Annotated in this window: 39 protein-coding genes and 1 pseudogene; 23 read left to right on the plus strand and 17 right to left on the minus strand. The window is 41.4% G+C overall.

Features of this window, described 5'->3' with window-relative positions; all coding sequences use genetic code 11:
* Nucleotides 1-8544 (plus strand): calcium-binding protein, encoded by an 8544-nt coding sequence (locus FD725_RS32910; RefSeq protein ID WP_306296915.1) that lies wholly within the window; start codon nt 1-3, stop codon nt 8542-8544.
* A 38-nt stretch (nt 8545-8582) separates the two neighbouring features.
* Here the strand turns inward: FD725_RS32910 and FD725_RS31345 are convergent, their stop codons facing one another.
* Together FD725_RS31345 and FD725_RS31350 are read right to left on the minus strand one after the other, a co-directional pair.
* Entirely contained in the window at nt 8583-9650 is a 1068-nt protein-coding gene (locus FD725_RS31345) for a YhcG family protein (protein ID WP_256872050.1), read from the minus strand.
* 279 nt (nt 9651-9929) lie between these two features.
* Nucleotides 9930-10388 (minus strand): zinc ribbon domain-containing protein, encoded by a 459-nt coding sequence (locus tag FD725_RS31350; RefSeq protein WP_179049402.1) that lies wholly within the window; start codon nt 10386-10388, stop codon nt 9930-9932.
* 77 nt (nt 10389-10465) lie between these two features.
* Here FD725_RS31350 and FD725_RS31355 point away from each other — a divergent pair.
* Both FD725_RS31355 and FD725_RS31360 read left to right on the plus strand, forming a co-directional pair.
* Nucleotides 10466-11375: pseudogene (locus tag FD725_RS31355) on the plus strand (tyrosine-type recombinase/integrase).
* 177 nt (nt 11376-11552) lie between these two features.
* Nucleotides 11553-13967, plus strand: coding sequence for a Tn3 family transposase (locus tag FD725_RS31360; RefSeq protein WP_179052078.1), 2415 nt, complete (start codon nt 11553-11555; stop codon nt 13965-13967).
* A gap of 80 nt (nt 13968-14047) precedes the next feature.
* Here FD725_RS31360 and FD725_RS31365 read toward each other — a convergent pair whose 3' ends face one another.
* From FD725_RS31365 to mobV, 4 genes are all read right to left on the minus strand, one after another.
* Complete coding sequence (locus FD725_RS31365; RefSeq protein ID WP_179052079.1) at nt 14048-14455, minus strand: hypothetical protein; 408 nt, start codon at nt 14453-14455, stop codon at nt 14048-14050.
* A gap of 223 nt (nt 14456-14678) precedes the next feature.
* Nucleotides 14679-15005: a hypothetical protein gene (locus FD725_RS31370; protein ID WP_179052080.1), complete on the minus strand. Its 327-nt coding sequence runs from the start codon at nt 15003-15005 to the stop codon at nt 14679-14681.
* A 104-nt stretch (nt 15006-15109) separates the two neighbouring features.
* Nucleotides 15110-15367, minus strand: a complete 258-nt coding sequence (locus FD725_RS31375; protein ID WP_179052081.1) for an HU family DNA-binding protein — start codon at nt 15365-15367, stop codon at nt 15110-15112.
* A gap of 595 nt (nt 15368-15962) precedes the next feature.
* Complete coding sequence (mobV, locus tag FD725_RS31380; RefSeq protein WP_179052082.1) at nt 15963-17699, minus strand: MobV family relaxase; 1737 nt, start codon at nt 17697-17699, stop codon at nt 15963-15965.
* 637 nt (nt 17700-18336) lie between these two features.
* On the opposite strand from mobV, the gene FD725_RS31385 reads away from it, so the two are divergent.
* Nucleotides 18337-18681, plus strand: a complete 345-nt coding sequence (locus tag FD725_RS31385; RefSeq protein ID WP_179052083.1) for a hypothetical protein — start codon at nt 18337-18339, stop codon at nt 18679-18681.
* Nucleotides 18682-19248: 567 nt separating this feature from the next.
* Here FD725_RS31385 and FD725_RS31390 read toward each other — a convergent pair.
* Together FD725_RS31390 and FD725_RS31395 are read right to left on the minus strand one after the other, a co-directional pair.
* Entirely contained in the window at nt 19249-21762 is a 2514-nt protein-coding gene (locus FD725_RS31390) for a VapE domain-containing protein (protein ID WP_256872051.1), read from the minus strand.
* A 608-nt stretch (nt 21763-22370) separates the two neighbouring features.
* Nucleotides 22371-22565 (minus strand): plasmid partition protein ParG, encoded by a 195-nt coding sequence (locus FD725_RS31395; protein WP_179052084.1) that lies wholly within the window; start codon nt 22563-22565, stop codon nt 22371-22373.
* A 296-nt stretch (nt 22566-22861) separates the two neighbouring features.
* Between FD725_RS31395 and FD725_RS31400 the strand changes: the two genes are divergently transcribed.
* From FD725_RS31400 to FD725_RS31455, 12 genes are all read left to right on the plus strand, one after another.
* Complete coding sequence (locus tag FD725_RS31400) at nt 22862-23068, plus strand: hypothetical protein (RefSeq protein ID WP_179052076.1); 207 nt, start codon at nt 22862-22864, stop codon at nt 23066-23068.
* A gap of 27 nt (nt 23069-23095) precedes the next feature.
* A complete protein-coding gene (locus FD725_RS31405; protein WP_179052077.1) occupies nt 23096-23317 on the plus strand; it encodes a hypothetical protein in 222 nt (73 codons plus the stop codon).
* Between the two features lie 170 nt (nt 23318-23487).
* The gene (locus FD725_RS31410) at nt 23488-23913 is read left to right on the plus strand and encodes a hypothetical protein (protein ID WP_179052085.1); all 426 of its coding nucleotides are present in this window, start codon (nt 23488-23490) and stop codon (nt 23911-23913) included.
* Between the two features lie 15 nt (nt 23914-23928).
* A complete protein-coding gene (locus tag FD725_RS31415) occupies nt 23929-24792 on the plus strand; it encodes a hypothetical protein (protein ID WP_179052086.1) in 864 nt (287 codons plus the stop codon).
* 174 nt (nt 24793-24966) lie between these two features.
* On the plus strand, nt 24967-25164 hold the full coding sequence (locus FD725_RS31420) for a peptide ABC transporter substrate-binding protein (RefSeq protein WP_179052087.1): 198 nt from the start codon (nt 24967-24969) through the stop codon (nt 25162-25164).
* Entirely contained in the window at nt 25137-25346 is a 210-nt protein-coding gene (locus FD725_RS31425; protein WP_179052088.1) for a hypothetical protein, read from the plus strand. The genes FD725_RS31420 and FD725_RS31425 overlap by 28 nt, the downstream gene beginning before the upstream one ends.
* Nucleotides 25347-25376: 30 nt before the next feature.
* Nucleotides 25377-26063 carry a hypothetical protein gene (locus FD725_RS31430; protein WP_179052089.1) on the plus strand — a complete coding sequence of 229 codons (687 nt, stop codon included), beginning with the start codon at nt 25377-25379 and terminating at the stop codon, nt 26061-26063.
* A gap of 164 nt (nt 26064-26227) precedes the next feature.
* The gene (locus tag FD725_RS31435) at nt 26228-26800 is read left to right on the plus strand and encodes a hypothetical protein (RefSeq protein WP_179052090.1); all 573 of its coding nucleotides are present in this window, start codon (nt 26228-26230) and stop codon (nt 26798-26800) included.
* Between the two features lie 228 nt (nt 26801-27028).
* Nucleotides 27029-28453: a hypothetical protein gene (locus FD725_RS31440; RefSeq protein WP_179052091.1), complete on the plus strand. Its 1425-nt coding sequence runs from the start codon at nt 27029-27031 to the stop codon at nt 28451-28453.
* Nucleotides 28454-28568: 115 nt separating this feature from the next.
* Nucleotides 28569-29429: a HaeIII family restriction endonuclease gene (locus FD725_RS31445; RefSeq protein ID WP_179052092.1), complete on the plus strand. Its 861-nt coding sequence runs from the start codon at nt 28569-28571 to the stop codon at nt 29427-29429.
* Nucleotides 29422-30264 carry a DNA adenine methylase gene (locus FD725_RS31450; RefSeq protein ID WP_179052093.1) on the plus strand — a complete coding sequence of 281 codons (843 nt, stop codon included), beginning with the start codon at nt 29422-29424 and terminating at the stop codon, nt 30262-30264. The genes FD725_RS31445 and FD725_RS31450 overlap by 8 nt, the downstream gene beginning before the upstream one ends.
* A gap of 158 nt (nt 30265-30422) precedes the next feature.
* Nucleotides 30423-31499: a ParA family protein gene (locus FD725_RS31455; RefSeq protein ID WP_179052094.1), complete on the plus strand. Its 1077-nt coding sequence runs from the start codon at nt 30423-30425 to the stop codon at nt 31497-31499.
* A gap of 135 nt (nt 31500-31634) precedes the next feature.
* Here the strand turns inward: FD725_RS31455 and FD725_RS31460 are convergent, their stop codons facing one another.
* Nucleotides 31635-31895 (minus strand): hypothetical protein, encoded by a 261-nt coding sequence (locus FD725_RS31460; protein WP_179052095.1) that lies wholly within the window; start codon nt 31893-31895, stop codon nt 31635-31637.
* A gap of 273 nt (nt 31896-32168) precedes the next feature.
* Here FD725_RS31460 and FD725_RS31465 point away from each other — a divergent pair, with 273 nt between their 5' ends.
* From FD725_RS31465 to FD725_RS31485, 5 genes are all read left to right on the plus strand, one after another.
* Nucleotides 32169-33437, plus strand: coding sequence for a MerR family DNA-binding transcriptional regulator (locus FD725_RS31465; protein WP_179052110.1), 1269 nt, complete (start codon nt 32169-32171; stop codon nt 33435-33437).
* Nucleotides 33434-36643, plus strand: coding sequence for a hypothetical protein (locus FD725_RS31470; RefSeq protein ID WP_179052096.1), 3210 nt, complete (start codon nt 33434-33436; stop codon nt 36641-36643). The genes FD725_RS31465 and FD725_RS31470 overlap by 4 nt, the downstream gene beginning before the upstream one ends.
* A gap of 42 nt (nt 36644-36685) precedes the next feature.
* On the plus strand, nt 36686-39688 hold the full coding sequence (locus FD725_RS31475; RefSeq protein WP_179052097.1) for a pPIWI_RE module domain-containing protein: 3003 nt from the start codon (nt 36686-36688) through the stop codon (nt 39686-39688).
* 501 nt (nt 39689-40189) lie between these two features.
* On the plus strand, nt 40190-40576 hold the full coding sequence (locus FD725_RS31480; RefSeq protein WP_179052098.1) for a four helix bundle protein: 387 nt from the start codon (nt 40190-40192) through the stop codon (nt 40574-40576).
* A 54-nt stretch (nt 40577-40630) separates the two neighbouring features.
* Complete coding sequence (locus tag FD725_RS31485; RefSeq protein WP_179052099.1) at nt 40631-41623, plus strand: tyrosine-type recombinase/integrase; 993 nt, start codon at nt 40631-40633, stop codon at nt 41621-41623.
* 15 nt (nt 41624-41638) lie between these two features.
* Here FD725_RS31485 and FD725_RS31490 read toward each other — a convergent pair whose 3' ends face one another.
* From FD725_RS31490 to FD725_RS31510, 5 genes are all read right to left on the minus strand, one after another.
* Nucleotides 41639-42181 (minus strand): hypothetical protein, encoded by a 543-nt coding sequence (locus FD725_RS31490; RefSeq protein WP_179052100.1) that lies wholly within the window; start codon nt 42179-42181, stop codon nt 41639-41641.
* Nucleotides 42178-42672: a DUF4365 domain-containing protein gene (locus tag FD725_RS31495; protein WP_103140933.1), complete on the minus strand. Its 495-nt coding sequence runs from the start codon at nt 42670-42672 to the stop codon at nt 42178-42180. Before FD725_RS31495 ends, FD725_RS31490 begins: the two co-directional genes overlap by 4 nt.
* A 61-nt stretch (nt 42673-42733) precedes the next feature.
* Entirely contained in the window at nt 42734-43780 is a 1047-nt protein-coding gene (locus tag FD725_RS31500; RefSeq protein WP_179052101.1) for a mevalonate kinase, read from the minus strand.
* 275 nt (nt 43781-44055) lie between these two features.
* Complete coding sequence (locus FD725_RS31505) at nt 44056-44169, minus strand: type I restriction enzyme endonuclease domain-containing protein (RefSeq protein ID WP_256872049.1); 114 nt, start codon at nt 44167-44169, stop codon at nt 44056-44058.
* A 96-nt stretch (nt 44170-44265) separates the two neighbouring features.
* Nucleotides 44266-44499: a Nif11-like leader peptide family natural product precursor gene (locus FD725_RS31510; RefSeq protein WP_179052102.1), complete on the minus strand. Its 234-nt coding sequence runs from the start codon at nt 44497-44499 to the stop codon at nt 44266-44268.
* Between the two features lie 455 nt (nt 44500-44954).
* Here FD725_RS31510 and FD725_RS31515 point away from each other — a divergent pair, with 455 nt between their 5' ends.
* Together FD725_RS31515 and FD725_RS31520 are read left to right on the plus strand one after the other, a co-directional pair.
* Nucleotides 44955-45440, plus strand: a complete 486-nt coding sequence (locus tag FD725_RS31515; protein ID WP_179052103.1) for a PIN domain-containing protein — start codon at nt 44955-44957, stop codon at nt 45438-45440.
* Nucleotides 45424-45648 carry a hypothetical protein gene (locus FD725_RS31520; protein WP_179052112.1) on the plus strand — a complete coding sequence of 75 codons (225 nt, stop codon included), beginning with the start codon at nt 45424-45426 and terminating at the stop codon, nt 45646-45648. The genes FD725_RS31515 and FD725_RS31520 overlap by 17 nt, the downstream gene beginning before the upstream one ends.
* 198 nt (nt 45649-45846) lie before the next feature.
* On the opposite strand, the gene FD725_RS31525 is transcribed toward FD725_RS31520, so the two are convergent.
* Genes FD725_RS31525 through FD725_RS31535 form a run of 3 tightly spaced genes read right to left on the minus strand, consistent with a single transcriptional unit; the run spans nt 45847 to nt 47452 of the window.
* The gene (locus FD725_RS31525; RefSeq protein WP_179052104.1) at nt 45847-46470 is read right to left on the minus strand and encodes a PAP/fibrillin family protein; all 624 of its coding nucleotides are present in this window, start codon (nt 46468-46470) and stop codon (nt 45847-45849) included.
* Nucleotides 46471-46526: 56 nt separating this feature from the next.
* Nucleotides 46527-46862, minus strand: coding sequence for a hypothetical protein (locus FD725_RS31530; RefSeq protein WP_179052105.1), 336 nt, complete (start codon nt 46860-46862; stop codon nt 46527-46529).
* Nucleotides 46859-47452, minus strand: a complete 594-nt coding sequence (locus tag FD725_RS31535; RefSeq protein WP_179052106.1) for a ParA family protein — start codon at nt 47450-47452, stop codon at nt 46859-46861. The genes FD725_RS31530 and FD725_RS31535 overlap by 4 nt, the downstream gene beginning before the upstream one ends.
* Nucleotides 47453-48712: the final 1260 nt, after the last annotated feature.

Below are 48712 nucleotides of genomic sequence, written 5' to 3' on the forward strand. Positions count from 1 at the left end.
ATGCCTGCACCCAATCTTACACAAACACAACTCAACGAACTGCAAGTACTGTATAACAATAATAATTATATTGAGTACTATATAAAACTAAATTCTTTTGGTGAATCATACGGCGCACTAGCTGGTGAGGTGGCTACGGTAGAAGGTGTCAGTGGTAGAGTAGCACGAGCCTTTGCTGAATCTGTAGGTAGGGAAAAAGGTATCACTTTGACTGGTCAACAGTGGAGTTTGCTTTCACTCGATCTGATGAAAGCAGATTTTGAAGCCAGACGAAGTGCCTTTAATAATAATCTTCCTTCCCTAGATTTATCTGTAAGAGCAATCCGTGACTATCACATCAAGGTATTTGAAAAATATGGTCTTCCGCCTGAAGCTTGGACTGCTTATATTCCTTTGCAACTTGTAGGTGCTGCTAAAGAAGAAGCTTTGTGGGCAGAGCTAAAACAGCCTGGTTGGTGGACTCAATTTGCGAATGGGTTGTCCACTCTTGGGAATGTAATATTTCAAACTCCTGGTGTTACTGTTCCTCTTTTGATGAATAGACTTGGCATTATCGGCTCAAGTAGTGCTTTGGCAATCGTGGCGTTTAATCTCGTCTACCCATCAACGCCTACCGAAAAATGGCTGAACCACATGTTTATGAGTGGCGCAGCATTAGATGGTTTTGGAGCAGGTGGAAAGGTTGAACCATTTGAGATCAAGCTCAACGGTACAAACCAGGGTTACATTATCGGCGGTAGGGGTAATACTGTGTTTGAAAATATTTTTGGCACAGCCCCTACTGAAAATGACACACTAGATGGCAACAGCGCCGATGACATAATCCTTGGTTATGATGGTGACGATATTTTGCGAGGCAATGCTGGTGATGATGTTCTTCAAGGCGGAAAAGGTCAGGATACTCTAATTGGAGGCGCAGGCAACGATCTTCTTATCGGTGGTGACCAAGGACCCGCTGGCTTTTGGCAACGTCTTTTTGGCAGTGCTGCTGATACAGCCGATTACAGTTCAGCCTCTTCTGGCATAACAGTTACTTTTGGGCAGAGACTTGATCCTAATGTTCCTGCTATTGATGTAACTAAGGATGGTGATGGTGGACGCGATGCATTACTTGGTATTGAAAGAATTATTGGAACCAAATTTAAGGATATTGTAATTATCAAAGGATTCGATCCTAGCCAAGTTAAGAACGACTGGTTTGGCTCCAATAATTTTGAGTATATCGATTTAGGCTCTCAGCCTAATGGCGAGCGCGATCTTCTCGATCTATCTTTGCTTTCTAATGGTGTTAAGACCCACCAGAATGGCAACGGCATTGAAATCCTCACCCCTGATACTTCATTCTTCTACCCCAACGGAAAGCCCTCTGGGCTTATCATCAAGGGAGTCGATCACATTATCGGTTCTGCTGCTGCCGATGTAATCGATGTACGGGGACTGACAAGTTCTAGCGGTCTTCTCATCGAAGGTGGCAGTGGTGACGATACACTTTTTGCTGGTAAAGGCACAAATTTACTATATGGAGGTTCGGGCAAAGATATATTCAACCTTGCAAATGGTGCCTTCGTCATGGACGCGAGTACGGAGGATTACCTCACTTGGGGTCCATTTTGTTTGACTGGGGGAGTGCGACAAACATGGAATGAGGACGGTTGGGCTTATTGGTCACCCTTCAGTTCCTTATTATCGGTCGTTCCATTGGGTTATGCCGCGCTGCCTTTCATGTTACTGGTTGACATACCTATGATGGCGACATTTCGCTACGGATTGACCACAAGCAATCAGCTTCTAGTGCAATTTGGGCGTGGACGTGGCGGACAAGCAGTCATTGAAAATTACTCGCTTAATCTCGATACAGGTGCAGCCACTGGTCATGTAACTGTATTTCAACTAGTAGTTGCCAATCAAGTCAGCATTTCAGCAATTCGGCAGACAATCAAGCTGGCGTTAGCTGCTGGGTTTGGCGTTACCTTTAGCGGCACTGATCCACTAGTGCTGGATTTGGATGGTGATGGCATTGAACTAACCAGCCAGGACAACGGTGTCTATTTCGATCTCGATAAAGATGGATTTGCCGAAAAGACCGCCTGGGTAAAAGGAGACGATGCCTTACTCGCCCGCGACCTAAACAACAATGGCAAAATCGACGATATTAGCGAACTCTTTGGTAATGCCACAACCACGGGTTTTGCTGCTCTAAAAGCTCTTGACACTAACAACGATAACCTGATCACATCAGCAGATACAGGCTTTGCCAGCCTCAAGCTATGGCGCGATCTCAACAAAAATGGCACCACCGACGCAGGTGAATTGACAACCCTCACCCAAAACAGCGTCACCACACTCAGCCTGAGTGCCACTAACCTCACAAATACAACTATTCAAGATAACCTCATTCGTGCCACCGCTAAATTCACCCGCGCTAATGGCACTACTGGCACGATCGCCGATGTCGCCTTCGATGCTAGTCAATTAGATACGAAGTATCTTGGCAACAAAACCGTTTCCGCTGCTGCTGCCGCACTACCCAAACTTAAAGGCTACGGCACTCTGCCCGATCTGCCCGTGTCCATGACTAACGATGCAACGCTACTAAACTTGGTGAGCAGCCTTAACGCACTGCCAAACACAACAACCTGGACTGCTCTCAAAGACAAAGTAGACGATATTCTATTTCGCTGGGCAAAAGTCGATACTGTTCCCACCACTGCCATGACCACCGCCTTTGATCGGCGGAAATTGGCCTTCTTAGAAATTTATGCAGGTGAGCAACTAACACCCCGCGACGGTAATGGGGTGCCATCAGTTGCGAACATCGATGAACTAATTGCCAATTGGAATGATGCCCTTGATCGGGCAACCATTAAACTAGCTGCCCAAGGGCCACTGAAGTCGATTTTAGGGCCGCTCACCTACGATTTATCCAACGATCTGTTCCAAGCAACCAGCCCGACAACACTAAGCGACATCTACCGCAACGCCATCCGGCAACTTTCAACAACAGCATCAACCGCCTTGACATCATGGAATACCAATTGGGGCCCCATGCTCAACACGTTGAGCAAAGTCTTACTACGGGCTGACTCTAATAGCATCAAAGCTGACTTTGAAGTAGCAAGCCTAGTGCGGGCAGTAGACGGAATCACTACATCGCTTACCTTGGCTCAACTGATAGCAGGGTTAGGATTAACTGGTGTGGTGCTGGGCAACGCTGGTAATGACGCTTTAGGACGAAGCAATGACAGTGGTCTCAAAATTTATGTTGGTGGTGCAGGCGACGATACGATTACTGGGGGCATTGGGCAAGATGTTTATGTCTATGGACGTAATTTTGGTCGCGATACGATCGTTGACAATGAAAGTCGCGAAAGTGGCGATCGCATTCGCCTTGCTGTTTACAATCCACAAGATGTGGTGTTCACCCGCCGGGGAATAGATCTCGTCATCAGCGTCAAGAATTCCAGCGATACGATTACGATCAAAGATCAGTTTGCAACCCCACTGGCGATCATGACTGCCGCACCAACTGTGTCAGGCAAAGGTGTGGAAGATATTCAGTTCGCCAATGGCACAATTTACGGCGCAGGTGACATCGCCGCCGCTATAGGACGCGGTACAAGTGGTAATGATTTGCTTCAGGGTACTGGCACCGCCGACGAACTGGAGGGCTTAACTGGCGATGATACCTTACAAGGTGGAGAGAACGGTGATATTTACTACTACACGCGCGGCGATGGTAACGACATCATCCAGGATGTAATGACCAATCCACTCCTCAATGCCGCCGATACACTCCTGTTAACTGGTATAACAGCCGACGATCTACGTTTATCCCGTGACGGTGCAAGCAACGATCTCACAATTCGCTTCGCCTGGACTGGCGACAGCATTGTAATTAAAGACCAATTTGCTTATACACCACTTGGCTATCAGACTAAGTTTGCAATCGATAACCGAATCGAAGTATTATTTTTCTCACAGGGTGGAGCTTGGAACTGGCTCGATCTCCAAACTGCCATCATCAAAACTTATACAACCACTAGCAATGATGCAACCTACGGCTTTGGCACCCCAGATGACTTCGCCGCGAGTACAGGCAACGATCTGCTAGTTGGGTTTGATGGCGGTGATACCTATCAATTTGATCGTGGCTCAGGACAGGATATTATTCACGACCAATCAAAATATCCCCAGACTTTCATCTCCGGTATACTCGGTTACGACTGGGCTACAGACGATACGGTGGTGTTTGGCGACACAATTACCTCTGCGGATGTTACCTTCACCCATCTGGCAAACCATGATTTGGTCATTCAAGTAGCAAGTTCTACCGATACACTGACCATCAAGAACCAGTTCAAAGGCGTGAAGTTAGACCTGTTTAATCTACTGGGTGTTGCTTGGTTCGATCGTGTTGAGAAGTTTCAGTTTGCAAATGGCACCGTTCTCACCTGGGAAGACGTGCTACGCAGGGTGACTACAGGAAGCACAGGCAACGATTCCCTTTATGGCGCATGGTACAAAGATACACTCGACGGCAAGGCAGGTAATGATTTTCTGGATGGTGGAGATGACGGCGACACCTATCTTTTTGGTCGCGGAGATGGTCAAGATATCATTAAAGACTCGCCTGACTATGTATTAGACTCTACGCCAGATACACTTCAATTCAAAGCTGGTATTGCCGTTTCTGATATTACCTTCCGCCGCGATGGCGAAACCCAAGACCTAATCATTAGCATCAAAGGAACAACCGATCAAGTCAGAGTTCAGGAGCAGTATACCTACGTTGAAACTGGTCCTTTCGGCACAATTGCCTTCTGGCAGATCGAACGTTTTGTCTGGTCTGATGGCACTGTAAAAACCTGGGTCAGTTTAGCAGCAGAAATTATTGCCGCAGCCAAAACAACAGGTGCTGATCTCATCGTTGGCACCCATCTTGACGATCGCATTGATGGGGGAACTGGTAACGATACGCTCAAAGGGGGAAATGGTTCCGATACTTACATCTATAATCGCGGTTACGGCAATGATATCATCCGTGATGAATGGACAAATATTCTCTCCTATAATGCCGACCGCATTGTCTTTGGCAGTAATATTCTACCCAGCGATCTACGCATTGATCGCACTGGTACTACCTTGGAAAATGTACGTCTGACGATTACGGCTACCGGAGAAACGTTAACGATAGAAGGTCAATTCGACTACAGCACGATTAATTACCGTCCTACCGAAATTGAGACTTTCTCCTTCTCCAATGGTGTTAATTGGAGTACTGCCGACCTGCGGATACGATATATCCAGCAACAGCAAACTAGTGGCAACGACATTATTGAAGGGTTTTGGTCGAACGACACAATCACAGGTGGGGCTGGAAACGATACATTGCGGGGACAAGACGGCTCAGATACTTACATTTTTGCTGCTGGTTTCGGGCAAGACGTAATTGAGGAAGAAGTACGACTAATAACATATGAAGATGCTGATACAATATCATTTGGTACTGGTATCACAGCAGCCAATACCCGATTAAGTCGTAGCGGTAACGATTTAATTATCACTTTTACTAGCTCCACAGATCGACTTACAATTAAAGGTCAATTTGCACACGGTGCCTATTTTCCAAGCTGGACTGATATCGAAACTATCCGCTTTACCGATGGCATAACCTGGAGCGACGCTCAAATTAGAGAACGTTTACTCGCGCAGGCACGAACAAGTAGCAACGATATTATTACCGGGTTCTTTACTGCCGATATTATAGATGGTGGAGCAGGCAACGATACACTGCGTGGACTTGGTGGCGGTGATACCTACATTTTTGGTAAAGGTTCGGGACAGGATACGATTGAGGAAAGTATTGATACCGTTTATGAAGACCAGCCAGACACAATTCAGTTTGCGGCAAATGTTGCGCGGTCAGAAGTAACCTTTCTGAAAATAAATAATGATTTGAGAATCTCAATTACTGGTGTCTCAGATACCCTAACAATCAAGGGACAATTTAACGCAACAAAGTTTGCCCAGGTTGAATTCTTTAAATTTAACGACGGTACAACTTTGACGGCTGCACAGATCGCGGCAGGAACAATACAGGCTCTCTCAACCTCCGGTAATGACACCATTACTGGCACTAGTGGTGCCGACACACTTGATGGTGGAGCAGGTAACGACATTCTGCGGGGTGGTGATGGCAGCGATACTTATCAATTTGCCGTTGGCTTCGGACAAGATATCATCGAAGAAACTGTTGATTATGTCTTAAATCCTGACGACGATAAAATTGTTTTCGGTGCAGGATTAACTTCAACCAAAGCACTGCTATCTAGAAATGGTAATGACTTAACCATTGCTTTTCAGGGTAGTACAGATCGGGTAACGATTAAAGGACAATTTAGCCACGGCGCTTGGTTCCCCGGCTGGAATGACATTGAAACGTTTACTTTTGCCGATGGTGTTTCTTGGACTGATGCAACTGTGCGAGAATCCCTCATCAAAGCTTCTCAAACCACTTTTAATGATACCATCATCGGCTACTGGACAGACGACACCCTAGATGGTGGTCTTGGGAATGATGTAATGAGGGGGCTTGGCGGCGGTGATACCTATCGTTTTGGTCGAGGCTCAGGGCAAGATATTATTGAAGAAAGTATCGATACCGTTTACGAAGATTACCCCGATACAATCACTTTTCTCTCAAGCATTGCCAATACAGACGTTAAACTTCTGAAAGTTGGCAATGATTTAAGAATCTCTATATTAGGTTCCAGTGATTCGCTAACTGTAAAAGGACATTTCAATTCGACTGGCTATAACGCCATTGAAACAATTACCTTTGTCGATGGAGTAAAGCTTAACAAGGCAGAAATCACAGTAAAAGCAGTCCAATCGCAGACAACCTCCGGTAATGATACCATCACTGGCACCAGTGGTGCTGACCAAATCGATGGTGGGGCAGGCAACGACATTTTGCAAGGTGGTGATGGCAGCGATACTTATCAATTTGCCGTTGGCTTCGGACAAGATATCATCGAAGAAACTGTTGATTATGTCTTAAATCCTGACGACGATAAAATTGTTTTCGGTGCAGGATTAACTTCAACCAAAGCACTGCTATCTAGAAATGGTAATGACTTAACCATTGCCTTTCAGGGTAGTACAGATCGGGTAACGATTAAAGGACAATTTAGCCACGGCGCTTGGTTCCCCGGCTGGAATGACATTGAAACGTTTACTTTTGCCGATGGTGTTTCCTGGAATGATGCACAGGTGCGGGAATCCCTTATCAAAGCTTCTCAAACCGCTGGTAATGATACCATCACAGGCTATTGGACAGATGACATCCTGGATGGTGGTTTTGGGAATGATGTGATGAAGGGGCTTGGCGGCAGTGATACCTATCGCTTTGGTCGAGGCTCAGGGCAGGACATTATCGAAGAAAGTATCGATACTGTTTACGAAGATTACCCCGATAAAGTTCAGTTTGGCACAAATATTCAGCCTACCGATGTTGTATTCCGCAAGAGTGGACAGGATCTTGTCCTTACTATTACTGCTACTACCGATCGCCTAACGATTCGAGATCATTTTTCTAGCTTCGGCTATAACGCAGTTGAATTCTTTCAGTTCGCAAATGGAACGGTTTTGGATATTGTTGCTGTGGATGTTCTTGCGATTGAAGGACAGGTCAGTATGGGCAATGACACCATCAGCGGTACACCCCGTGCCGATTTAATTGATGCACGTACAGGAAATGATCTACTCCAAGGTTTTGCTGGGAATGATACATATGTTTTTGGTCGCGGATACGGGCAAGATATCATAAACGATGATGGTGATAGCAGGTCGAACTCCGCTGACCAAGTAACATTCAAAGCGGGAACCTTACCTACTGATTTACAGATGTCTCGTCTTGGTAAGGATCTGGTCATCAAAATTGCAGGCACCACAGATCAATTAACAATCAAAGATCAATTCTCTGGCACACTACCAACCAGTTTCAATCCTGATCGGATCGAAAGCTTTGTCTTTGCCAATGGCACAATTTGGTCAGGGGCTGAGGTCGATCTGCGTGTTCTGCAAGCAGCGGGAACCTCTGGAAATGACGTGATTGTCGGTTATGAGTCAAACGACACACTTAACGGTCGTGCAGGCAACGACACCCTCACAGGTGGAACTGGCAGCGATCGCTTCCTCTTTGACATTAACGCCGCCTTCAACAGCAGCACAATCGGCATCGACACCATTACCGACTTCCTCAGCGGTACTGACAAAATCATCTTGGATAAAACTACTTTCACCGCCCTCACTAGTGCCGCCGGATCTAGCCTCAGCACCAGCGAATTTGCCACCATCAACGCATCCACCAACGGAGCTACCATCGCTGGGGGTAGCAGCGCCCGAATCGTCTTCAATAGTGCCAACAGCAACCTCTTCTACAATGCAAATGGTACAACAGCAGGTTTAGGTTCTGGAGGACAATTCGCAACTTTATCAGGGGTTACTACTTTGTCTGCCACTGATTTGTTATTACAGGCGTAATTCAGAAAAGCTAACCACTATTCCTGATCATAGAAACATTACATATCCAGCCTGCTATCCTTCTGTGCTTCAAGTTCGGCTGCCACCGTATTCAGTTCCATCTCCAATTGTTCCACCGTAGGCAGAATGCCTTTAAGCTGTTCTGGAACCTCTTGTCCTATCTGGTGTGTGGAAACGCCGATAGGTTGTGTCATCCCTTGCAGTGCGAGTTCGGCAACCGTCTTGTTTTTAGACTTGCAAAGAATGATACCGATGGTAGGCTGATCATCAGGATGGCGCAGAATAGCGTTCACTGCTGATACATAGAAGTTCATTTTCCCCGAAAATTCTGGCTGAAATTCCACCATTTTCAGGTCAATAATGACATAGCAGCGCAGCGTGAGGTGATAAAACAGCAGATCAAGCCTGTATTCCTGTCCGCTGACCTCAAGAGGATACTGACTTCCCACAAACGAGAACCCTGTTCCGAGTTCCAGGAGAAAGTCACGAATGCGCTCTACCAGCGCCCGCTCCAAATCCCTTTCCTGCGCCTCTTTGCCCAATGTCAGGAAGTCAAAATTATACGGGTCTTTGATCAGCTGCTGTGCCAGATCGGATTGGGGTTTAGGCAAGGTCTGGCTAAAATTGGTGACTGCGCTGCCTTGGCGTTCATAAAGACGGCTCTCAATCTGCATTTCCAGGATGGCACGGCTCCAGCCGTTTTGGATGGTTTGCTGGATGTACCAAACCCTCTGCTCTGGCGCTTTTACACGATCCAGCAAGACACAGTTATGCCGCCAGGGGATTTGTCCACCAAGCTGGTGGACAAATGACTCATCCGGGTAAGCTGACGCGAAAGCCCGCATATAGAGCAGGTTTGTACGGGAAAAACCCTTTATGTCTGGGAACTCCTGTTTTAAATCCTTGGCAAGACGCTCAATTACCTTCGTTCCCCACCCATCATCCTGCTGGCGTTGTAAAATCTCCCTGCCGATCTGCCAATAAAGCACCACCAATTCTTGGTTAACAGCGAGTGCCGCCCGTATTTGCGCCGTGCGAACACGCTGTTTAAGCATGTTTAGAAAAGCATCATAGTTGGTCAGTTCTGGAAAAAGGGAATCGGTCACGGTGAAGAACGTATCACGTGGTTACTGTATTTTACATTAAATGTAATAACCATCTGTGTGTGAATAGGCAATCATTTATACTCGCTCAAAACGTAAAACCTGATGCCTTATTCCTTACCCGATAGGAGTTATGCTCTCTTATCCGCTATCAGGCAGCCACCCAAGTAAGCAAAAAGTAGTTAAAAAATACGACCGTTTTCTTTACCACTACTTGGTATTGAGCCGAGATACGTGTAATTTTCGGCAAGATGGTCTGGAAACAGTTGCTGTGTCTATGTTTCAGCGATTTTGACTCTTCTGTTTATAAGACTTGCCGCACATCGGACAAAATTTATACTTCAAAGACACAACTAACTCACCACAGTGAGCGCAACTCGTCTGCAACTGCATACCGCACAGATAACAAAACTTAGCCCTAACTTGACTCCAGAGAGGATCGGGATTCGCCCCAGGAGTCCAGCAATGCGGGCAAAACTTAACTGCACTGACAGGCTTAACGGATTCACCCCTTTCAACAGCTTCCAGATATTCCTGGGGAATGCCTAAGCCACCAGCAAGACCACGCAGCGTTTTATGATTGAGTCTGGTGGTTAATCCTCGTTCAATCTTCCCAATAGACCGAGAATGAATTCCCGCAGCAATAGCCAACTCAAACTGAGTCATCCCAACAGATGTTCTAATGCGCTTGATATAGTCAGCCAGGGATTCTTGGGGTCGAGGCAGTTTTAAAGTATCCATAAGAGGATGTCTTGCTTCATGCCTAAAAGATATATGATTGAGTCAGAAAAAACCTTGAGAGAATCACACAAATTGAAGTGAAACAGACAGTAACATTAGCCACTGTCGTAGTTGAATTTTTAGAACGTCCTGGGTTGGCATTCAGTACCAAGGAGACATATTCTCTGACCTTGGGATTGTTACTGCAAGAGTATGGAAGTTGGGCCAATTGAAATTATCAGTCGTCAAACATTAGTCGAGTATTTAAATACCCTGACACATTTAAAATATACAACTCACAACAAGCATCAAGCGATACTACAAAGCCTATTTAACTTTGCCATAGAACAAGGATACATAAAATCCAACCCCATTCGGGGAATCAAACAGCGTCCACCTTCACGAGAAAAAGGTGAACATCGCACAGATGAAATTATACGGTTCTTAACTCCATCACAGTTAGAAATACTGTATAACGCTGTAGCCGATGACCCCCGCCTTAACGCGATTGTGCATTTATTACATCACACAGGATGTAGAATTGGTGAGCTTTTGGCACTAAATCTAGAATCGGTAGACCTCCTTAATTGGAAATTTCAAGTATTGGGAAAAGGAAATAAACAAAGGTGGTGTTTCTACAACGAAGCTACGGCGATAGCACTAAATAAATATATAAATTACGACCGACATAAACAATCACTCGCCTTATTTACAGCACAGCATCCAGTGACGATGAAAATCAGTAGAATGAGCTACCGAACACTGCATGATTACTGGCGAGAAATTACCAATAAACACTCACTCCTTCAAGGTGTTCGTATTCATGATTTACGACATACATTTGCCACAGAGCGCGTAGGCATAATTAGTATTGAACAACTGCGTGCATTGATGGGTCATGAAAGTATCCAAACAACTTTACGCTATCAAAAAGTTACATCACAAAAAGCAGAAGAAGCTGCACGTCTTGCCTTCAATCTGTTGACTAAAGTTGATAAATTAGACTGATATTCCTGGAACTATTCTCTTCAAAAATTAAAGCAAGCGAGATAGTAAGCAACCATATTTTGATGACAATTATCGCTGTTTACCACAAAGAATATAAAATACTATGGGGTTGAACAGTGAGGGATCAACCGTTATCTAGTTATTTTGGGCATTTTGTATGTTGCAAATATCACTTGAATGACCTTAATTGACCGGACTGCATATCCTAAATTCAAACAATTTCCCAGCCCGAAAGAGCTTGCAGAGCTTTATACCCCACAAAGCGCAGAAATCAAGTTTGCAAAGTCCAAAACTAAGAGCCACGAAGGATTTCTTAGTTTTATGGTCATGCTAAAATCCTTCCAACGACTTGGTTATTTTCCCCACCCCGAATTAGTACCGATTGCGGTTACCCGTCATATACGGTCGTGTTTAAAGTTACAAGATTGGGTAAAAGCAGTCCCATCTGAACGCCAACGCTACACTTATCTTCAGGCGATTCGGGATTACCTGAAAGTCAAACAGTATGATAAAACAGGTCAAAGATTAATAGCCGCATTAGTTGCAGAAGCTGCTGAGGTAAAAGACCATCCTGCTGATTTAATCAATGTAGCCATTGAAGAATTAGTTAAAGAACGATACGAGTTACCAGCATTTAGCACCCTTGACCGATTAATTCGCCACATTCGTTCAATGGTCAATAATCGCTTGTTTGCACTTTGTTCTGAGGGGCTTTCCATCAATGAGCAGATTTATTTAGACCAATTACTGGTGGTTACAGATAATGAGGTAGATGAAAATGCTACTCTTAATTTACTAAAATCGCCACCGAAAAGTGCCAAACTTAGTGGGATAAAACTCCTACAAAGTAAGTTTGATATTCTTATGACCTTTGGTGATGCCAAGCGACTGCTGCAAAGTATTGCCAGAACTAAAGTTAGACATTTTGCGTCCCAGGCTAGGGCTTTGGATATCTCAGAATTTCAAGATATCAATTTACCCAAACGTCGGACATTGCTGTTATGTCTATTGTACGAGGCACAGGTGAAAACCCGTGATTATCTTGTCGATATGTTCATTAAACGTATCCTCAAGATTCAAAATAATGCTAAACAGCGATTGCAGGAATTACGCGATAAACATTTAACTGAAACATCAGAGTTATTGGCTACCTTGGGGCAAGTATTAAAAGCATCGACAAAAGCCAAAGAAACTCAGGATAATGCTGTTTTTGGAGAACAGGTGCAATCAATTTTGGATGAACATGGTGGTACAGAATTGTTGCTGCAAAAGTTGGATGAGATTGCGGCGTATAACACCAACAACCATTTACCGTTGATGTGGCGGTTTTATTCTGCCAATCGGAAAGCACTTTTTAGTTTGGTACGTTCTTTAGATATTCTCTCTACTTCTGCTGATGAATCAGTAATTAAAGCATTAAAGTTCGTGTTAGACCATGAACACAAACGTGCTAAGTATTTACCTAATGAGATTGATTTAGATTTTATTAGTAGTAACTGGCGTGCGCTAGTTGTAGAAGAAATTGATGACACTGAGGTTTTGGTTCGTCAGCAGTTAGAAATTTGCATCTTTTCAAACCTGGCGACTGAATTTAAAACAGGAGATGCTTGTGTTGTAGGTTCAGAAAGTTATGCCGATTTCCGCGAACAATTATTGAGTCATGCTGAATGTGAACCATTGATAGAGTCATACTGTCGCTTACTTGAATTTCCTGCTAACCCGGATGATTTTGTTAAACACCTACAGGATAAATTAACGATTGTCGCTGACGCTGTAGATAAGATTTGTGCGGTTGATAAACAATTCACTATCAATAAAGATGGAGAACCTGTACTTAAAAGAATTCCATCCCTAGCTCAAACGCATGAAGTGGAAGAATTAGAATCAAAAATTCGGGCTTTAATGCCGGAACGTAGTATCTTAGAAATCCTTTGTAATGTTGAGCATTGGTTGAACTGGACAAGGCATTTTGGTCTGTTTTCAGGAAGCGAACCCAAAATATCTGAGCCTGCTGAACGTTATATTTTTACTACGTTTAGCTATGGCTGTAATCTTGGCCCAAATCAGATGGCTCGTCATTCCCAAGGTGCAGTGACTTCTCACATGATTTCTTATACAAACCGTCGCCATATTAGTGCTGCCAAAATTGAAGCGGCAATTCGGGATATTATCAATACGTACAACCGTTTTAGTTTACCGTCTTGTTGGGGTACAGGGAAGAAGGCTGCTGCTGACGGAAGCAAGTTTGAGATATACGAGAATAATTTACACAGCGAGTATCACATCCGCTACGGTGGTTATGGTGGTATTGCTTATCACCATGTCTCTGATAAATATATTGCTTTGTTTACCCACTTTATCACCTGTGGTGTGTGGGAGGCTGTCTATATTTTGGATGGGTTGTTGAAAAATCTCTCAGATATTCAACCGGATACTTTGCACGCAGATACTCAAGGTCAATCTGGGCCTGTGTTTGCTATTTCCTACCTTCTTGGTATCAAAAGATACGGTGATTATGTGGTGAATTTACATAATATTCCCCAACCATTGGAAGCTGCTATTAATCTTCCACCAGAAATCTTTGAAATGTAGATATAGTAACGGTTTCCAGACCATCTTGCAGGTTTTTACACGTATCTCGGCTCAATACCTACTTCCATATCACTACCCTCTTATTTTTGAGTTCTTCTATTCATTACCACGGCTAAGAGATCGGCAATATTTTTGGCATCCTGAAATAACCGCTCCTTTTCCTGATGTATAAAGTGTCGTCCTAACCCCTTACTCAGCATCACCTCAAATTCTCCTGTAACCAGAAAATTGCCGTCCATAATGACGTTGCTGATGTTCAAGTGTTTGTACCGTGAAAGTGTTTCGCAACATGCGTGGACAAGCGGTTTTATTTTCTCATCTACATCTTGGTACATGTCAGCGGCAATAGCCTCATTCAAAACAAAGTCAATGCCATAACCGCGTAATTCAAATTGGAACAAAAAAATAGATACATCATTTCCAGCTATATTTTTCAATTTCACCTTCTCTTTATGCCACCTGCCTCCTTGCTGGAGTTGGACTACCATTATGAGATAGTTTTATGACCCTTGCAAGCTATGTTTGCAACCCTATTTAGAGGTTGAGCCGAGATAGCTGCGATTTCAGAAATAGAGGCTGAAAACGAAAATAGGGCGTTCTGGGGCTGTGTTCAACGTAATTAGGATTTCGTGGAATCGCCAACTGAAAGAGCTTCTACCTCTGCAATATCTCATTGCAGACGTAGAAGCTCTTTCTGTGCTTTTCACTCATCTATGAACTTGCACCAGCTTCAGCTACAGCAGCGCCCACCTCTGCTTTTGCCTCCTTGGGCTTCTTCTCAAAAAGTTGGATTCCTGCGTCAACTACTTCAAAACCGTTTTCTGTTCGTTGACCAAGCTTGCCAGATATAGCTCCTGCCCAGTCCCCAAACTCCGAAGCATTACTTTCAGCCTTACGCCAGCTTTTTGCATTAATCAAAGCACTGAAAACTACACCGTTCTGATCTGTCAGCGAGACTTCAACTTTCTTATTCGCTGCTGGTGTGGCTGTTGGTAATTCACCGCTAAATTTAATTGTGACTTCGCTTTTGACTTGCATACCTCGCCCCCTGGCTCATCAAAGACTCAAATTCTCGCTCCTGATTTTATCAGGGTTGAAGTTGACCACTCTCTTAGCTGCATGGCAGGAATATCTACTTTAAATCATACGTTTGACTTATGAGTTGATGACCAACCGAAAGCATGACGTAACCGTTGTGAGGGATTGAACTTAAAAACCCAACACTCTCTTCCTGTCCTGACATAGAAAGTACCAAAGTTTCGTAGAGAAACGCTGTCCCCCTGTTTTAGAGATTCATATATTTCTTCTATAGTGGCATCAATAATTTCTTCAACTGTGCCACTACTTTTGCTTAAGCGTTTAGATACGCGCCGTACCAGTTCCTTTTTATCAATAGACATCTTGAAGAGTTCCCTAAACAATTTTAGATGTGTTTATTGAGAAATCATACTAACAGAAACTCGTTAACGCTTTTTCAAGGGTTTCAGAAATAAATCATCTCTGGTTTTAGCTCTCACTATCAGTTTTGGCAGTGAGAATTTATTGATGTCCCAATCTGACCCAATAATTCCCAACAGTTATCAGAATCTCTCATAAAAATTTTTAATAACTCCCAACGCTTCCTGATATTTCCCGAACTTTTAAATCTTCAATGCCCTTTATTGACCCTATTATCATTAAGCTAAAAATCTACCAATAACTCCCAATACTTCCCGAAAAAATCAAAGTTATCCCAAATCAAAACCAATATCTCCCAGAGAGGTTTACTGAAAAACTGCCCTAAAAACTCTCGCACAGTACGCCATCTTTGACGGAAAGTTTTTGAGTATATTTCCACACTTCCGAAGTTTAAGAACTCTTGACGAATAAGCGGCGAAGCGGAGTGGCTCTTGCGGGGGAGTGGATCTAGTTGGATTCATGAATATCTCCATGCCCGTAAGAGCCACCGCTTATTCGAGCGAAGCGCTCAAGAGTTCGTCGGGGCGCTACATTACCTCAACGTCTTAAACCTCTAGAACGCTGTCTAGTTTCAACTTGCTCCCGTTCCAAGAGCGCCAAAAGCTGCTGATTCCAATCCCTTTGGTCAGGCATAACGATTTTCGCCTGTGGCAGCAACTCCTTGACAGCACGAGCCGCTTCATTCCCCAACTCATCATTATCAAAAGTCACCCCAATTCGCTTGATTGTTCTGAGAAACTCTAACGGTAAGGACTGGGGGCTATCCACTGCCAAATACATGGTTCTCTCACTTGGTTCTCCATTGTGTATCTCCATCTCCAGTGCTGCCACTGACAGGGTATCAATGGGAGATTTACACAAAATCACTCTCTGAATTTCATCGCTTTCATCGCTGGCTTGGACACCCAGCCGAAGATAAAACCAACAATCAGACCGTTTTGTACCTTTGGCGTAACCCATGAAGGTGTTATCTTCTCCCACTGTACCGCGCACAAATGCACCCATGACTTCCCCAGTTAGAGTACGCATCCCAAACACAACATTTTTTCGCTCGTCGGCATACAGTAATTCTGATTCTTTCAAGGCTGACAGTAAATTGTTTGGCAGTCCTCTTTTTTTAGTTAAGTAGTTCTGTACTGAGAGCCATTGATTATCATCTGCTGCTGGGGGTGTAAATTGGGGTCTTGGTTGTTGTTGGGCAATCTCAATTACTTCTTTCTGAGTTTTGGCTATGGCTGCCCTCATTACCCCCGATTCTCCAAATCGGTCATGTAACCAGGAGATCGCTTTTTTGAAATCGCAGTTGTTGACGTGCATTACTAAGTCAATTGCACCGCCGCCACCTTTTTGATGACCAGGGGCAAAGTCGTAAAATTTTGACTTATCTATATTAATGATGTGACCGTGACCCTTCCATCTATTCGGTTGGCTGTGGTCACGGTCTAATCCTAACTGCCATGCCACATCTTCTAATGCCAACTCTCGCAGTAAACTAGCCTGCTGTAACCACTGATTTTTAGAGGCTTCTAATTCTTGAATTCGCTGTTGTAATCGTTCATTCTCTTGTGAATTGGCTTTGGCTGTGCGTTCTAGTTCCTGTTTCCTGGTTTGCGCTCTATCTCGGTCGGCAGCTTTGGCTTGCATTTGCGACTGGGTGAGTTTGCTGTTTGGTTCTATGCCGGCGTTGACAATGCTGTAAAAGTCTTTGATGTCTTGGTGTTGGGCTTTACTCCCCTTAATCCCACGCTCTAACCCTAGATGTTCTGTAGCGGCAGAGTAGGAATCTTGGAACTGCCTCATTTTCTGCCGACCGTCAAAGAAGTGTTTGGCTCTGAGTTGTCCATTGTCATCTAAGGGGACAAAGTAAGCATGAATGTGGGGTGTGGCTTCATCTAAGTGCAGTTCTGCCCGGACAATGCGATCGCTATAATTTTCCTCTAACCATTGTTTGGATGCAGTTAGCCATGCTTGTACTTTGTCAGCTTCGTAATACCCTGCATTTGTTGGGCAGTCGGGGCGAAAGTATTCTGGTGAGGCTGTTAACAAAATCTCTACGGCATACACTGCATCAGGGCGAATCTTCCGTTTCTGTTCCCCAATCTTTTGGATTACCAGACTATCTAATGTCTCATCGGAATTTTGATTCCCAATGAACCTGATATTGTGTTTGCTTCGGTCAGCGTTGGGGGTTTCTCTTTGTCTGGCGGTGTGCGCTTCACTTCCTCCCAAACTTGACCGCTTTAATTTTTTTATTCGGGCTATAGCGTAAGCCATGCTATCCCTTTTTGTTGTGAAAAACTTCTCGCCGTCGCAGACCCCACGAGCCTTTTTGTCTCGACCGCAGGGAGAGATGGCGCAAGCCACCCGTAGGGCAAAAAGGTGTAGTGGGTACACTAGTCTATGTTACTTGATGTTTGAGCCTTTTGTAGTAGATTGTCTCACAACACCCTACTCGAAATTTCTCACTCAACTCTTGCCAAAATATTCTACTTTTTTGGCATTGTATGTCAATTTTTTCTATGATTTTGACAATGAGTGTCATAATTATGGTATTTTTTGACATGGGTGAGCTTTTTTGAGAAATGCCTTCAATAAGGCTTTTTTGGCTTGTCAAAAATTTACCTAGTTTTTGACATGGTTTGCCAATTTATTTCAATGTTTTGACTGTCATTGCCACAATTTTACTATTTTTTTGACAACGACTGTTTCAACTCTGTTTTTCTTTCAAAACCCGTTGTGTTGCTTTTTTCTCTCAAATCTATACCAGTTAATGATTTTAGCGATTTTTGCTCACTTTTTTTCATCCGCCCGTTTTTCACCGATTTTTACTCATTTCCCAAAAACCTTATTAGGAATAGATGAGAATGAAAACTTCTAAAAGGCTACAATCCTATCGACTAACCGTACTTTTATGAGTGAGCCAGAATCTGTTGATTTTTTCTTTCGCTATCGTCCTGCTGCTGATAGCCCTGATGGTGTTTTACTCCGCTATCTGCTCAGTTTTAATTCGACTCAACGCAAGCAGATGATTTTAAAGGCTCTCCGGGCTTTTTATCTGGTGGCTGCTTACGGTGATTTGGGTGAGTTTCAAGAGTTCTCTGATGTTGAGGAATTGGTGGCACTCCTCAAACAGACTTATGGTGAGGGTGCTTTTGGTTCTCTTGACCATTCTTTGAGTCTCACTATTGATATTGGTGTTTGTTATTCTGGTGTTTCTACTGTGGTTGATGAAGTTGAGGATGATGATTGGCGGTAAATCAGTTATCAGTTATCAGTTATCAGTTATCAGTTATCAAGGCATCGGGTTTGGTGTGGAGAATGCACCAACGCCTGACACCACTTGGTGTGGTGTTTCGCCAGGGATAAATAGATCACTGTTTACTGTTTACTGTTTAGGGTGGCCGCCGAGATACCCGCAAAATGGGACACGATGTAAACAAATGTTGCAGAACGTGCTTTAGTAATTTACTAACTTGCCCAAAAATGGTATTGAGACATTCAAGTTTTTGAACGCTAAAATCAACTCTTCACGCTATTCTGTCCCTCAAACTTGCCCATTAATGACTCTTTTAGGGAATGTCTTCATTTGAATAGTTAAGTAATGGTTGAGGCTGAAACAACGGTAAATCAAGGTTTTTGACCATTAGCTTTACAAAACTTTACATCGTGTCCCATTTTGCGGGTATCTCGGTGGCTACCCGTTTACTGTCAAAAGGGGTCATCTTTCCGTAGGTGATGAACACGAACTATGGCGAGGCGTGAGCTTGGGGATGGGGCAGAGCATCGTCACTCTCTCAACAATTGATCACACTCAGTATAGAAATCAGGCTTTGGGTTTAAGTTGCTTAACCGCCTTGCGTTCCTCAGTGGTCAACACATTCCAAACACTAGATTTAAATTCATCCGTCCACACTTTTAATAGTTCCTCAATCATGTCCCAGGACTGATCCGCAATACACTCCCTAATCAGTTCCACATTGGCAATCACATCCGAAGTTCCACCTACAGTTAGGGAGGTGGAACAAGGGGTGGAACGGGAGGTGGAACACTCTTCTATTGCTTGTGGTGACTGGGTTTGCGGCTCTTCTACAAGTTGTTCCACCCCCTGTCCCTCTAAACTTTTTTCATTTTTTTCTAGCGGTTCTATTTCTTGGGGTGTTACTTCTAGCAGTGTTTCTTGGGCAGTTTCATTACTGCTATCAAAATTTGAAAAAGTTTGGGGGGAATTGGTGTCACAGGTGGAACACTCTGGCTCTAAGTCAGGTGTAGCAAGGAGTTCTTGCTGTTCCACCTCCTGTTCCACCCCCCGTTCCACCTCTTGTTCCACCTCTTGTTGGGGTCGAAGCCAGGGACGAATTAACCGACCCTTTACCCGTTTGCGATCTCCTCTTGTCCAACCGTGAGAACGTAAAATAGCAGCGACACGGTTCTGTTCGGCTTTACTCTGCTTGGCTAATTCAATCTTGAGAACATCGCTGAGGATTTCTCCCACAGATACTTCCTTGCGTAATTCAGCCCAAGCCATTACCGCCTCTTCCCAAGTGTCGGTGCTTTGGTATTGTTTATTAGCTGCGTCTAACCATTCATCTTCTGTGTCGGTCAGTCGCCATTGTTCACCATTGCGGTAGGCAGCAACGGCAGCAGCCCAAATTAAATCCCGTTCTTTTTTAAGCAGGTCGATGGGTATTTTCTTAAATAAAACCTTAATCACCCAAAAGCGACGTTCCCCAGTGGGGTCGTAGAGAAATTCATCTAGGTTGGTAGTTCCCACCAGGATGGATGGACGGGGGAAATCTTCAATATCAGTACCGTAGGGGCGACGCATGGAGTCTTTCTTTCTGGACAGAAATGCCTTAAGTTGAGAGACATCCTTTTTCTTGTAGGAGTTCTCAAACTCGGCATATTCTAAAATCCAATACTGGCTAATTTTTAAAATCTCGTCTTTCTCTGTGCCGTTGAGGTCATCTGTGAAAAAGTCCTCCCCGGCTAAAACTTCCCAGAATGTGGATTTGAGGGATTTCTGTTTACCTTGGAGGATGGTAATTTCATCGTGTTTACATCCTGGCTCGAATGCCCTGGCGACGGCGGCGATTAAAGTCCGTTTCATCAGGGCGGCGTGTAGGGGGTCGTTAGTGCCGAAGTAACGTTCGGCTAACTTATCCAAGAAACTCACATCTACGTTAGGGTAAAGCTGGACTACTGAATCTAAATACTCCACTACTGGGTTGTAAGAGTGGGCTTGAGCCAGTTGTAAAACAATGCCTTTGGCTTGTTCTTTACTGATGTCAATGTCAATATCAATTGCCACTTGTAAATCAATGCGGTCAAGTGGTAATCGTTTACCGTCGAGTTCTACTTGTTTTTTGAGGGTATTCCAGCGCAGGCGATCTCCCCACACAGCACGAATGGCATTCAATTTTTGCTTGTACTTACTTTGGGCTGGTCTATCCCGCTCGGCTTCTAATTCCAGAGTTTCGTTGAGGGCATTAACAACGACCCGTCTATCCTCGATGGCTTGTAGGATGTCTTCGGTTGTCGCTCCTGAGTCAATCCAATCTTGAATATCTAATCCCCCATGTTTGGGTAGGTGTGTCCAGTAAAAATCACTGGGTGGGGCATACAACCACTTGGCATCTGGGAAGTCTTTGTTAATATCTTCCATGTGCTTTAGCCCTGGTTCATCACGGTCGGGACAGAGAACTAGGTTAGCACCTTCTAAAGCACTTTGGTAGTTGCCGTAGGAGCGATACTTGCCAGCACCGCCGATGTTGGTGGTGGCTGCTATGCCTTTTGTCCAGAGGCTATCTGCTAGGCGTTCACCCTCAACTACAAATATCGGTTTACCAGAGGCGATCTCTGTCTTTACTTCGGCGTATCGATAGATGGTGATTTGTTGTTGGTGGGAGCGTTTTAATTCGGCGGGAAAATCCTTAGCTTTGACCCAACGTGTTCCGTTCCAATATTCCTGAAAGACATCCTTATCTTTGACCTTCCCAGGCCGAATGACGACTACTTTGATTAAGGGATTACCGGCTGTGTCGGTGTAAATGTACTCTTCCCTACCTTGAGGACGTGGTGATTTTTTGGCTGTGGCTGGTGCGTAGTATGGTTTGCCGTTGCGGTCGGTTTTAGTTGTTCTTTCCCAGCCGGTAGCGGGTTCAGCATCTCGGTTGCAGACTGTTAGTTCACCGATGGAGTAGCACCAGTCTGTTTTTCCGCAGTGAGGGCATGGGTTAGTTTTGGTAACTTCTACTGGCTTGTCTTTAGTTGGGTGAGATGCTATCTCATACTGACCTTTAAGTTCAATTGGTTGAAGCGCATTGTTGTTGATAATCACAGATTTTTCCCCTGAATACTTGTTTTTTCGTATTGGAGGGGGTTATCGCGCTGCTAATCTGTAATATCTACGATTTTTGCTGTTGTACTTGCGTTTGCCGTTGTTTGGCCAGTGAAATAACAATTTAATGACTTTTCTTCTGAAAATTTTCCAGCAGAACTTTATAAATTGCCACAGCAACTCATATAATATGAGAAAGCAGCGCGGAACAATCTCTGTTGCCAATCAGTGGTTTAAGCTTGCAACTCGGCCACTTATTTGGTCTTTGAGAGATAAACCCCGCTCTCAGATATTGAAATCTTTAATTTTCACTATCCGGCAAAGTGTTTACTAGTAGTAGCACTTTGTCTTTTTAATTTTTAGTGCTGTTGTATATTTACCTCCATTACAAGCTTCATTTACATTATTGCTTGATCTTACAGAACTTCTGTCAGTCTTATATCTAACAAGACCTGATTTTTTACTTGAAATTACTTAATAAAAGTTGATAGTTTTTCAAGAAATTGAGGTTCTATATGTTGTCTTGATTCATGTCACTGCTCCTCACCCCCAAAAATGGGAGAAATAACAGGATTCTCATTTATTATATAGCTCTAAAACTCGAAAATCTAAGCGGAATTTTTCTTGCCTCTTTTTGTAAGCCATTCTTTAATCAAATCCTTGATTACATCTTCCATAACTAAATCATCCTCCGTACAAGCAAGCTTAAAGGCTTTGTGAATTTCTCGTGGCACTCTTGCACGGACAAAAATAGAGTCATCTTTATTGGTTGATGGTCTTCCTGGTTTTTTCTTGTCCTCCATAGCTCAAATACTCATTAATTAATTTTTTCAATTATCGCCAAAGGATAAGTAAATATCATTTTCGAGTATTAGAGTATTAGAGTATTCGAGCTATAATATTGCTAACAGCCAAAAACAGTCACCCAACAAAGGCAATAGAAGCCAGAAAGTGATGCTATGGCTTGCCACCAACTGGATGTGTGGATTTAAGGCGATTTAGCCTTTAAATTCTCCAAAGCCAGAGAAATTAAGACTTTTACTAACCATCAGAACCATGACAACCACATACACCCAAAAATTGGCTCGTTCAAGCCAACTTGCTTGCCAATTCTGGGCTAGATGCCCTGATTGCAGGTAAAGACCCCGGTGCTGGTTATGGCAAGGCAGTTTATGGTGATTTTTCCATCATGATGCCAGCAGCATACTCAGTAGTCCGCAACCGCAACATTCGCCACCACGAAACCATCGTTTCACAGTTTGAAATCGTCCCTAATTCATCAATGCCGTCCGATAAAAGCTATTAACTGAAATTTGTGTAAAAGTGTAAACCCATGAAATATGACTCTCGGCGCATCACCATTTCCTACTTAGCAGTGGAAGAATTGTGCAAAATGTTTGGACTGCCTCAAGACGTGCCAACCCAAGCATTATCCGCAGCAGTAGAAAAGCTAATTTTTCAAGCCGATAGCAGTGTGCCAGCAGAGAGTTATGCAATTCGTCCGCATAACCACAACAACCTAACAGCAAGCAATGGAAGTCGTAAACACCTTTAAAGTTGCAATACAGATACCGCATATTTGCTTACCCTGCATTTAATTGCACTCCCCAAATGCAGAATGTGTAATTCAAATACGCGAGATGCGTAATTCAAATACGCAGGATGTGTATTACATCCACTGCATTTATGCAAATTACAACTTACGCATATTGCATTGAATGCTCTATGGAAGAACCACGAATAATTTACGAAACATTGAAGGGTGAAAGGGTCAATGATGTTCACTGGTGGAGAGTAAAACAGGCAATGATAACCTGTGAATTACCACTAAATAAATCAGGATTTGAACTGTTTATTGCACTGAAAAAAACATCACCCAGGTACTTTAGCCAATACCACAAAGTAAAGCGTCAAATTACCAAGCAGTTAGAACCAAGTATTGGTGAAGGCATAACTGGATCACAGTTTATAAAACTTCTGGAGCAGCTAAACATTCATCCAAATCAATCAACGATATCCAGATGGTTTAAAAGCTGTGGCGGTTTTAAAAGTAAAGCTTTTTATAACAAAACAGTTCTCATTCCCATTTGTGCGCTTGCACTAATTTACAAGTCAAAAACACAAAACAACTCACTCGCTAAAGTTAGCTAATTTGGGAAAAAACACATGATTACTACAATTGCTAAACGCATTCAATCAAGACTATCTAGACAAGGGGTAAAAGTTTCATTGGGTGAAATTAGACCAATTTACAAAGAATTGGTTAAAGACACAAATAAGCCAACAGATGAGGAGATATCAGCTATTGTTGAACACTTCACTAATAACGCCACTAAGTTAAGTGTTATTAGTGAAGAACTGGAAATAGACACCACTGCTACCACTGAGGAAGAACCAGAGGTAATCGCATTAATCCCCCAATCAGAAGAACCAGAAACAGTACCCACTGGTGAAGAATTAGCAACAGTAGATAGCAATGTAAATGATGTCAATCAGTTACAAACTACAGAATATGACACTAACACTGAGGAATCAGAAACATCTATGTGCGTAAGCGATGAAAATGGAAACCTTGACGCACCTGCACAGATACAACGGGAAACATTAACCCAATTTCATACAAAGGGAAATGAGGAACTAGAGGAAACAGCCATTGCACTACAAGAGAAATCAGAATTAGTCGCCAGCACTGCAAATGATATGGGGATTACTTTATCAATAGAGGAAGTCACAGCGATTGCTGAAAACTTTGATTATGCCAGTGTTAATTCTGATTATGAGATAGCAGAAATAGAGTCAGCAATTACAGCATTTGTACAACATAAAGCGCAGGCTACAAAGCAAAAGATAACCAACATGGTACAAGGTGTTAGGGAGACTGTAACGCGATTGGATAATGAAAACTCCCAACTATTGAATGATGGACTACGGGAGATAAACAACGACATCAAAAGAGGCTCACATAAGTTTAAAAGCCAAGTCACAACAGCACTCAAAGCCTTTGCACTCCCACCTAGTAAAACAGGCTGATAGACGCTTGATAATTGCCTTTAATCCTCAGAAATTAGGCTACACCATTTTGTTGATTTCATCCTTATTACTGGCTCTTGTAGCCTTTGATAATTACCGACTAAACAGGCATCGAGTCCAACAGCTAGAGTATCGAGAATTTCACGACCCTAATATTTATTTAGAGATTCCCGCATGGATGAACAAACCTTAAAAGCAGCTAGGGAATGGCTCATAGAGTGCATAGGGCATTTTGAAGATATCCAGTGTCTTGATGATATCGAAACTTTATCCAATGACGAAATAGAGCGAGGAATTATCAGAAACTATGGCAGCTTAAATAATTTCAAAATCGAGGCACAAGCATGGCTACAAGAACAATACAAGAATTAGTCAATCAGTCTCTTGAAACAATTCAAGAAATCAGGAATCATCCCCAGTTCAAAACCTTAAATTATCAACCAGATGTAACTTTGGGGGATGCACAGCAAGCATTAATCGAATTGCGGTCAGAATTGTTGAATTTACATGGTGAACCTCTGAACATTTTTGCACTAGAAGGATTCACCAGTTAAGCACATATCCATAACTAACAACCAAAAATCATGACTAAAAAACTAACTGACTCAACCAATACCACCAAAGCGACATTAAAAAACCACGTTGCACCAAAAGCTCGGCGAATTGGTTCTGTACTCAAAACAAAATTCAGTGTTGATTTAGCAGACTTTGACAAAGCTTTGGCGGGAGATGTAACATCTGCCCAAAAAATTGGAGAACTAGCAAGACTTGGTAGACTAAGCACCGAATTAGCTCCCAGACTTGCACAAGCCTATATCGAGATTATTAACGGCTCAGAAGCATACAACAAAGCCACTGCGGATATTTTAGTTCAAGCTGGCAAGTCGGCGATCGCCATTGATAAATCTGTCATGCAAGCCACTTTAGCCAACTCCAAATATGGACACCAACGAAGTGAACTAGCGGCTGAATTTGTCGCATCTAAAACGGGTGAAAACCAGCGTCATCAATACCAGATGAACTACACCCAAATCAAAGGCTATCTTGATGCTCATCTAGCAGGTATAGACCAACAAACCTCATTACTTGAACAATCCCATAGACCAGAAATTAAGCAAATAGCAGCAGATGAAGCTCACGAAATGAGGGAATTAAACGAGGGATTGAATAAAGGAGAACGCGCTCGTTATGACCTCATCCCTGAGAAAAACTACCAGACATCAGGATTGAAAGCCAAAATACTGCAATTGCGTACAGCTTTAGGCTTCTAAAAAATAAAAAAATTCCCCCAGAAACGATTGCAGATTGCAGATTGCAGATTGCAGATTGTCGATTGACTAAGAGTGCAGATTGCAGAAAGAAGATTGTAGATTGAATGCTTTTAATCCCAATCTCCAATCTGCAATCTACATTCTCCATTCCCCAAATTTCACCTATGTACCCTGATGACCAGCTAGAAGAACTGCTAGACAATCAAGAATCTTCCCCCAATGAAGATACTTTGAGGTACTTACAACACATCGAAAATCGATTGTATGAAGATATCACAGCGAGAAAAAGAATTGATAGCGGTATACTCTTTCTAGCTTGTCAGATAGGGTCATGTAGCTTGTCATGGTTGCTGTTTGAACTGAGAGTAACACTGGTGATTATTCAGGTATTCAGTGCTTGCATAGCCTTAATACCTGGACTAATTCATATAGGAGATGGTTTCAACTTTGAAGCATCTAGTGAAAACTGGCGAATACGCTTTGGCGATAAGCCATTAATAGGAATTGCCAAACTGTTGATTGGTGGTGCAGTGTCATTTAGTGGGACTAGCAGAATTACTAAAGAAGTAATACTTACCCATGATGCCATTGCTGAAACTTACAAAGAAATTAGAGCAAGTGATGGTTTAAGTTTCCAACTACCAAGTATGAGCGTATCTCTAATAATTGCCTTGTTGTTTATGGCAGTAGTTATTTATTTTAAATCTCTGGGTAGTTCAAATGTACAGGATAAATAGTATTTGGGGAATTTTAATCAGTTCCTTAGCTACGATTGTCACGCTCAACTATTTAGCCACTGGATTTATAGACTTTGTTTTCAACATTGATACACTACTGAACTGGCTAATCACCTCTAATACCCTTGCCACAGTTGACAGTTTGATAACAAAAACCAGATTATTCCTCCAAGGATATTGGCTGTACTTAATTGCTGGCATTTATCTATTACTTTGGGTAAAAGCACAATGCAAGAGATAGAAGAATTTAACGAAAATCTTAGACGTGAGCGCAAGGCATCTACTTTATTAGTAGGTGCATTATTAATTGGTGGACTAGCTGCAACTGTGCCATTATTTACTGATTCCATTAAGCATAGCGAAGTTTTATTCTGTAGAGTAAACAGTGATTGCAGAGGGTCAAGTGTCCGGCGGGGAATTGCGAACATTATTGATAATGAACGCCGTAATCAACTATTTGATATTAATATTCGAGTGCTGAGAGTTTTGCCACCAGAAGATAGTACAGCTTACCTATTTGGGATTGGTGGGAGTATTGCCCTACTCGTTGCTTATGCTACCAGTAAATCACTTACCGATAAACAAGAGAAAGCGATTCATAGCCAGTTCGCCCTGCTCAAAGTAAAAGCACTGGAGAATGACATAATCACTTCATCCCATCTGGACTTAACAGCATTCTCTAAAGCTCAACAAAGTGAGATCACCAAGCAAGCGATCGCCCGTCAGACTTCAGAAACAATTGAGGCTATGAAGTCTCCAGGTGAGATGCAATTAGACCACATCAACGGTCAATTACAGGGTGAAGTAGCCGTGAAAAACCATGAATTGCAGTTGTCAGAGATGGACAAGGTTATTGCAGATAATAAGTTACACGTTGCCGAAACTAATAAAAAGCTCAGTAAGTTGTCTAGCTCTCCCCAGGATGACCACTCTTCCTGTACCCAATCCCCCAGTGAACAGCTAAAAGATGCCCTCATAGATGCCCTGAAAAATCATGAAGATGGTTATCTGTGGAAAATCATCAATTCACTCAAACCATTGTGGCTGATTGGTAATCAAGGGTCAGGTAAGACTTATACAGCCACAGCGATCGCATTAATCAGAAAATACTGCCTTGATGCTCCAATTCATCAATTAATCGACCGTCACGCCACTGGTGACAACGCCGATGTGTGGAAACTTCTCGATGCTACCAGTAAAGCCGAATCAGAAGATGAAATAAGCCAAGCATTTGAAGATTGCTGTGATAGGTGGCTGCAACGAATTAAAGAAAAACCGACTAAAAAGCAGCAGGTGATTGTGGATGAATTTACCAACTTAAAGTCATTGTGCGGTGACACGGCTATTCAGTTCTTCAAAATGTCCCTCACCGACACCCGCAAAGCTAAGGAATATTTACTGGGAATTACTCACAATGCCACTAATGAATCATTCCCAGATGGAACAGCAGCAGCACGTAAATCAGGCACAATTCTATTAGAGAAATTCTCGGCTAATGGTGAAACACCACTATCTAGGGTAGTTGTCCGTTATGGGCTTGTAGATGAGAACGGCAATAATTTAGAAGACGAGGAACGGACGCTACCAAACTGGTTTCATCCTGAGCGCATTTACCAGCACTTCAACGGTAAGCCAATCAATTTTGAAGATTAATGTAAATCGCCTAAAGAAAGTGGGGGAGAACGGGTGGTAAGCGGAGTGTCTGGGGGGGCAGACTGCTGTGGCTGGTCATCGGTTACTCTGTGGAAAAACATAATATTCCACAAATATGACACCCCGTTCAAACCTGCATGGTCGTGTATTAGAGTACCTAATAACAGAAGTAATAATTAGAACGCATCCAGGAGTAAACCTAACAGTTAGAGCTAACAATGCTCAACTTAGAGATGCCAGCAAGTTAACAGACTTAAATTCATTACTCTTAAATGAACTGACAAGTGCGGCTGATGCACTGCTGCAAAAGTGGCTCAATCCTCAGTTTCAGTTGTCACAGCAACCATCAATCACGATAGATCGACTACCGGATCAGAATAAGAATGATGTGACTGACATTCGCCTCACTTCAAAAGCATGGACAGTAAACTTATCACTCAAACATAACCATACCGCACTCAGACACCAACGCCCTGGCACAACTCCAGTTCACTGCGGTTACGCTAAAAATGACCCACAGATGCAGCAGTTTAGACAACAATACCGAGCAACTACACAAGAGTTCATGCAATATATCGGGCAGGCAAAGCTTTTTGCAGAATTACCTCCTGCTTTGATTGAACAGTATTTATATACTCCTGTCTGTAATTTGGTGAGTCAATTTATCAATAGCCATGCTTCCATTTGTGCCACTAAGTTATTTCAGTACCTTGTTGGTGATGTGAATTACTACAAAATTATTGTTGATACCCACGCCAAAACCCTGACTATTCAGCAGTTTGCACAAATCCAAATGCCTACTAATGTGATAGCAACGGTTAACAGACAGTATGTAAATTTGATTTTTGATAATGGATGGGAAATTTCTATGCGCTTACATACCGCATCCAGCCAAATAAAAAACTCTCCTAGTTTGAAATTTGATACTAAAGCACTAAAAAATCCGCTGACTGCTACGATAATTCCTTATGCTTAAAAGTCCATTACGTTATCCCGGTGGTAAACAAAAGGCAATTCCTCAAATTGCTCACTACCTACCTCCTAAATTTAAGGAGTTCCGCGAACCTTTTGTTGGCGGAGGTTCTGTATTTTTTCATGTTTCACAGAAGTATCACTATATGCCTTGCTGGGTTAATGATCTCAACCCAGAACTGTATTACTTCTGGCTCATGGTCAAAACTAATCTACCAGAGTTAGTTGAGTCTGTCTGGAAAGTAAAAAAACAGACAACAGATGGACGTGCCTTGTTTAAATCTCTCGCCGCCGCAGATACAAGTACCATGAGTCCACTTGAGCGGGCTGTGCGGTTCTTTGTTCTTAACCGGATTACCTTTTCGGGAACGATTGAGAGTGGCGGTTATAGTAGTGCTTCTTTCAAAAGTCGGTTTACAGACTCTTCGATTGAGCGGTTAGCAGCCTTGGATGGTTGTTTTATTAATACCCGTGTGACTAACTTAGATTACAGCACCCTACTTACTGAACCAGGGGATGATGTATTTATCTTTCTAGATCCACCTTATCTCAGCAAGACTCAATCTAAGCTTTATGGTAAGAAAGGTGATCTGCATACCTGTTTTGACCATTCTCGCTTTGCCAAGCTGATGGCGGAATGTTCACATAAATGGTTGATCACTTACGATAATTGTGAACAAGTGCGGCGTAACTTTGCCTTTGCCTACATTTATGAATGGGAGTTGCAATACGGGATGAACAACTACAAACAGCAGAAGGCAGACAAAGGCAAGGAGCTGTTCATCACTAACTATCCTGTTGAATCATACATTTTGCCTACAATTATGGAAGTTGTATAAAAAGTTTAGAACTAGCGGTGATTTAAGTTAGTGGTTTGGTTTTTTTGCTGTATATTATATTACCTTCTACAGTTACAGAAATATCGTGGATGAATATATGTGGTCATAATAAAAATATTGTAATAATATTAACTTAATTTTTACTGAGTTAATAGATTATGACCATTGATATTTATGCCTTTTACAACAATAAAGGCGGTGTAGGTAAAACAACACTTTGTTTTAACGCTGCAACGCTTTATGCCAAAAATAATCCAAATACCCAAGTGTTAGTTATTGATATGTGTCCTCAAGCTAATATCTCTCAATTTTTGTTAGGAGGAGGGAGAGTCGGATATCAAATAAATCAAAGGTTGCAATCATCATCAACTAGAAAAAATATAGTTGGGTTTATGGATTGGCTTCTCAAGGGAAATTCAAATTTCCGAAGACTTAATACTTCATATCAAGTTGGTGTTCATCCTTTTAATAAAAAAATATCATCTAATCTATATCTAATAGCTGGAGATTCATTTTTAGAATCACTTTCATTGGCTTTAAACTATGCTGTAATTAATCCCGCAAATATAAGAGCATGGTCAGAATATATGACAGCAATAAGAAGGTTATGTGAATATGAATTTAATAGTGAGAAATACAATAATATAGTTGTTTTTATTGATTGTAATCCTAGCTTTTCTATATATACACAGATGGCTTTAGTTTCCTCAGATAAGATTGTCATTCCCATGATGGCAGATTTTAGCTCACTTGAAGGAATAAAAAGTCTTTTTATGCTACTCTATGGACAATATCAATCTGCTGCTTTAAAGCAGTATGCTGATGATATAATTACTTTTAATAAGCAAATAGATAGCTTTAACCTAGAGTTGCCAAAAATTTACGAGTTTGTTTTTAATAACTATACAATTAAAGATGGAGTGGCAACAGCATTTGATTCTATTAGGACAGAGTTAATTGAATTTTGTTACGATCAATTTAGAAAATTTCCAAAATTATTTGCACCTTGTCAAAAAGAACCCACCTCTATGACTGAATGGGAAAATTTTTATGTTTCAAACATAAAAGACTTTCATACTTCAGGTAAAGTGTCATCATCTCTTGGAATACCTATGTTTAGTCTTCCAAACCAGTCTAAATATAAAATGCCAGATGGAACAGAAGTAAATCTTCCCAGTGGAAACTATGAAAAAGCTTTGGAAGATATAGAATATTTTGTCAATAAGATAAAGTAATTTTTCTGAATATTCAGTTTTCTTACAAACGGACAAAAGGCTACTTTTTGTCTGAAATCAGATTACTTCCTGGCTTGAGCATCCAAGTAGCCTTTAAATCGCTATGGAGCGATCGCAAGTGAAGGCGGAATTGAATTAATATGCCCTTTGAGAGAGGACAGAACCTGCCAACTCTTTGTCAATGTCAGTAGAGAAGTGACTGGCAAGAACCTTACTAGCAAGACTTGCCATTTCTGCGCTAGTTCTGCGTTGACCATAACCTCTAGGGTCTGAAGGTGCTGCCTGAGACAAAACAGATGCAGCAAGCTGCTTTGATGTAGCACTAGAACGTGGATCGTTAAGGATAACAGAAGCTAAAGAAGCCATTTCTGCGCTAGTACGGCGATTTTGGGGCATATAGATTATTTAGTAAATTTGTACCAGTCAAAGATAACAGACTGTATTCAATGCGGCAAGCTGAGGGTGCGATCGCGAATATTTAAGAGATAGGACTTACGCAGCGCGCTTCAGAAGGATAAGGAGTGCATCAAGGTTTTTTTGAAGAACCAGAAGCCTTTATATATAAGTTATCCAACCCCACTTCTGGATATTATCATATTTGCTTGCATAGGCTTGCATAGGTAAAGCTAAATAATGCTATAGTGAAAAACAAGAATTGAGGAAAAACCAATTTCAGAGTATGTCAGCCCAAAAGAGGCAGCACGACGACTGGGAGTAAGCGTAGACTCCTTGAGACGATGGGAAGCTGCGGGCAAAATTAAGGCAATCCGAACCCCATCTGGGCAGAGAAGATTTGACATTAACTCCTACGTGCCAGGCGATAAACCTGATACAAAGCCAAAGGCAAGCTCAAAAAATGTCAAGACAACAGATGAACCAACCCTGCGTCAGATAGCTAAGGGAATAGTTCAGTATGCACAACAAATGCAAAAGCTAAAACTTTTCCCTTACCCAGCAGTTTTGCAACTGGGAGTAGAAAAATTACAAGCTAATTGTGTAATGCAAAGTAAAACCCAACCTCAAGGGGTTCCAGATTTCCTCAGTAACTGGGCGGAACATCCTATTAGAGATTGGACTATTGAAATTAACTGTCCAGAAGAGTGGAAAGATGTTCAATTTGTTGAAGACCAAAAGCCTAGTGGTTTTTGTATTGAGTTAGATGGGTCATATATTAACGAAGCCGAGCGAATTCAAAAAGAGGTGATGGAAGAAGTTTTTAGAAAATCTGCACAAGACCCAAACTTATATATAGAGTTTCGCCGTTTACTTGTTAGCAACCCTGTGATCACAAAAGGAGAGCGAGATGTAAAAGCAGTTCTGCAACTCAAGCCATTACAAAAGGTCTTAGAAGATAGTTATGAAGAAGCTCCAGCTTCTTACAAAAAACAGGGGAAGTTTTATTGCTGTGGTCACTGTAGCGGGTTAATGCATCGGACTGTGGACAATCAATTAAAGTGTGAAAACAAACACTGTGCTAAACAAAAAAAAGCTCCAGTTCCTTTTGAATGTGATAAAGATGACCAAGTTTTATGGCTGAAAAAAGGGCTGCGATATTTTATTCATCGACCAGGGTATGCAGAACTAAGAATAGAAAAACGTATGAGGGAGTTAGGATTAGAAGTAACTCTCTATCCAGATTTTGATAAATACGACCTGCATATTGTCTTTCCTGATAAAACAGTCTGGGCAGTTGACGTAAAGTTTTGGGAATCTGCATATAACTTAGCTAAGAAGGTTAACGAGCCTATTCCTAGACTTCCCCATCAGCCATACCACGAAGCATTTTTTGTATTTGCTGATGAAATTAGAGAGTATGGAGACGAGTATATTCAAGAGTTTATAAATCACTGTCCAGTTAAATTAAAAAAGTCTCAGGCAATGTTTGAAGGGACTTTTATAAAAGCAGTTGAGAAAAAATTAAAAATTTGTCAATTATGAGAAATACAAAAGAATGGCGGACTCGACTAATCAAAGAAGGATTAGACGAGAATTTATGTGATGTAGAGTTAGGACTGTACTTATTAAGTTCTTTAGTTCCTAATGCTCCCGCAAGTAGTCTATGGGTATTGCTGACTGGTTATCCTTTCTCTATTCCAGAATCCAAAAGCTGGAGTCAGTTGCAACATAAAATGTATGCCTCTGGGCGTTATCTATTAACAGAGTATAGAAGACCTTATGTATGGTCAGAAGCACTGAATAATTATCGTAATTTGGCCACAGACCAGCGGGGCTATGAAGTATCTGAATCTTTAAAAGAGTTTAAAATCAATAGCAATATAACAATTGCCAATTTTAGATTTGACGTATATGCCAAAACATTAAAAAATCCTATCCCATTATATAAAAGACGCGAAATAAAATGGGCAGAAGCTGACCAGACATATAAGTGTGAAGTAAATGGAATCATAGAAACAATTACAATCCCTTCTGCTCTTGTAAAGTCTCCGCCAAACGGACACAATTTAAGTGGTAAATCCCTACGAGAGCCACTTTGTATAACTTGGATAGAGCTAGAAGATACCGCAGCATGGATGGATAGACAATGTAGTAAGCGGGGGCTAAAATCCCACTGGAAAACATGGATAAAGAATGTCAAATTACAGGTTTTTAATGATAATGATTGTTTAGTCCAAGTTGAAGCTCTAACCATCAACAAGATGATGCATCTAGTAGGGATGGTATCATCAGGCAAATCCAACTTAATGAAAGTCCTGGCAGTTTGGGCAGCAAGAAAAAGATTACACATCACGTTAATCGTAGGAGATATCCTTCAAATTTTTGAATTGGCTAAGACTTTTGCTGATGTAGGAGTAACCGATGTTGCCCCCATTTTAGGAAATTCAAACAGAAAGAGTCATATTAATCGATTACATCAAGCTGTTTATAATAACCATCCTGAAGAACCATTCAATCAAGCACATCCCGGCTTTAAATGGATAAGTAATAATTGCTTGTTGAGCGGTCTGGTTAACCCTGAAATGTCAAAACCGTTTGAAATAGGCAAACAACCTTGTCTCTCTCTACAACTTATTAAAAAATCAGAATCAACAGACCTAGAAAATAATGAGGCAGATGATAAACAGTCAGAGTCACGAAAAGTGAAAATGGCTTGTCCTGCTTACAGCGTATGCTCTTACCATCAAAAGGAACGAGATTTAGTAAAAGGTTCCATCTGGATTGCTACACCGGGAAGTCTAATTTATAGTAGGTTGCCACAGCAGATAAATCAAGAAAGCTTACTTTATACTGAGTTGGTCTGGAGGCGTAGTGACTTAGTAATTGTGGATGAAGTAGACCAATATCAAGCTTATCTAGATAAGGCATTTAGCCCAGAGCAAACATTACGCCGACCAACAAGAGATGCTTGGTTAGATGAAGTTTTGCAAAAGGTTGAAGCTGAATTGGTACGTCAAAATTCTCAACCACTTAGCAAAAAAATCGTCAGCGATTGGTGGGATGCTTCTCAACAAGCTAAACGAGTCACAGACCAAATTTATTGGATGTTAGGAGGGGACTATCCTGAATTATCTCAATGGCAAAATAGTAAAAAATATTTTACAGATTGGTTGCTATTGCGAGAAGTTGCTATTGATTTAGCCGGAACAGAAAATGCCGAGAATTTAATGAAGGATATATTTGAACCTTATATAAATAATCTAGACAATGACAAGGATTTACTTTTTACCCTCACTCATAAAGCCATTGGTAAGAAAAATTCCCTTATTGAGTGGGTCAAGAAACAAGCCACTATTCCTTTAGAACCACAGAAGATTCAAGAAATTGCCGTTAAATTAGAGTTTGCATTATTAGTCTGCGTTCTACAAAACAAACTTTACTTTATGATGCGTCACTGGAGGCAAGTACAAGATACCCTCAAACTAGAAGCAGAAGATTCAATGTGGTTTCAAGCACCACCCGCAGACTACAACGCAATAATTCCCGCGATGCCAATGGGAAATCAGTTGGCATTCCAGTATCACAAATCTTATAAAGAACAGTTAGGAAGTCTGCGGTTTTTTCGTTGTACGGGTGTTGGTCGTTGGTCACTTCTACATTTCAATGATTTGTTCGCCAGTGACAACATAGCAAGTCCGCATATATTGCTGATGTCAGGAACAAGTTGGGCGGGTAAATCTCCGGCATACCACGTTGATGTACCAGTAACCGGAGTCCTGTCACCAAATACTAATAAGGGATTTTCAATCTCCTCTGAGTTTTTACCGTTATACGATGAGCAAAATCGACCAATCTTTGTATCAGGAACAGGGGATAAAAAACAGAAGAACTTGGAGAAAATTGTCACGAAGTTAGTAGAGGAAGAATATTTAGAACAGAAACTAATAGACCTTAAAGGACGAAAAATACTGTTGGTAGTTAATAGCTATGAACAAGTAAAAATAGTCCACGAACATTTAGTTCGTCTAGGGTGGGGAAATCGAGTTATAGCTTTAACAAGAGATGATAATAAATCTGAATGGCTAGATGATGATTCAGAGAATGAAAGTCATAACACATTGCAAAGAGGACGAGTATCTGAGTTTGCCAATAAACCTGACAAGGTAATTCTAATAGCCCCGCTAAAAGCGATAGAGCGTGGTCACAATATTGTTGATGAGAAAGGAATGGCAGTAATTGGGGCAGCTTACTTCTTGGTTTTACCACACCCAAGTCCTGATGACCTCAGCTATGCAATTCACTCCATAAATCGTTGGGCAATTGAAAATTACAAAACATTTGAGGAAGAAAATCTGGAAGACTTAGGTAATAATTTTCGAGACACAGCTTATCGTCAATGGTTGCGGTTGCTACACCTACCAGTAAGGCTAAGAACTCTTGATGAGAAAAACTTACCTGCTATGCATTGGGATATTGCTGTTTCACTTTGGCAGGTAGTAGGTCGGCTTATTCGCGGCAGTAGTAATGCAGAACTCTTTTGGTGCGATGCCAAGTTTGGGCTTAATGTTGCACAGATAAATGAACAAGAGGATACCCCTTCAACAAGTATCCTTATTGGCATCCGAGATTTGCTACAACCTTATTTTGAGGAGGATGATCTTCAGATTACCCAACGGGATAGGCAGATAGTTCAAGCTCTTTATCGCCCATTTTATGAAGCGATCGCCAAAACTAAAAATCTTTTCTGACGTTCTTCGTAAACATCTCACAAATTACAAATAATTTGATTTATGTCATCACCTAAATACAACAAAGTCCGCTTGTGTGCCTTCCGACTCAAACACAACTTACCCGCTAAAAATTTTTATGCACTGAAGTTTCCAGAAACAGTCAAAGATTCATTAAAAAATCTTGTAGCCGAGAGAGATAGCCGCCCTAAAGATAAAGTTGGTATTCCCATCACATCACTCAATGAAGCTCTACGGGCAAGTATCCCTGGTTTAATTTACATTGGTAAAATTTGGGATAAAAATTGGTTATATAGTCTAGTTGAAATTCCAATAGATAAATTATCAGTAATTTTCTCTCATTGGCTAGATACTGAGTTTCCAGATGAACACCCAAACAAGCGCAAGAAAGGGATAACCTTTGACCAACGACAAGCTGTAATGCAGCAACTGTCGAACCCTAACAATTTCAAGTGGGAAATGGTGACTCTAGAAACGGAATTATGGAAAAAATATGCTAATGGAACCGCCAATATTACTGAAAATGCAGATGGATTTATCCTATTGCCTGATATTCTAGCAACGCAACTGAGTGACCCAAACTTAAAGTTCAAATTAAGTGATGAAACAATTCAGTTCTATCGCTGTGCGCCAATAGAAGGAGCAGGAGCAGAGTTGATATCTTGGCCTCCGCTATCGTACACAGAAAACAAACATACTTACTATTACTCAATAGTTCTGACTTTGAAAGTACAAACGGTTCCATTCCAGCCATATCCTCAACTGCAATGTGATATGAGTATCCGGCGGTGGTGCAGTAGAAATGATACTGGTTTGCTACCAGGGCAAGCTAGTTCTGTGTATATTCGTACCAAGCTTCAATGGGGTGAGGGATTAAATCCTTACGGTTATACCGAATACTTTCAAGTCGCTCCACTGGTATGGAAAGGAGAGCCTAAGTGGAATAATAACTTAGCTGGGTTATTAGCTCAATTCAACCCGCTTCCATATACCCCAGAGCAAATTTTAGCTAATCCCACACAAGCACTTAATTTCTCAAATATTCCTAACATTTGTGTTACCTACAAAGATGGGATAATTCCAGGTCATAAAGTAGGTAAAGGATTGCCACCAACCAACCGTCGTCAATTAGCTGAACAAATAGCATTGTTGTTAAAAAATGATTGGGAACTAATAGAAGATGAGCGGTTTAATTATCAAATAAATACTAAGCAATCTGCTCAAATATTTGATTTACCCAAGCCTGATGGTACATCTTGGACTATGGGTATCCCAAAAATAAAAAAAGCGGAATCAGAGGAGCAATTTAAAGATAGGTACGATAAATTTTTAAAAAAACAAGAATTAGAGAGAGATAAACTTAAAAGTAAATATAATGTTTCCGAGGAGCAATTTAAAGCTAGGTACGAAAAACTTTTAATAAAACAGGAATCAGAGAGAAATACTTTTCATAAAAAAGAAGATGAAACAGATGAAGAATTTAAAATTAGATACGATAATTTATTAGAAGAATTTACAGAAAAACTCCGCTCAGAGAGTAAAAGACTTTGTGAAGCCATACGTAACTGTATTGGCAAAGAGCTAACCATCGAAATTTGGTATATTAATGAGTCAACACGGGATGCACTTATAAAAGCAATATGGTATTGCCTGGGGTTGAAGACAGCGACAACGGGTATTCATAATTTCCCAGATATAGATTTGACTGTAACTATACGCACGCAAGAAATAGGTAAATTAGCAGAACGTTTAGCTTTATCTACAGATAAAACAAAAAAACCAACTTCCAAACAACGAGAAGAAGCTATTAAGAGTAGAAAAGCTGAAGTAGCAAAAACTGTTAATCAAATGCAACCTGTCACAGGGAAAGTAGGGGTATTAGTTGAACTTTATGGCGAAAACCATTGGAAACCTGAATGGACAGACCCCCTAGCAGCTATTCGCTTAGGCTTTGTTCAAGAGAAAATTGACAGGGTATCTAAGTTTCTTGTCCCTGAACATGAGGAATTAAAAAAGGAATATGAAAAGACAGCAAAAGATAAAGGAAGAGAGTTAAACAGGCACGAACAGAATGAAATTAATAGATTACAAGAAGAGCTACCACAGAAAGCCATAACATCTTTTTTAGACCTACTCCGGTCGCTGGGAGTACAGATAGCTCCACCTCGTATAGTTATTCCATCAGCAATTCTTCCTGAACCTCTTACTTATGTAGGTTTATGGTTGGTTAATCGCACTTCTAAAACCAGCGCGCATGGGAAACAACAACTCATCCCAGTTATGGTGAAAATGCGTTCTGACTCTCAAACAATTGAAGCTACTTTTAACGGTCTATCTGATTGGATACCCTACGATGAAGCTTTAAGAAAGATAAACTCAAAAGGAACATCTATTACAGGAGATAACAACGAGTTAAAAAAGGAGATAAAAGGATTTATCAAACGAATGCTGCAAACCAAAGAGTTAAGGGGTAAAGATACATTACTACTCTGTGATGCTCAAAATATCCGAAGGTATTGGACATGGCTACAAGATACACAAATATCTCAAGATGGGATAGTTTTTGGCACTGAATCTCCTCAAATGATGTCAAAACTTCGCGTAGTTCGGGTACGCCAAGATGGAGAAACTCCAGAATGGTATGCTCTGCATGATCAAGAGAAACAGAAGGTGAAGTTGTTTGATAATTTGCTGGAACTTGAACAAATAAGTGTAGCGACAGAGGGACTATTTAATACGAACAGCAATGAACGTATATTTCTTAGTATTGGGCAAAAGTCTAATACAATGCCAAAGGAAAAACGAGATTTCAGTAAATTGGATAAACCTCAACTCCACTGGTCAAACCCTGCAATACTTGAGTTAGTAGTGGCTTGCATACAACCAAAAGATGAACCTTGGCATTGGGCAGTATTGACGCATGAATTGCGTCGGATGGCATTGCAATACAAAGACACCTTAGCTCGTCCAATTGTTCTTCACCTAGCAGCGCAGATGGGAGATTATGTTTTGATGGTGGATGAAGATTCTTCAGAAGACGAATAAATGTCATCTCATAGCTTGATCAAAGCAAAAACATGGGCTTGAGTAAGCCCAAAACAAGGGTAGCTGTCGCCAGAGCCAGCTGCTCAAAATTGATATCACTCACTGATAGCAATGATTTATCAACCAGGGGTATAGAAGCAAGTACAGACGATTTTGATAGCAGTATTGCTATCAACTATTGTCATCCCTACCTCTGCTCAACACACCCTGGAACACCCTAACCCCAAAAGATGGATGATGGTGTTCGTTACTGTCACCTCTCTGCTCTTTGACCGTCAGATCACGTACTGACTCGTCAATCCTTACACTTTTATCGAAGAAAATTTCTCCCTATCACCCTCTTCAATTGTCAATTATCTGACAAATACTTTTCAAACTCCTCCCTCACCTGTGTCAGGACATAGTGCGACAATACATTTTTTCGCACCACTGAGAGTAATAAACACCTTGATTCAACTAAGATGGAAAGCAGAGGTGCAGAGATGCAGGGGAGCAGGGGAGATGGAAAGAGAAGCAATTAAGAATCACAAAGATTTAAGGGTTTATCAAACAGCTTTTGATGCTGCGATGAAAATATTTGAGGTGTCTAAAAAGTTTCTTGTTGAGGAACGATATTCACTGACTGACCAAATTCGTCGGTCGTCGCGGTCTGTATGTGCCAATTTTGCAGAAGCATGGCGAAAACGTCGATACGAAGCGGCATTTGTTGCCAAGCTGAATGATTGTGAGGCTGAAGCGGCTGAAACTCAGACTTGGATTGAATTTGCTGTTAAATGCAATTACATAAATGTTGAAATTGGTAGAGAACTTTATGGTACTTACAACCGCGTTTTATCTGGTTTGGTGACTATGATTAACAACCCAACACCTTGGTTGATAAAGCGTTAAACCTCCCTTGCCTCCCCTGCTCCCCCTGCTTCCCCTGCCCCCCCTGCTAAAACCATGACACCGATCCACCCTGAAAATCTTAGTGTTCTAGAAAATTCACTGGCGTTAGCGATCGGCGAGGACTTTTCTTTAGAGAATGACCCCGATGTAATTGGGCAGTTGATTGGAGATAAGCGATCGCTCAACACCAAGCGCGAATACCAGAAAGACCTGAAAGATTTTTTCTTATTCGTTGCCAAAAAAGAACCCAGCCGCGACTTAGTTCTAGAGTTTCTGCACCTGGAACAGCGTCACGCGGTTGCTGTGGTTCTTAAGTACAAAGCGCACCTGATCAAGAAAAAGCTGGCTGAAGCTACGGTGAACCGTCGCCTTAGTGCTATCAAGTCAATGGTGGAGATGGGGCGACGGCTGGGAGTTTGCAATTTCCATGTCGATGATGTCAAAGGTGAAAGGGTCGAAACCTACCGGGACACTACAGGTATTTCCGCTACTGACTATGCCCAAGTTATAGCACTGGTTGACCAGAACACCCTTAAGGGCAAGCGTGACTATGCCATTCTGCGGTTACTTTGGGATAATGGCTTGCGCCGCAATGAGATAGTCAACTTAAATGTGAGTGATTTTAACCCCAAGGAGAAAACGCTTTTTATTCTGGGTAAGGGCAAGGGTAGCCAGAAGGATATTCTTGACCTATCGGATAAAACTGCATTGGCGATCGCCGACTGGATTAAGGCAAGTAAGAAAAAACGTGGTGATAATCCGCTTTTTACTGTGCTGGCCTATCACAAAAATGGAGCAAGATTAACCGGGGAGGCAATGAGGCGATTGGTGGATGGGTTATGTAAGGAAGCCGGAATTACTAAGAAGATGTCACCCCATCGCATCCGCCACAGTGCGATTACTACAGTTTTGGATCTCAATAATGGCAACTATCGTGCTACCCAGCGATTCAGCAGACACGCCCAAGTGCAGACGGTATTGAAATATGATGATAACCGCCAGCGTTTACAAAAGCAGATGAGTGACTCAATATCAGAACTTATTTAGTAAATATCTAAAAATTTAGATATTGTCAATTTGAAAATTTCGAGGATTTCTCAGAAGAAAATGATTGTCAACTTTGACTAAATCACCTGTGCAGTGAATCCGTAAACGTTCCTGGTAAGCTTTAATAGCTAAGATATAATCATGGTCAGCAAGCGAGGTTTTAATCTCTTGCAATCTCTCAAAAATTGTCCCAAATAAAGTAATCTCTCCACTCAATTTATCAATAGAAGGAGTAGCAATTTGCATGACTACACCTTGTACATGGAAATTGGGATAATTAGTAATAAATTCGCTTAATATATCAACTTGGTCACGATTTTCTACTGCTGATAATGTTTTCAATATATCGCTGATTCTTTCAGCATAATCTCCTAAATTATGTTCTAGAGGTAGTAAGATTTCATATTCAGGAGCCGCATCTTTTTTTAGTCGCCAAATTGAACCAGCATCATTATAAATACGTCCTGTCTCGTGCCAGCCTGTTGCTTGCAAGTGTGCCTGTATCACTTCAGGGTTAACGGTTTTGAGGATTTGACTGTCTTTAATAGTAACTTTCATGGCAATCCTCCAAAACTAATACGTTGAATGATGGCTTGGAGTGCATCAGGTGTCAACTGATTACTACGGGGTATTTCAATAGTAACATTGGTTGTGTTTTCGGTGTCTGGCATCCCGCGCAAGGATATCCAGTAAGCACAATATCGAAGACATAGTTCTTCTTCTGTTTGTTTTATCCAATCTGTTATTTTTTCGGGAACTAAAACAACTACTAAGATTCGAGGGACAAGAGCATTGATTTTTAAATCATTATAATTTTTGAGATTGAGGGGATATTTAATATAGTTTTCCTCAAGAATCTCTCTGGCTGTACATTTTAGTTGTAGTTCTAGTCTAGGAGAAAGGATTTTACCTGTGCCACCTCTGCTAACTATGCCTAAATCTACGCTGTCGTTATCAACTTCTGGTCTATATAAAGAATAACCTGCAACGGCGGCGATGGCTCTAACATAGGTGATACTAAATTGTTCTTTTTGTTGATTAATATCCATTAACTTAGAAATTACAACGGGCAGCTTAATGCTTTTATTTCAGTTAATTTAATCATACGGGTCATCTTGAAATAGTTAACTGTAACGCTTGCATTTGTGGAAAATCGCGCTGAATAATTTCGATAGCTTTTGTTTGACTTTCTTGAGAGTTAACAATCAGTTGTGCAGTACCATCACCCTGAGAACCAACGCCTTTTCCTCCAAAGATGTAAGGAAAAAGAGGCTCGTGATTTAGAAGGAGATGCAGCTTCTTTGCAGTTAATTCTTCTGGACAAGCCGGAACTACGTACTGATCAAATTCAGCTTGGGCTTTTGTCATTAAAGCCCCAAGAAGTTGGGCATCTCCGAGTTGTATGGCTTCAACTGCCGTTTGGGTAATTTCCGCGCTAATGGAACCCAAATATTTTTGAACATTTTCCCCTATTGGATTAGTAGCTACTGGATAACACTCATTCAATCGTCTGAGTATTTCTTGTGTGTCCTTGCTGCTTCCGAGATCCACAATTACAAAAAACAAATCTTTGCTAACTGTAAGCTCTCTGATGTTGATTTGTTCCCCATCAAATATCATCAAGATTGGGCGATTTCCATAAGCACAAGCCTGATCCATCCGACCACAAAGACTAGGGGTGGTTCTTTCTCCTTGGTATGCCAACTCCATTTCTTCCCGAATTGTCATCTTCAAGTCGTACAGACGATTAAATGCTCTCGCCATGAGAACGCAAAAAGCAGCACTTGAAGATAATCCCTTTTGGATGGGTAAGTCGGTTAGATAATTATCAACTTCAAGTCCACCAACACCATAATGAGTAAGAAATTGATAAGCTGTACCAGCAGCATAACTAAAAAAACCGCCCTTTTGAGCCACGCATAAAAGGGTATGAGATTCCATAGGTAATCTGAGCGGTTCATAATGCCTACCATCGTTGAGACAAGGACGAATAATTAACTCAGTTGAATTAGGTTTGATATCGGCATAAATTCCTTGATTAGTACCAACAATTAAGGTATAGCCCTTTTCGATCTTAGGGTTAATCCGCCGATATTCTCCTGCCCAATCGCTGTGTTCTCCAAATAAACAAAGACGACCTGGAACAAAAATTCTCATTTTCAGTTTCCTGTTGTTAATCGGGGTATATGCTATCCTGATTAACTTCAATCAACAAGTGAACAAGAGGATGTTGCCAGTTGAGATAGCTGCAACATGAGCAAATCTTATTGGCGCAGACTAGACCTAACTCCCGCTACCCGTCTCATTAAGCATAAGTGCTTACAGATAATGTAGCTTTCCAATAACGTTCATCATACTCTGCTAGAGAGTAGCATCAATGAAAACATTCATTCAGAAACAAAATACTTCTTGCGGAAGTTGTCATGTGTTAATTAGTAAAGATAATCATATTTCCGCAGCAGACGCTTGACTAACCTTCGTAGATTAGTCTTAACACTCTCTTTCACAGTACAGTCATTGGTGACTTTGCTGCGGATTGTTTGCACACTTGTCAGAGACGCTCGCCTATTATTCGGTTTAATTAAAGTGGAGAATTACTATGTGCATCTATAGTGAAATTCTCTACAGAATTTTGTTTACACTTATCTAGGATGAATGTGTCGTCTAGTTCCCCAGCCTGGATTGATAATGGCTGCCAAATCTTCATCTGATAATTTGCTAATTTCTCTCTCTAGTTCTTCCTTTGAGAAGTCATAGCCACTCTCTTGAGCAATCTTAATAAAGGCTTCTGGGTTCTCTGTTGCTTTTAGTCTTTGTTTTAATGCTTGATTTTCCTTCACCGCCTTTAAAAGTTGGGCAGCATTTTGCTGTGTCATGATAATCTTTCCTGTATTAAATATCAGATTTAAAGGTAGAGCCGGTGCAATTAAAAACAACACCTTAATCTATCTTTATTACTCTATTCTTAACTTGCACGATTTTTATTTATTAGTCTTGTACCATTAGAAAGAACAAATGTGAATCCAAAAGCTGATGTTGATACTATCACCAGAAAATCCTAAAAATTCTTATAGTAGCCACGACCGGGCAATACGCCTGAGCAGTAATGGCTCTCAATTACCTTGCTATTACTTAGCTTGTGACAACCCTGGGTAAGAAATTAATTACTAAGTTTCTTAGTCTGAGGTTTTTGAAAGCCGCATCTCATAACTACCCCAATTCTTGTAAAATCTCCTCAACAGTTGTCTTTAGCTGGGGCAAATTCTGCTCAACCACGCCCAAAACTCGATTTAGTGTTAAGCCGAGATATGGATTCAGATGATTAAACACCATGAGCAAACAATATAAAATCTATCTTGACGCTTGTTGTTTGAATCGTCCGTTTGATGACCAGACACAATCCCGTATTTATTTAGAAGCACAGGCAGTTCTGACAATTCTGAATCAATGTCAATTAGCGACTTGGAAACTTATTAACAGCAGTGCTTTAATCGCCGAATTAAACCAAACACCTAATTTAGAAAGACTACAAAACGTCAAAAAACTACTCGACATTGCTAAAATCAAAGTTATTAATAGTGCCTTCATTGAAAATCGAGCCGCCGAACTCCAAAAATTAGGATTCTCTAGTTATGATGCCGCCCACATCGCCAGCGCAGAAAGAAGTCAGGCTGATGTATTTCTCACAACAGATGACAGACTCTTCAAAAAAGCTCAAAAAAACTCTCAATTAATTAACGTTTTGATTAATAATCCCGTTCAATGGCTGGCATTCGTAATACAAGCCGAGGAAAGCAATGATGAAAACCCAAAATGAAATTATCAAACAGGGCTACGATGCTTTAATCAATTCTTTGGGAATTGCCGATACTATTCGGTTTATTCAATATTTTAGTCCCGGTAAAGGAGACTACACCAAAGAACGTCATCAGTGGCTAGATGAAAAAACTTTGGCGGATGTGTTGGTAGAGATCAAAGAATTATCTGAAGACGACACCAATCAATATGACGAAATTATTGAGTAGCGAAGTTTAGTTAGGGTGCGTTCAAAATGGAAACAAAGAAGTTGCAATCTCACTGCTTTGCCACATTCTCCACCATTTTGAATATTCAAACTTTCAGCTTTTTGCGTACCTGAAATTGCAAAGTGATTGGTATGACGGTGTAGTATTTCTAGTGCGTTGGGTGTCCCATGTCTACCAGAAAGTCCACAAAGCTATCACTCACAGATAATTCTCACGCCGAAACACAAACAAATTCCCAGTTGCACCTCGCCCTACTCTCATTTCTTCGTCTAAGTAAGAAGTTATCCATACAGCCTCATTCCGTAGGAATTCCAGGACTGGGATTTTCAACTCAGGTAAATTCCAACCCGACAACCCCAAGGGTTTTGTTGCTTGTACAGAAAATGAGCTAAAGCTTACCTTGGCGGTTTGCTCATCTGTAGCCCATATCCATACTCCATCAGCTTGCACTTTCCACTCTCCTAGCAGTGGTAAGTCAAAATTGGCACTGTTAGAAGCCAAGATATTTCCGGCATCGCTTGCAACCAACTTTTGCCACACCCGTTTGATTTTAATTCCTCCCCCAAAATTTGGTAGTGATGCAAGGGGGCGTGTAACTACTGTACCCCTGGAGGCGTACAACAATTGCCAGTCCCCAAGTAGCAAAGGGAGATGCTTGGGATTAAGTGGGTGTTCTGTTGGATTGAGACTCTCCAACTGCCGCACAATTTCATCTATTGATTCTTCTGTTGATGGAAATAAGGCTTGCTGCAACCCTAATACTTCTACTCGTTGCAGTAGTTCGGTTTTTAAGGAAAGTCTTGTTGCGTCATCCTTGATCATTTGACAATTTAAGTATTCAGATTTTTGGGTATTCAGATTTTTAAGTACGCAAAAACTCAACTACGCGATTTCAGCCACTCGTCTAGAAGTTCTTGAATTAACTCGCTAAACTCCTGCTTTTGAGCATTTTGACTTTCTTTAAGTAGTTCAATTTTGACTGCTGTGTGTGTGTCTTTGCGGATGTAAGCAGTTACCTGTTCGTAATTGGAGTCAGAGCGTTTGCCTTTTGGTCGTCCCCGTTTTGCTTCAGTTTGAGGTTCAGTAACTGTTTTGGGCTGTAAATTTTGGAACTGTCGCGCCTCTGGTTTTTGAGTTTCTAACTCCTGGCTAGGTTGTTCTGGCTCTGCTTCACCACTCTTAACCGCATCTAAAAGACCTTTAAACTTACTCACTTCATCACCTCTTGACCTATACCTTGGTAATCCCGCCATGCCATCTTGGCCCGTTGATCTGCAACTTTGTTAACTGGTACACCAGCTAACGCCGCTTTTTGAAAAGCAACTGCGTCACGGATACTCCCTTTAAATACGGGTAATCCAGCCTCAGTCAACATCTCTCTTGCTTCCTCTCCATCCCGTCTTGGTTTAGGTGGAACGCGGGTAATGAGAACCCGAAATTGGTCAGCGCCTAGTAATTTAAGAACATTGACAGTTTGCATGAGGGCATCAAGTGATAAGGCATCAGGGGTAGTAGGAAGAATTAGCAAATCACACCCAGATGCTAGTGCTTCCAAATCTTCCTGCTCCGGTCGTGCTTGGGTATCGATGACAATGTGCTGGTAATTTTTGGCAAATTTGGCAGCTTGTCTTTCATCAATCACCTTAAAAGGTAAATCACCTCGCTTTGACCAACCACTAGCTGAGCGGTTTGGGTCGCCGTCAATCAAAAGCGTTTCTCCTTTAGTTTGTAAATAAGTAGCCAGGTGGACTGCTGTTGTCGTTTTGCCCACGCCTCCTTTAAATGAGGCAACTGTAATAATCATGGTGACATCTCAATTTGTAAGTATTTAAAATTCTGATTATTTGAAAGTTTAAATATTTGAGTACGCAAAAACTTGAAAGTTGGATGCTACAAATATACCAGTTTAAGCAATACTTTCAAGTATTAAGTATTTAGATTTTTAAATATTTGAGTACGCAAAAACTTGAAAGTCCGATTAGTGAATGGAGGTGTCTGTTGTAGACGGAAATCGCCTAACATAGACTTTAATCAATGCCTATCTCTAATTATCAAGTCTTTAATTATAGGTTTTAGGCACAAGTAAGCAAAAACTAAGCAACGAAATTTTCTCAATTTCACCAAATCATTATTTATTCAGGCTTATGGGAGCCAGTGCTGTGTACCCTTCTTGCGAGGTAATGGCATCCCTATTTGAGATAACAAAATAACAAATACGCAAATTAACTTAGTATTATTGGTGATAAGTAAAAAGACGAGTAAATTTTGTCAATACGTCCTTACGTGCTTTCAACCTCGCACTAGGGCAATAGGACTTGGTTTAAAATTTAACTTCACATACATGGATATCAAGTTGTCATCAGTAGAAGATTAAAGTGCGAACTCAAACCCTGATGGAGTTACTCTATTAAAGCCTGGAATACTCCCAATTAATCGGTTTCTCCACAACGAATAGACTGTGGGTTAGTCTGCTAACCCACACACAATCGCTAAACAACCCACAAGTTATTAACAAGAGCCTTTCGCACAATTGTTGATGGCGTGCGTTCGTATAGCTACTGGCTGATTTGCAGTTCAATTGCTGGCTTCAGGAGTGGATCAAAACAAAGGAAATACAGGAAAACTACATAGATATCAGTTTTCTTCATAGTTTTTTTATATAAATTTTACTGATAATCAGAGAAAATACCGTTGTTATGATATTGCTTTTTTACATAAAAGGGTATCTCTTTCATGGCAACTAACTCTGTTGAACATACCTATGTTTCGGCTAGTGTCATTGATATGAAAGATGCAACTGGGACAAAACTCGGCTGCAACTCACTAGTACTGGCAACTTAAGAACATTCAAGACCCCCTCAATCGAACCACGCAATTTATCTATAGTGCTAATGGCTATGTGAGCAAGATTAGGACTTTGGGAAACAAAAATTACAAGTATAGCTATGACAGCTAGGGGTGGCTGCTGAACCAAATTGATCCTGCGAATTAGACAATCGCACTTAATTATTTAGCGCTGACAATTAACTGTTGACTACAAAACCCAACTTAGAAGAATTTCACG

The sequence above is a fragment of the Nostoc sp. TCL26-01 genome (assembly GCF_013393945.1).
In the GTDB taxonomy this organism is placed as follows: domain Bacteria; phylum Cyanobacteriota; class Cyanobacteriia; order Cyanobacteriales; family Nostocaceae; genus Trichormus.

Excerpts from the sequence above, each read along its gene's own strand:
- FD725_RS32910 (WP_306296915.1), top strand. The coding sequence starts at position 1 with ATGCCTGCACCCAATCTTACACAAACACAACTCAACGAACTGCAAGTA.
- FD725_RS31350 (WP_179049402.1), bottom strand. The coding sequence starts at position 10,388 with ATGGATACTTTAAAACTGCCTCGACCCCAAGAATCCCTGGCTGACTAT.
- FD725_RS31360 (WP_179052078.1), top strand. The coding sequence starts at position 11,553 with ATGACCTTAATTGACCGGACTGCATATCCTAAATTCAAACAATTTCCC.
- FD725_RS31365 (WP_179052079.1), bottom strand. The coding sequence starts at position 14,455 with ATGGTAGTCCAACTCCAGCAAGGAGGCAGGTGGCATAAAGAGAAGGTG.
- FD725_RS31370 (WP_179052080.1), bottom strand. The coding sequence starts at position 15,005 with ATGCAAGTCAAAAGCGAAGTCACAATTAAATTTAGCGGTGAATTACCA.
- FD725_RS31375 (WP_179052081.1), bottom strand. The coding sequence starts at position 15,367 with ATGTCTATTGATAAAAAGGAACTGGTACGGCGCGTATCTAAACGCTTA.
- mobV (WP_179052082.1), bottom strand. The coding sequence starts at position 17,699 with ATGGCTTACGCTATAGCCCGAATAAAAAAATTAAAGCGGTCAAGTTTG.
- FD725_RS31385 (WP_179052083.1), top strand. The coding sequence starts at position 18,337 with ATGAGTGAGCCAGAATCTGTTGATTTTTTCTTTCGCTATCGTCCTGCT.
- FD725_RS31395 (WP_179052084.1), bottom strand. The coding sequence starts at position 22,565 with ATGGAGGACAAGAAAAAACCAGGAAGACCATCAACCAATAAAGATGAC.
- FD725_RS31405 (WP_179052077.1), top strand. The coding sequence starts at position 23,096 with ATGAAATATGACTCTCGGCGCATCACCATTTCCTACTTAGCAGTGGAA.
- FD725_RS31410 (WP_179052085.1), top strand. The coding sequence starts at position 23,488 with ATGGAAGAACCACGAATAATTTACGAAACATTGAAGGGTGAAAGGGTC.
- FD725_RS31415 (WP_179052086.1), top strand. The coding sequence starts at position 23,929 with ATGATTACTACAATTGCTAAACGCATTCAATCAAGACTATCTAGACAA.
- FD725_RS31420 (WP_179052087.1), top strand. The coding sequence starts at position 24,967 with ATGGATGAACAAACCTTAAAAGCAGCTAGGGAATGGCTCATAGAGTGC.
- FD725_RS31425 (WP_179052088.1), top strand. The coding sequence starts at position 25,137 with ATGGCTACAAGAACAATACAAGAATTAGTCAATCAGTCTCTTGAAACA.
- FD725_RS31430 (WP_179052089.1), top strand. The coding sequence starts at position 25,377 with ATGACTAAAAAACTAACTGACTCAACCAATACCACCAAAGCGACATTA.
- FD725_RS31435 (WP_179052090.1), top strand. The coding sequence starts at position 26,228 with ATGTACCCTGATGACCAGCTAGAAGAACTGCTAGACAATCAAGAATCT.
- FD725_RS31440 (WP_179052091.1), top strand. The coding sequence starts at position 27,029 with ATGCAAGAGATAGAAGAATTTAACGAAAATCTTAGACGTGAGCGCAAG.
- FD725_RS31445 (WP_179052092.1), top strand. The coding sequence starts at position 28,569 with ATGACACCCCGTTCAAACCTGCATGGTCGTGTATTAGAGTACCTAATA.
- FD725_RS31450 (WP_179052093.1), top strand. The coding sequence starts at position 29,422 with ATGCTTAAAAGTCCATTACGTTATCCCGGTGGTAAACAAAAGGCAATT.
- FD725_RS31455 (WP_179052094.1), top strand. The coding sequence starts at position 30,423 with ATGACCATTGATATTTATGCCTTTTACAACAATAAAGGCGGTGTAGGT.
- FD725_RS31460 (WP_179052095.1), bottom strand. The coding sequence starts at position 31,895 with ATGCCCCAAAATCGCCGTACTAGCGCAGAAATGGCTTCTTTAGCTTCT.
- FD725_RS31470 (WP_179052096.1), top strand. The coding sequence starts at position 33,434 with ATGAGAAATACAAAAGAATGGCGGACTCGACTAATCAAAGAAGGATTA.
- FD725_RS31475 (WP_179052097.1), top strand. The coding sequence starts at position 36,686 with ATGTCATCACCTAAATACAACAAAGTCCGCTTGTGTGCCTTCCGACTC.
- FD725_RS31480 (WP_179052098.1), top strand. The coding sequence starts at position 40,190 with ATGGAAAGAGAAGCAATTAAGAATCACAAAGATTTAAGGGTTTATCAA.
- FD725_RS31485 (WP_179052099.1), top strand. The coding sequence starts at position 40,631 with ATGACACCGATCCACCCTGAAAATCTTAGTGTTCTAGAAAATTCACTG.
- FD725_RS31490 (WP_179052100.1), bottom strand. The coding sequence starts at position 42,181 with ATGAAAGTTACTATTAAAGACAGTCAAATCCTCAAAACCGTTAACCCT.
- FD725_RS31495 (WP_103140933.1), bottom strand. The coding sequence starts at position 42,672 with ATGGATATTAATCAACAAAAAGAACAATTTAGTATCACCTATGTTAGA.
- FD725_RS31500 (WP_179052101.1), bottom strand. The coding sequence starts at position 43,780 with ATGAGAATTTTTGTTCCAGGTCGTCTTTGTTTATTTGGAGAACACAGC.
- FD725_RS31510 (WP_179052102.1), bottom strand. The coding sequence starts at position 44,499 with ATGACACAGCAAAATGCTGCCCAACTTTTAAAGGCGGTGAAGGAAAAT.
- FD725_RS31515 (WP_179052103.1), top strand. The coding sequence starts at position 44,955 with ATGAGCAAACAATATAAAATCTATCTTGACGCTTGTTGTTTGAATCGT.
- FD725_RS31520 (WP_179052112.1), top strand. The coding sequence starts at position 45,424 with ATGAAAACCCAAAATGAAATTATCAAACAGGGCTACGATGCTTTAATC.
- FD725_RS31525 (WP_179052104.1), bottom strand. The coding sequence starts at position 46,470 with ATGATCAAGGATGACGCAACAAGACTTTCCTTAAAAACCGAACTACTG.
- FD725_RS31535 (WP_179052106.1), bottom strand. The coding sequence starts at position 47,452 with ATGATTATTACAGTTGCCTCATTTAAAGGAGGCGTGGGCAAAACGACA.